This window comes from Catenovulum sp. SX2 (genome assembly GCF_052056295.1).
Taxonomy (GTDB): domain Bacteria; phylum Pseudomonadota; class Gammaproteobacteria; order Enterobacterales; family Alteromonadaceae; genus Catenovulum.
Genome location: NZ_CP182494.1, coordinates 115,343 through 173,013 on the forward strand (window position 1 = coordinate 115,343; position 57,671 = coordinate 173,013).

The following is a 57,671-nucleotide window of genomic DNA, read 5'->3' on the forward strand; positions in this document are numbered from 1 at the left end:
TACTTTAACCTTTCGTTACACACTGGGCATGAGTCAGGGTTTAACTCCCACCACTGTCCCCTAACCAACTTACCATTATAGTTTAGATATTTAAATTGAGCCGTACCGCACTTAGGACAGGTGTTAAATACCATTTGAATGAATATCGCGATCACAACCGAGGTAAAAGCCAACCAAAACAAACAAACTTGCTCAGTTTTAGAAATTAAGTGAAATAACACAACAAATATAAAAACAGCAATGCAAGTTTTCAAAACGGGTAAAAACTTAGCCCTTTTTTGTTGATAAATTTTCGCTGAACTCTCAACTTTCATGTAAACCTAACAGCTATCTACCATGAATTTGCGCTTTCTACATTGTTGTAAATTTGCTAACTCATGAATAAAAAATAATTAATTTCAAAAACTTAGTCGATTTGAAATTAAAGTCAATCATATTTTACATCAATAAACGCCAATGCCTGTGCGAAACAGAGAATATTTGGCTGCACACCCAGCCAAATGTTTTAGCTAAAACTATCTGTCGCCAAGCGTTTTTCAACTTCTTTTAGGTGATGCATAGTTGTTGTTTTTGCTAATTCTTCATCTCGCTGCATTAGCGCATTTAGCATATTGCGGTGTTCTTCTAATACTGCATCAGCATTGTTTTGGCGTAGTTTATGGTGAAATTGTTTGTTTACGACTGATGTTTGTCGTGCCTGCCACAGCCATTCATAGAGTGAAATCAAAGCGTTATTTCGTGTTGCTCGTACTATAGTTAGGTGAAACTTTTGGTCGATTTTTTCCGCTTTGGCAATATCACCTTGTTCCGATGCCACTTGCATGGCTGTGGTTAATTGCATTAACTCATGCAATTCGCTGTTGCTGATGCGAGTTGCAGCTAATTTGGCCGCTTCGGTTTCTAAAATTAACCGAGTTTCTAATATTTCAAACGGGCTAGGGAATTCGTCGGCCAATTCAATTGGGTTAGCGGCTATAGGTTCTAATGCGTAAATGCCTGAGCCAGTTCTAATTTCAACCACTTGGTTAACTTCTAGAGCTATCATTGCTTCGCGTATGGTTGAGCGACTTACATTATATTTAGCTGCAAGATCTCGTTCTGACGGAAATCGCTCGCCAGGTTTTATTTCACCAGCAGATATTTCTGCGGCTAACTTGGTAGCAATTTGGATATATAAGCGTTTTTGGGAATTTTCCATAACTGGCGATTAAACGTAAAAAGCAACTAAGCTTATTATGCCTAAATAATTATTAGTTTAAAACCAACATGGCCTGACCATTTTAAATTTAGCTAAACGCTAGGTTAATTCTTAGTTGACTCGGTAAATTAAATGCTCTTACAATAAATTGGTCAGGCCAATGTGGAGTCGGAATGCTTTTAACTAACAAAAATTCTAAATTAAAGCTGGTGTTCGCTTTTGTTTTTGCAGGAATAACAACTCATTCAATTGCTGCGGATGCGACGGATAACAATAAACAGCAAATGAGCGAGAAAAATCCAGGGGACAGAGAAGGGCACAATATGCAAGAAGTTGTGCCAAGGGAAGCTATTCCCCCTGCGCCCATTCTAAATACCCAAGATGCACTTAACTCATTTGTACTGCATGATGATTTTGCGCTAGAAGTCATAGCAGATAGCCCGCTAGTCTTTGATCCGGTGGTTGTGCAATACGATGCCTCGGGCAATTTGTGGGTAGTGGAAATGACTACATTTATGCCAGATGCAGAAGCAAACGGAGAAATGCAGCATGAAAGCCAAATTGTAGTATTGCGCGACAAAAACAATGATGGTGTTATGGATGAGCGTCAGGTTATTTTAGAAAAATTGCTGTTGCCACGAGCGCTGGCTTTTGTTCAAGGTGGCATTTTATGGGCAGACCAGCAAAAATTGTACTTTACTGAAGTTTCGCATAAATCAGATAAATTTACTGTTGGTCAAACCGAGGTTATCGATGGCGAATATGCTGCAGGTGGCAATGTAGAACACAAACCTAATGGTTTGTTGTATAGCTTAGATAATTGGTACTACAGCGCTAAATCTGAGATTAAATATCGACCTTACCCTTTAACCGCTGATATTCCTGCTGGTGGCGAGGAGATATATCGCAATCATTTATGGAAAATGGTTAGAGCGCGTACTGAATATAGAGGGCAGTGGGGCATTAGCCAAGATGATTATGGCCGTCATTATTTCAATTTTAATTCTAGTTCTATCCTAACAACGTCATTTTTGCCGGATGTTGCCATTCGTAATCCAAAACATAAATTTCCCAAAGCTATTTTAGGTCAAGTGGTTGGTACAACTGATATTTACCCAGTTCGAGTTACCCCAGGTATTAATCGTGGTTATCTAGAAGGTATGCTGGATGAAAAGTATCGTTTACGTCACCACACTGCGGCTTGTGGGCCGTTAGTTTATCGAGGTAACCAATTTCCAGCAGAATATTATGGTATAGGCTTAGTTGCTGAGCCTGCGGCTAATTTAGTTAAGGCGACGCGCATTTTGGAGCAAGATGGTGTGGTTGCTGGTGAAAATTTATTTGAGAAACAAGAAATTCTCGCCTCGACCGATGAACGTTTTCGGCCGGTTAATGCCTACAATGCACCTGATGGTACAGTCACGCTCGTTGATTTTTACCACGGTATTATTCAGCATCGAACCTATTTAACCACTTATTTACGCCAACAAATAACTATGCGCGAATTAGAGCGCAACAAGCATATTGGGCGCATTTATCGCTTAAAACATAAAAAATCAGCCGTTAAAAGAAATAACTATTTAGATAAAGTTGCAGTTGCAGAGCTAGTGTCTTATCTCGGTCACGACAATGGTTGGCACAGAGATATGGCGAAACAAATAATTGTTATGCAGCAATACCAGCAGCTAGTGCCAGAGTTGAAAAAGCTTGCAAGCCGCAGTGATAATCCATTGGCGAAAATAAACGCACTCTGGACGTTAGAAGGTTTAGGTGTGGTTGATTTTGCTGTGTTAAAACAGGCCGCTTTATCGAACCAGCCTAAAGTTTTAGCAACTGTATACCGACTTGCCGAAAAATTACCAACTAACGCTGACATTCAAAAGTGGTTGTATCAACAAGCTTTAGTTGTAAATCCACAAAGTAAAAATGCACTAGAGCTGGCTTGTGGTACTCATAAAGCTTGGGCTGCATTGGCTTACATCATCAATAAATTCGCGTTATCTGACTTTAGCTTGGCCGCTCTGGCGGATGCCGAAGCCGCTTTTTTAGCTGAGCAAGGTCAGCAAATATCAGAACAAAGTGCTAATAAAATCAGAGCAGTTATGAATGTTCAATCGGTTGATAATTCAATGGCGCATTTATCTGAATCTCAAGTAGAGAGTTTTAACCGCGGGAAAGGTTTTTATCAAGGTGCAGCCGCCTGTTTTGGTTGCCATGGTAAAGATGGTGAAGGTAGCTCCATTGTGCCACCACTTAACAAGAGTGAATGGGTTGTGGGATCGAGTGCTAGGTTGGCGGCAATATTGTTGCACGGTTTTACCGGCCCTATGACAGTGAATGGTCAAGCTTATAACTCGCCTATGTCTATGCCTGGGCTTGCCGGTAATAGTGAGTTTAGCGATCAAGATTTGGCAGATATCGCCACTTATATTCGTAATGCTTGGAACAATAGCAGTAGTGCTGTTGAGAGCACTGAAGTAACCAAAGTGCGTCAACAAACAGCGCAACAAAACCAGCCGTTTACCACAGAAACAATACAAGACAATTTTAATTAATGGGCAAGCAAATGGATGCAAACATAGTCAAGTTAGGTGTGATTGGTTTAGGCAATATCGCGCAACAACACATAAACAATATTCTGCAAGGTGAAGTTGAAAATATTCAGTTAACCGCTGTATGTTCGCGTCAGCAACCAGAAAATGAGTTGGCAGGCGTTCAGCACTTTAGCAGCTACCAACAATTAATAGATTCTGGCTTGGTGAACGCTGTATTAATAGCTACACCAACTATGTCGCATTATGAAATTGCCCAATACGCGCTCGAAAAAGACATTCATGTATTGTTAGAAAAACCCATAGGTTTGTCTGCGTATGAAGGTGAAAAGTTAGTTGCCAGTACGCAGCCAGGCACCCAATTTGCCCTGATGTTAAACCAAAGAACCGATGCCAATTACGTTAAAATTAAACAAATAGTTGACTCAGGTGTGCTAGGTGCGATTACCCGTACTCATTGGACTATGACAAATTGGTTTAGACCCGAAATTTATTTTCAAGCAAGCGACTGGCGCGCAACATGGAAAGGTGAGGGCGGCGGCGCTTTAGTAAACCAATGCATTCATAACATTGATATTTTTCAGTGGATTTGTGGTGTACCAGTAGCCATTAACGGCTTTTGTGAATTTGGTAAATATCACGATATTGAAGTAGAAGATGAAGTGACTGCTTACTTTCGTTATGCCAACAAAGCGACAGGTGTTTTTGTAGCATCAACCGGCGAAGCGCCAGGTGTGAATCGTTTTGATGTAATTGGTGATAAAGGCAGTTTACATTTTGACTCTGGCAAATTGATTCAAAAACTCAACAAACAGAGCACACAAACATTTAGCCGCAATACCACAGATATGTTTGGTATGCCGGAAGTTGCAACAACTGACGTTACTGTCAATGATAAAGTAAACCAGCACGCAATTATCTTGAATAACTTTGTTCGCGCTATTTTGTTTGGCGAACCTTTAATGACACCTGCGCACGCGGGTTTAGCATCACTTGATATTGCTAATGGCATTTTAATGTCGAGTTGGACAAATCAACAGGTGTCACTGCCGTTAGATCGCCAAGCCTACCAACAGCAATTAGAGCGAAAAATCGCATCCTCTAAGTTACGAATTAAGAGCAATATTCAAGCAACTGTTGATATGAGCAAATCATACCGCTAAGGATTAATTTATGTCGTTAGATAATTTACAAGCTCTATCACAACAGCCATGGTTTAAGCGTGTGCCTGCTTATGTCAAATTAAGTGGCCCGGGTTGGTTGCAAGGCGCTATGACTTTAGGTGGTGGCAGTGCGGTTACTTCTCTAACCATAGGCGCTACTTTTGGTTACGAATTATTGTGGGTGCAACCTATCGCCATGATAATTGGCTGCATCATGTTATTTGCTTTGTCGCATCAAACATTACACACCCAAGTTAAACCTTTTTCAGCAATGAAAAAACACGTCAGCGTGTATCTCGCTTGGGGCTGGGCGATTGCAGCTTTTGCTTCGTCAATTATTTGGGGCTTTGCCCATTACCCTTTAAGCGCAGGTATGCTTGAAGAAATTATTGCTGTTAGCACAGGTGTTACTGTCGATAATGACTCTGGGTTAGATCACGATATCTATCTACTCATTTTAGCTTTGCTGGTTTGGGCAGGATGTGCCTATACAGCTTGGAGTTATGGCTCGCATGGCCGTGCAGTTAAAGTATTTGAAACTGGGATTAAATTACTCAGCGGTATGATCATTATTGCGTTTGCTTGGGTTGTAATAAGCGCTGCGCTTAACGGTAAAATTAACTGGGTCGCGGTTTTAGCTGGTTTTGTGCCGACATCCCTGCCAACTGATGGTGCTGGCGTTACCGTTGTCATGGCGGCACTAGGCAGTGCAGTTGGTATCAATATGACCTTTATTTACGGCTACACCTTATTGCATAAAAAATGGAATAAACAGCATGCCGAATTGGCGCGCTACGATATTGCACTAGGTTTAGTGCTGCCATATTTTTTAGTCACAAGTTTAATTTCTATCGCAGCGGCTGGGGCGTTTTTCGGCTCTGATATGGATATTCAAGGTAAGTTAAGCCCAATGCAAGCAGGCACTATGTTTATGTCGGCCGGATTAGACGAAGTAACTAGTCGTTTAATATTTGCCTTTGGCATTTTAGGCATGGCTGTTGGCTCGTTAGTAATGCATATGTTGTGTTGTGGCTCTGCTGCAGCGGCTATGTTTAACTGGCCGGAAGATGGCTTCAAATACAAGCTCGCTTTGCTTGCGCCAACACCTGCTGTACTTGGGGTATTTTATTGGTCACAAATGGGCCCTTACCTAGTAGTGCCGACCTCAGCAATTTGTGGGTTTTTATTGCCTATCGCTTATATAGGTTGGGCGCTGTTAAACAATAATAAAGCTTATTTAGGTGATGCAACGCCAGTTGGACGCAACAAACTAGTTTTTAATGCAGCAATGGCTTTATGTATAGCAGCAGTGCTATCAAGTGTTGTTTACGCAATGATTATCAAGTTAGGTTAAATAATTCATGAGTAATAAAGTTAATCATAAAGACGGCGCAACTTATGCGCCTGTTGGTCAGTCGGTTAAAGTTGTTGAGCCTAATCAATTTTATTTTTCAGTGGCGTTTTTAGATCATGGGCATATTTTTGGTCAGACCAATGGATTATTACAAGCGGGTGCAACGCTTAAATATGTGTTCGAACCTGATGCGAAAAAGCTCGCTGCATTTTGTGAAAAATACCCCGGTGTGCAAGTAGCCGACAGCTTTGAACAAATACTACAAGATGAACAAACGCAACTGGTTGCATCCGCCGCTATTCCTAATGTTAGAGCGCAAATAGGTATACAAGTGATGCAAGCGGGTAAAGATTATTTTACCGATAAATCGCCATTTACCACGCTTGAACAGTTGGCCGAAGTTAAACAAGTACAACAACAAACAAAACGCATCTATGCAGTCTATTACGCAGAAAGGTTGCACAATGAAGCGGCTTGGCGTGCCGGTGAATTAATCGCAGAAGGTAAAATTGGTAAGGTTATTCAAGTCATTAACTTAGCGCCACATAGATTAGCCAAAGAAAATCGCCCAGCATGGTTTTTTGAAAAAGCCAGTTATGGTGGCATTTTAACTGATATAGGTTCGCATCAAGTAGAGCAGTTTTTAACCTACTCGGGCGCAAGCGACGCTAGCATTAATTTTGCCCGTGTGCGCAATGCAAATAATGCGGACAAACCAGAATTAGAAGACTTTGGTGAAGCTTCGATGACAGGAGATAATGGTTGTTCGTTTTATACCAGAGTCGATTGGTTTACCCCTCAAGGCCAAGCTACTTGGGGTGATGGTCGCAGTTTTATTGTTGGTACTGAAGGCACCATTGAAATTAGAAAATATATGGATGTTGCGCGCGAAGCACCGGTTTCTAAGATATTTTTAGTGACACAAGAATCTGAAAGCGAAATTGACTGTTACGGCCAATCGCACTTTCCCTATTTTGGGCAATTGATTTTAGATTGTATTAACCGCACAGAATTCGCGATGAAACAAGCACATACTTTTAAAGCAGCAGAGTTAAGTATGCTGGCACAGAAAGTAGCAGATGAAGCTTTAGTTTGAGTAGTTGAACAGAGTCAATTTGCCCGAACCTTCATCGGGCAAAATACTCTTAAAAATAATCCTTTATAACTCAGTAATCACGATATTTTTAAATCTAACCACATTATCGCGAGCGCCAGTTTCAGCAAAAGCTTTGCTGCCATGGTGTTGAATACCGATAAAACCTTGTGCATCTTTAGTATCAATTACGTGTGTGGTTAACACACCATTGAGGTAAATTTTTATCTCTGAGCCGATACACTCAATTTTATACTGATTCCATTCATCCGCTTTGTAAGCGTTCGATTTTGCGACCGTCCAATCTGGTGACAAATTTTGTTTAAAATCTTCGTCTGGGTGAGAGCGGCTTGGATGTATAGGGTTTAACCACTCACGTCGGCCTTGGTCGTATAAACCGCCACTCCATTTTCTGTCGCTTGGGTCAACTTCGGCTTGGTAACCATAAGCTTCTTGGAAGTCACCTTTGTCTCTAACTTGTGCGCGGAAAATAAAACCTGAGTTGTAATATTCGCTAATGCCTGATGGCATTTTAACTTCAGCCTCGAATATAAAGTTTTTATATTGTTTTTTAGTTAGGTAAAACCAATTGCGTTTGGAGATAAGCTCAATTTCACCGTCAACCAGCTTAGCTTCGCCATCATTGTAGACGTTTTGCCATTGGTCTAAAGACTGAAGCAAATTAGTTTTATTGTTCTTTTCGACACTGGTATTTGCACAACTGCTTAATAATAAAACGGCAAGCACTAGGTAACTTTTTAGCATATTTATTCCTTGATTTAATTGGCCTGACCAATTCTAGTGTTTATCAGTTTTGTCTGCAAGGTAAAAGTTACCCGTGTGTGGGGATTGAATTGCCACTCATAAAACCACATTAATAAGTGTTATAGCAGGATAAGGAGAGGAATAATGAAAACAAAATTAGTCGTTTTTTTCCTATTAATCACAAGTAACACAGCTTTCGCTAAAGAGTGTACTGTGTTGCTGCATGGAATGGCACGTACTGAAAATTCAATGAACAGGTTAGCCGAAGAGCTCAAAAACGAAGGCTACGAGGTTTTAAATTATGGATATCCTTCCACTGATTTAAAAATTGAAAAAATAGCACAAATTCATTTACCTAAGGCAATTGAGCAATGTGGTGACGCTGACATTGAAAAGATCAATTTCGTTACGCATTCATTAGGCGGCATTGTTTTAAGGAAATATTTGAGTGAAAACAAACTAGAAAATTTAGGTCGAGTGGTCATGCTGGGGCCACCAAACAAAGGAAGTGAGGTTGTAGACAAACTTAAAAAACTGCCGGGTTTCAAATTAATCAACGGACCAGCAGGTTTACAGCTTGGTACGAGCGAAGATAGTGTTCCAAATACGCTTGGCCCGGTTACCTATCCAGTGGGCGTTATTGCCGGCAGCTCAACTTTTAACCCAATTCTTTCTCAGATGTTGCCAGATCCAGATGATGGAAAAGTATCAGTAGCGCGTACTAAGGTAGAAGGAATGACTGACCATGTGGTTATGCCAGTCACACATACATTTATGATGAAAAACAAAGAGGTTATTGAACAAGTAATCACATTCTTGAAATCAGGCAAGTTCAAAAAATAGTTATTCAGCTTTTATTACTAAACCTCTGCCTAAATCTTTAGCCCGGTACAAAGCTTGATCTGCGCGAGAGAGCGCTTTAGCTATGCTGCTCTCGTTCGTTTGTAGTTGAGAGAGGCCTATGCTGGTTGAAATCGAAATAACCTGTTCTTCCAAATTAAGCTCTAATTGAGTTAAAGACTCTAGCTGATCGTCTAGCTTGTCTAATTGTGATTTCTCAATTAACACGACAAATTCTTCGCCACCTAAGCGATAGCAGTGCACTGACTCTTTGGCAAACCAGCCACTGAGCTCTTGGGCAAATTTAACCAACACTTTATCGCCGAAATCATGGCCGAAGGTGTCGTTAATATTTTTAAAATAATCTATATCAATAAGCAGCAGGTAATATTGAAGATTTGATTCGTTTTGACTAATTAAACGTTTGGCATCTTCGATAAGTGCACGACGGTTTGGCAGTTTAGTTAACGGATCTTTCCTCGCTAAATCGTGTTCTTGGCTATAACTGTAATGCATGTAGATGTATACAGAAAGAAAGTTGGCAAATGTGCTGGCGCTGCGCTGATCAAAATACTGTGAAGTTACTTCATCACTAAAGCCAAAATTGAGTGTACTGTAACATACATTTTGTTTGATCAAGGGCACGTCAAAACAAGCGAAGATGCCATTTCGCGCGAGCGCGTCTGTATCAATGTAATTTTTGCCACTGCTATGTGAATAAAGATCGGCTTGTCGTTGTTGAAAAACCTGACCAACAAAAGAGCCGTCAACCGGCATTTCAGTGCCAAGCTCTATAGCTGTGTTGCCCGCCAATGAAAATACAGTAAGTGCTTTTGAGTCTTCATTGTATAGCGTGATACTCACTCTCGAAACGTCGAAAATGTAGTAACACCAAGAGGCTATACATGCCAAAGTTTGCTCGAGATCACTGGCCAAATTCAGCTCTTCGATAAATTTTATCGGTAATGCAATATATTCGTGTTCAAGTTCTGACATGGAAGAAATTTCAAAAATATAACTTCATTGAGTATAGGACTCATGGTCATTTTTGCAATTCTAGGCGAGTTTATGGCGAGAAACATAAGGCTGTAGGGCGCATAACCGCGCCCAACAATTTGATGGCTAATTAAAATTAACTCTTACCCCCGCGCCTAAACGTCGGCCAGCGTATTCAACACTGTATATTCGGCCGTACGATTGTTCACGAATTGTGCCTTCATCAGTCAGGTTAGTGCCTTCAAAAAAGACCGCCACATCTTCAGATATATCGTAAGACGCGCTCATATCTAACTGGCCATATGCTTGGCCATAACGTGCGTCGCCACCGCCGCCTTCACCTTGTAAGATAAAGCGGTCGCGCTTGTTATAAGCTAGGCGCATACCGAAATCACCTTTCTCATAAAAAGCAATTAAGTTGTATGAATTTTTCGCAAAACCAGTGACACCTTCTTCTGTAGGTAAAGCAAAATTATCTAACCTATCACTCTGGTCTTTTTTATCGTTAGATGAGCTTTTGGCGTAAGTGTAGTTTGCTTGAATTCCCAAACCATCAAATGGTGAGGGTAGATAATCAAAGTTGTGCAACAAGGCTAATTCAAAACCGCTAATTTTTCCGCCATCGGTATTTTGATAACGATTATCCAGCGCAAACAATCGGCCTAAAGTTGGCACATCGTAACCAGTATCGATACGGGTAACACTTTGTTCAATACCTGTGGTGATGTCTTTTGAGAATAAACCTAAACTAACGGCATTGCCGTTGTCAGCATAGTATTCTAAACCTAGATCAAACTGTTTAGCTTGGAAGGGTTCTAATTGTGGGTTCGAGCCATTAATAACAAAATTTTCGAAGATGCCACTGGTACTCATTTGCACAGATGATTGCGACATGCCAGGCGGTGTCATCACTTTGGATGCAGATGCGCGTAAAATTAATTCATCGGATAACTCTAGCTTAAAGTTCAAGCTAGGTAACACAGTATCAAAGTCTTTTTTCGCGGTTAACGGCTCAGCTTCGCCGACAAACGCGATATTAGAGCCGCCTTGGTGAACTATGGTGCTTGAGTTGAACTGAATGTCTTGTGCCACACCTGAGGTTGTACGTTCGATATTGACATAACGTAAACCAAAATTACCCGACCACGGCATAGCAGCAAGCTCGCCGCCTAAATTTAATTTTACGTACAGCGAATTTGATTTTTCATCTGTAGTAAAGGTTTGGCCAGCTTGTTTAGTCATTATTAATGTGTCGGGCGCATTTTCTTCAACAAATGCTAAAAACTCATCGGCATCAAAAGTTGCCCAAGCGCGTGGAAAATTACCAGGCTCTTGCGACATAAAATTATCAAATGGGAAAGGTTTAAACAAATCATTGGGTAGATCAAATTTGTCGGCATTTCTGCCACAGCCTAAACCACACCAGTTTTGATTATTCACATAACCGACCTGTGATTTTTCCCTATCTGACAAAAAGTAACCCGCTTCTAATGTTTCAAGTATGCCGATAGATAAATCTAAATTAGCATCAAACCTTGCTTCTAACACTGAATCTTGACGTTGCTGCTCACGCAAACCAACAAAGTGTGCTTGAAAAAGCGCTGGGTCTTGCATATTTGTGCCCGGCGTTGTGATGTCTGGGATGTTATTGCCAGTGGTTGCATCGAATTCATAGTTAAAACGAGCGCCTGGTGTTAGCTGATCTTCACGATGCACATTTTCAGCTTTTGAATAAGAAATATCCGCAGCAACTGACAAACTTGAGCTTAAAATACCTTGGTAATTAAAACCAATTAAATGGGTTTTGGTATCGTCTTGAAATGGGCGAACTTCAATATCATTCGGATTGTTTGGCGCAGTAAATTTTACAAAAGTGCCATTTTCATCTTGTACATGGTTGGTTCTTACTGTGCCGCCTTCAGGCGAAAATTGGGTGCCATATCGAGTTTGGAAGTTGCCAAAATCTATCAGCATGGCATCTAGGGTAATTGTATGTTCATCACTTGCACGCCATTGAAAAGTAGAGGCGATACTTAAGCGTTCGCGCTCTTCAACTTCAGCGGTAAAATTTGGTTTATTTGGATGACGGCCTTTTACTTTATCGTTTGATACACCATCGTCGCTGGTATCGATAAAAGTCGACGCATAACCAACGTCTTGTAAATCGAATCGGTCGATGCGGCTTTGTTTATCTGAATATGAAACACCAACCAAGAAGCCCATAGAATCGTCATTCCAAGTTGTACTGTATAAACCTGAAATCTGTGGGCTGGTTTTACCAGAAATATTTTGATGTGTACCTTTAGCTGAAATAACTAATTTAGTACCTGGGCTAGCTAATGGTTTAGCGGCCTGCATATTGATAGTTGCACCAATACCACCTTCGGATAAATCAGCAGTAGGGGATTTATGCACTTCAACACCGGTTAAAAGCTCAGGCGCGATAATTTGAAAATCGAAATTTCGTTCAGTGTTGGTGGTGGCAATCGTGCGGTTGTTATAACGCACTGCGTTAAAAGTTGGGCCAAACCCACGCACAGTTACACCTGTGCCTTCACCATTTTGTCGGTCGATAGAAACGCCAGTAATACGTTGTAACGATTCAGCCAAGTTTTGATCAGGAAACTTACCTATATCCTCCGCTGTAATCGCATCTACTACATTAATCGCTTCGCGTTTAACATCATTTGATTTTAATAAACTGCCACGAATACCTTTTACTTGAATGACTTCAGCTGGCTCTGCCGTTGAATTAGTTTGTGCTTGAACTATGTTTGGCATGGTCAGAATACTTGTAACTGTAGCGGCCACAAGTGAACGGTTTAAATTTAATTTTGACATCTTTCCCTCGGTTCTTTGTTATTTATCAATTTTTTGTCTGTAGTTGGTGGTAACCAAATACCTCAAATAATGTAATATATTATTAACAATGTTTTCGAGTGGCCGTTTGTCTCTTTTTAAAATGTCGTTTTAACACGAGAAAAATAAGGGGTTATGGATTCAAAAAATACCCAAATGTCTCAATAACTGGTTGGTAGTCAGCCAATCTTAAGCTTTTATTCAGGACATAGAGCTAAATTTATATTAATTTAGCTCTATAGTCTGATAATAAGCTTTAACTGTTGGTGACTAGGTTTAGATCTATTACAATAACCGATTTAGACTTGATCGCACACGAGAATGAACCAACCTTCGGCTAAAGTTGCAGTTATTGGCGGCGGTGTTGCTGGCGCCACTATAGCTTTACGTTTTTCTGAACTCGGAATTGATACCACTGTAATTGAACAGGGGGATACCTTAGTTAATGGCCCGCCTTTTTGCCATTTACATGCTGGTGGTAATTTTTACCGAGAAATATCCGATGAGCAATGTTTAACCTTGCTGCAGCAAGCTATTGAAACTGCAAAAGTATTCCCGTTAGCTATTAATGCGCGCGCAACACTTGTTGCTTTACCGAAAACAGAAAAAACCGAACCGTTGGATTTATTACCACGTTTAAGCAAACTGCGTGAAAGATATAGCCAATTAGTCAAAGACGATGCAAGCAATAAAGTACTTGGTGAACCAGACGAATATTTTGAATTGTACTCACAAGCGCAATTACAGGCTTTAGCCAAGAGTCCGCTGCCGACAAAAATCACAAAACGCAGCGATTGGTTAATCGCGTTTGCCAAGCATGTTGATATGTCTAAATTAAAATTTCCGCTGGTATTAGTCCAAGAATATGGCTGGTCGGCATTTCGCATTGCGGCAATTGCCGAGTTAGCTCAACAAAATTTAGCCAGCTGCCATATCAAACTAGCCAGCAAAGTTACTGGCATATCTCCTAGAGTAGCACCTGACGGTTGGCAGTTAACCATTGAAAATCAGCATACAAAAGCAACCTCACAATTAGATTTTGATTATGTGATTAACGCCTGTGGCTTTAAAAGTGGCGAAATAGACGACCTGATCAATATAAACAGGCAGCGCATGGTTGAATTTAAAGCTGCCTATGTTGCACATTGGCCGCAGTGTCAGGGGCTTTGGCCTGAGGTGTTATTTTATGGTGAGCGCGGTACACCGCAAGGCATGGCACAACTAACGCCTTACCATAATGGCTATTTTCAACTGCATGGGATGACCAAAGAGATCACCTTATTTGAACAAGGTTTGGTAGCGAGTAATAACAACAGTGCACAACCTAAATTACCACAAATCTTTTTAGATAAAATATATCACCAATGGCCAGCGGCGACTGTGCAGTCGCGCACCTTAGGCGCAATTAAACATATCAGCCAATTTATCCCAGAATTTTTATCCGCTCAGGTATATGGCAAACCTATGTTTGGCGCACAACAAATTCCGGGCGAAGATCCAGACTTACGCGCTATGTCGGCTTCTTTCTGCCATAAGCGATACGCTAGAGCTGAAATTGTAAAAGCATCATCGGCATTAAATGCAGCAGATGCGATTTTACGTGATCTACTAAACGGCGGATTGGTCGATTCAAATCAGCTCGGTGATGGGCTGGATAAACATTATTTCCCAGTTACTCAAGCTTGTAAGGAAAAACAAGTAACAGAGTTAGCCCTAGCTTATGCTAAGGCGCGTGGTTATCCAGCAGAGTTAGCGGTTAATCTTCTATAACTAACTTTTCTGTGGTTAACAATTCTGGTTTACCACCTCTTGCACCCGATCCACAGCAAGTCCATAACGCATCGTTGTAATAAACAACCCCTGTGCCATGTCGGCCTTGGTTTAAATTAGGTAGCTTGTACCAAGTTTTTGTTTGTGGGTTATATACTTCAACTTCGGCATGTGCCGGCGTCGGGCGATCGGTTTCGCCACCTAACACAGCAATATGGCCGTTTAAATTAAAAGTTGCATTGCCTGCTCTGGGTGTTGGTAGCTTTTGTTTTAAGGTCGACCAGCTATGAGTCGTTAAATCAAACACATCAACTTCTGCTATGGTTAGCGAAAACACTTGTTTGGTTATTTGTGAGGTGGTGCGTCCTCCCGCTAGATAAATTTTATTATCCGCCTCAGCCGCTTGAAAGTGGTCGCGGGCGCGTGGCGCATCCGCTAGTTTTTGCCATTTATTGGTTTTAAAATTGTAGCTATCAGCCCAATTAACCCAGCCATTTACATGGCCATTTTGAATACCCGCTAATAAATATAAAGTGTGGTTTTTAATTACAACACCTGCACCACCGCGGCGTCTGTCTGCTGGTATTTCTGGCCCTTGTTGCCATTCATCTAACTTAGGATCGTAAAACATTATATTGGCAACGGCAGTTTCGTTCGGATAACCACCTGTCATAGCGCCTGCAATTACAATTTTATTGTTATAAACAGCCGCTTGAAAATGGTGTATTTGAAAAGGTGGTTTAGCACCTTCTGTCCAACTATTGTTTGCCGGATCGTATATGCTTACTGGCTGGATACGCCTGCCGCCGAGTGCATAAAATTTGCCGTTGAGTTCAATAAAAGTGGCTTCGTGACGCGGATGTGGCGTGCCTATCGTTTGTATGTTTTGCCAACTAGCTTGGCTTGATTGTATGTTTTGCTTAACACAGGCACTCAGCAACAAAAAGGCTGCAAGCATGCAGCCTAATAAAGTGAATTTACTCAAAGCTTACTTCTTCCCCATCTTTAACTGTTAAAGTAAAACGCCCTGTGGTGCTTGCGTTTTGTTGGGTAACTTTTTCACCTGAAATATAAATATCTTTAAAGCGAATATTTTTGATAGACGCTGACTCACTTAAACTTTCTACCGCGTTAAATAATAAGTCTGGTTTTAAATCACCATTTCCACCATATTGTTTTTTAATATCAACAAGTTGCTGATAACTTGGAATGTGTTCGACATGAATGTTTTCAAATGTCCAATTGGCGTACGACTGGTTTGGATAAAACTCATTGCGCAAATAAAAAACTCGCGAAACTGGCCCTTCCATATATATGTTTTTAAAGTGAATATTCTCAATTAAACCCTGACGTTTATGTCCGGCAGGGCGTTCAGTTAAATTAGCTAAACCACGATTTTTATTTAAACCTGTCCATTCGGTATGAATAACATGTATGTCCTCGATTAGTGCTCCATCAACCGTTTTTGGAAACCAACCAAATTGAAAAATACCACCATTGTCCATTTGCCAAACAACGCAGTTTTTAACTTTTACATTGTCGTGATAAACCTTAAATGCATCATCCATAGCTGCAACAAAACAATCATCTAGTTCTACATTCGCTGGCAAATCAAAACCATCATTGTTGTAGCGCCACATGCCCATTAATTTTACGTTGCGTACTTTGCCTTTAACTTGTGAGCGGGCAAAGCTAGATTCAGGGCGAACACTAAAGGCATAAAAAGGAATATTAACTAAGGTGACACCTTCAACTAAAAAGTCGTTCTGGTCGATATCAACCGGTTTTACCCCTTCGCTTGGGCAACCGGCTGAATAACCCTGTTGGTCGACACAAGCTTCTTTGCCATCTGATTTAGTACTGGCTCGCCATGGAAATTTTTCACCGGAAATTACCCCTCGGCCTGACAATATGTAACCAGATTGGCCATTTTTCCCTGAGTGATCGCTGTTAATCGACCCCATTACATATGCGCCGCCTTCAAGATAAACATGTTTAACTTTAGCTGGTACCCACCATAAACCTACATTGTGTGTACCCGCTTGAAAGTATACAGCGCTTGCTAGTGCTGCTTTGTTGCGGTCAAAACCTTGAGCTGCATCTACCAAATAAGTCTCGTGCGATACTTTTGACGGTGGGGCTGCTAAATCCATATATTCAGCTTGGTCGGCAAAAATGAGCAGCGCATCTAGTGGCAAGTCTTTTTCTTTGGCATATCTAGCGTCTACAAATTCAACCGACAATTTGCGGTTTGATTGGAGTATTTGTAGCTCAACTTTACGATTGACTAAATCTTTTTTAATAATTTTATAGGCGATATTTTCAAGTTGTTTAGGGCGAATAATAATGTCAGTAACCGCACCTGAATTTGCATCTTGTTTTGTTATTTGAAGATTAACTGGCCCTTGTTTGAGATCGAACGAGAATTGCCCCCAAGCAAAACTACGCTTTTGTTTGCGGTAACTTTCAGCACCATCTTTTGATTTGGGTTTTATCGATAACGACATTTCAAAAGGTGGTGGGGTGGTTTGTAATAACACCAACGGAGAATTTTCAACAGTGACGGAAAACTTGTCCGACTGAACGCCAGCAGGCAAATTATGATAATTGTAGGTCGCTAGTTTAACCACAGGTGCTGTGTGTTTAAGGCTGTTGCACGCCAACAAAGTTATGCCACAAAACAATGCGATGGCAAAATAATAAATTTTTTTCATATTGAGACTCGAAGTTACAACCAATAATGACTGTGCCAGTTTTTATATTGTACTGTCACTGTGTACGACTTTTCTGCTTTTATTGGCAAATCAAGTTGCTGATTACCACGTTTGCTGTTGCCTTGTAATACTATAGTGCCGTTCGCATCTTTCACCCAATACTGCATGTTTTGGTAAGGTGCGTAGAGCTCATAATGTTGGTGTTTTTTATATACATAACTAAAAGCTGCGGCAACATTTGTTTCATCTTGCGCTGTACCGGCGAGTTTATTGGCGGCTGTAATGAGTTTTGCCATCATTTTTGGCGATTCTTGTAAAAACAGTTTTTGGTAATAACTTTCTTGGTCTTGGGTTAGTTGACCATTGTGCTGAAAGTTATTTAAGCCAATCTCAAAACCTTTAACCAATACCCACATTGTCGCCGCATCACTTTGGTCTGGTTTGCCATAATAAAATTTTGCGCGGTTGAAAATTTGTGCAAGCTGGCTGTTTTCGAGTGTTTCAGGCAATAAGTTTTTGATAGAGCCATTGACCAAACCACTTTGGCCAATAGAGCCTAATTCAGTTAGTTTTAGGTCGTGTCTGCTTGATGCTTGTTGATGCAAATAATGGCAAGCTTTTACATCATCAGTGCAGTTGGCAACTTTATAAGGTGCTTCAGGTGTGCCTTGGGCGATATATGACATAGTCCAATGTGAAATAATATGAATATTTTGCAAAGCGCGGTAATTTTCAGTGCTGATCAGGTGTTTTACCAAAATGGCCGCTTCTGTCATTGGCCCCCAGTTTAAAACATACACTTTATGTGCACTGGCGTAGTCTGCCAATTTTTGGATGCTTGTTAGATGACTGATATTGATATATGTCTGATTTGGCTCAAATGCTATTGGTTTTCCTGTATTGGTTAAGCTCGACCAAAAAACAGGTAAGCTTGATTGGTAGTTATGTTTTCCTTTTAAGTTATTGATATCACTAGTATATGCTTTAACGAACATGTCGTTAAAAAACGGCATTGGGTTGCGTAAAGCTTTTCTGTCAGTAGAGCCGATTGAAATACCCGCGATGTTAAATTGCTCGGCCATTAACAATAAACTCGCCATTGAAACTAAATCGTCTGGGTCGTTTTGTGGATGACCGCCAACGCGTCTGTCTGTGGGATCGGATAAATCAGTCAAAACCCAAATATTGGCTTTGTCAGCAGCTTTTGCTGTGGTTGCTATAGATACAAATACGGTGAAGATAACAAGGGCAAGTGTGTGTTTCATGCTGATACCTAATTAACTAACAAGTTAGCCTGCGGAGTAAGTTAGCCATGCGAATACATGGCTAACTTAGCGCTGTTATTGGTTGTCGTGCGCTTTTTCTTCGGTTGGAATAATCCAAGCGTCTGAAGAACCGGCGACTTTGCTAAAGCGATATAAACCAGCGCCATGTGGTGGTAAGTTTTGTGCAAATTTACCTTTGGCTGTACCTATATCTTTTTTCGCCCATAAATCACGCACTTTGTATGTGCCACGCATATCTTCCATATCAAAGTTAAAGCCAACAGATTTCACTTCATTACCTAAATTGAACAACGCGATAAATACATCACCTGTAGCTGGGTCTTCCGCATACCAAGCGGCATAAAAGTCGTTTTCTTTTGCGCCTTTTTTCGCGGTTTCTTCGTCGTAACGAATAATTTGGCGGTTATTGGTACTGTTTTGGTTTACGTATAAAACTTCGTCGTTGGTAAAGAAGGTTTTAATCTCGTCAATTGGTGTTGTGTTCAGTTCAGCTCCTATCATTAATGGTGAGCGAGCCATGGTAAATAATGTCATCAATGTATATTTTTCATCTGTTGTGAACTTAGACATACGCTCTTTGCCATGTGGTCTATCGTCTAGTGATAAGCGACCAAATGGGATCATATCAGCGTCTGGCCAGGTGCCGTCGCCAATAAAAGGTGACCATTTATCTAACAATTGAAAGCTACGCTTTAGATCATCCCATCTATCCCAAAAATCAGCTGAAACACGCCACATATTTGAAGTTGCTTGTAAATGTTTAGCGTGTGCTATAGGTGCTTCACCACAAGATAAACTTAACACCATAGGGCGGCCTGAGTTGTCTATGGCTTTACGCATCATTTCAATTTCACCTGCGTAATAGCTATGGAAAGGTGCACCACATTGACCCATCATGTCATCGGCTTTTATATAATCTACGCCCCATTCTGCGTATTGTTTGAAAATTGAATCGTAAAATTCTTGCGCACCTTCAGCGCGGTATTCAATGCCAAACATATTATTTAACCAACCTGCGTGGTCGTTATATTTTGCTATGTCGCGTGCAGTTTTGTCAGTACCCATTACAGGTGTGTTTAAATACCAAGCATGGCGATGCATACCACGCATAATGTGAATACCAAATTTTAATCCTTTACTATGCACATAATCGGCTAGTGGTTTAAAACCTTTGCCATTGGCGGCTGACGGGAAACGCTCAACAGCTGGTTGCAAGCGACCATATTTATCCATAGGCGCTTCTGCTGGATTTTTTAACGAACCGTCAGCATTTAATAAAACATTTGGATGACCGGGGCGGCGTCGGTAGTTTTCTTTAGTATTGTGCGCACCTGGGGCAGGGTTCCACCAAATGTAGTCGATTACTGCATATTCCCAACCATGAGGCTGTAAATTCTCAGCCATAAAATCAACCGTTTGACGAAAATCTGCTTCGTTAATGCGGCTACCCCAAGCGTCGAAACTGTTCCAGCCCATTGGGGGCTTTTGCGCTACTTCTAATAATAAACTTTTGTTTGTTTCGCTGTTTGTGGCCGATTTATTTTGGCTGTCTGTTGAAGCACAACCACTGGCTAACAAAGCAGTAACCACAGCTGTTGTAGCAAAAATGCTTGTAAGTTTTTGCATGGATAAACCCTTATTAATCTTTATTGTAATACAAATTTGATGAGTGAATTGTTAATGAAATGGAAACAAAAAGGAGTGACTATCAATCTTTATTGTTTGGTAATTTGTCTTTGATCGGCCAATAAATTGAATAGATTAATAAAAACATGAACTTAAGGGTTTTAGCTAACAACAAGTTTAATACACAAGCTAAGCGTGTTTGGTACAAAATGCATACTGTGACCAGTGGTCAATATCGTAGTGAAATTCAGTTAAACTTTTATTTGCGCAAATAATCAGGCTTAGGTTGGTAGTAAATTGAAATTGTAACAAGTTAGATACAAATGGCCTTGTTCTAGGGATAGTTTACGAGTCTACAATCTCAAGCTGTATGTCAGAATAAGTGCTCAATAATTAAAAAACCGAGAAAATTTGTATATGTTTAGCCAAATACTGAGACTGACTTCTCCACTATTATTTTCGCTGCTAGTGACTAGTTGTAGCACGACAGATATGACTGTTGAGGCCAGTAAACATAGCGTCAGTCCTATCCAACAAAAGCCCAATATTATTGTGGTGTTTACCGACGACCAAGGTTATGCCGATTTGTCTAGTTATGGCTCAGAGACAATTCATACACCAAATTTGGACAAGTTTGCTCAATCAGGAGTGCGTTTAACTGATTTTTATGTGGCATCTTCGGTTTGTAGTGCATCACGTGCGGCGTTATTAACTGGCAAGCTGCCTAAAAATAATGGTGTTACTGGCGTATATTTTCCCGATTCTACCGGTATGAAACCTGAACAAGTTACTTTGGCCGAAATGCTCAAACCAGCTGGTTATCGAACGGCGGCTATAGGTAAATGGCATTTAGGTGATTTAAAAAACACCCTACCAACAGCCCAAGGTTTTGATTATTACTATGGCGTCCCGTATAGCAATGATATGTATATTGGCCATAAACAAGAGTTTGCTGCACAGGTACAATTTAACGATGGCTACGATTTAACCAAAGCTAAAGCTGACCAACAAATTGTTAAACAAGCGGGCAATAAAAGGCAGATTATTAAAAATAAAGGGATTAAAGAATTAGTGCCTTTATTCGAAGGCGATAAAATTATTGAATACCCAGCCGAGCAAAGTTCACTAACCAAGCGATATTTTGACAAAACAATAGAGTTTATTGATAGCGCCAAGCAGCCGTTTTTTGTTTATTTAACCCCAGCCATGCCGCATGTACCTTTATTTGCCAGTAAAGAATTTAACGGTAAAAGCAAAGGTGGTTTATATGGGGATACAGTTGAAGAAATTGATTATTATTTTGGCAAATTAATTAACCACCTAAAAACGACCAACCAATTAGCCAATACCCTAATTGTATTTAGCTCAGACAACGGCCCTTGGTTGGGATACGGTGCACATGCTGGGTCGGCCAAGCCTTTTAGCCATGGCAAATTCACTAATTACGAAGGTGGGGTACGTGTGCCTGGCATTATTAGTTTACCTAGCCAGATTAAAGCAAATCAGGTTAGTGATTATGTCAGTTCAACAATTGATATAGTGCCAACGGTTTTACAATTAGCTGGTATTGAGCAATCACAATTTGAGTTAGATGGGACAAGTTTGTTACCTGTGTTTAGCTTGGATAACAATCCTAGCGCGCTAGTTGCAGACCCCGCGGTATTTTTCAGCTACAAAAATGAAATAGCAGGCGTGCGTTATAAAAATTGGAAATATATTCGTAAAGGCATGAACAATCTTGGTCGGTCTGGTCGGGTGGCTGACAATAGCCAAGATTTGTTGTTTGATTTAACTCAAGACCCAGCAGAACAACACAATATCGCCGAGCAATTCCCACAAGTTGTGAAAAAACTCGCAGAGCTTATCCATGCCAAACAAACTCAAATTTAAAACGTTTAAGGTAAACTTATAAGCAAACATGAGCTATTATTGAGGCATCACTAAGCCTGTAGCCAATGGAGTGTATGCCTTGAGCTTTTTGCGAACTTTTCACAATATAGTGACTGATCAAACACTTAAATTTGAAGACAAAGTACAATCCTTATTAACTTTTGGCTTGAAGGTGTTTGAACTTGATATTGCTATTATCAGTAAAATTCAACAACAGAATTACAGTGTAAAATATGTTGCTTGTTTGAATAATGAATTAGCTGCCGGTGCTGATTTTCCATTAGGCAATACATATTGTGTGCATACACTTAAGGCGGATAAAGCCTTATCTTTTCACCATGCGGGTAACAGTGAAATTGCCACGCACCCTTGTTATCAAGGTTTTCAATTAGAGTCTTATATTGGTGCGCCGATAAAAGTAGATGGCCAAATTTTTGGTACAGTAAATTTTTCAGCGGCAAAAATTTCTCAACCTTTTACCCAACAACATATAGATTATATTGAGTTATTTGCGCAGTGGCTGGGGGCTGAGTTTGCGCGCAGACAATCTACTTATCAGCTTGAACAAAATAATCAAACTTTAACTAAATTAGAGCAGGCCGCGCATATTGGTACTTGGCAGCTCGACTTTACCAATAACCAGCTTGAATGGAGCGCTCAAACCAAAATAATCCAGGAAGTAGAGCCTGATTATCAGCCCCAATTAGACAGCGCCTTGGCGTTTTATACAGAAGGCAGCAGCCGAGATACCATTCAGCAAGCGGTTGAAAAAGCCATGAGTACCGGCGAAGACTGGGATTTAGAGTTAGAAATAACCACGGCAAAAAATAAGCATATTTGGATTGCAACCCAAGGCTCAGCCGAGTTTGAAAATGGAAACTGCGTTAGATTATTCGGCACTATTCAGGATATTACTGATGCGGTTGAGCTGAAAAATATGTTAGCACAACAAAAAGAAGCAGCCGAATTGATGCTGAGTGAGCGGAGCAAGTTGTTTGCAAAAATCAGCCATGAGTTGAGAAATCCACTTAATGGTATAGTTGGTATGTTAAACGCAGCTATGACAGAACAAGAGCCACAAGCATTAAAACAGCAATTAACCATTGCGCTGCGTAGCTCAGATATTTTGCTGTCGATAATCAACGAAGTTTTAGACTATTCAAAAATCAGCCATGGTGAACTAAAACTTGAACCAAGCCATTTTATTTTAAAAGATGTATTTAACGATTTAACCAATCTATTTACTTCAGTATGTGCAAATAAATCCATTCAATTAAACAGCAATTTAAACATAGCCGAAGATAGCGCCGTTTATTTTGATTCAACACGTTTGAGCCAAATCGTATCTAACTTATTAAGTAATGCGATTAAGTTTACTGAACAAGGTGCGGTTACCTTGGCGGTTAACGCTACTAAAGCACAAAATAGCAGTGAATATGTCGATTTAACAATTGAAGTTTCTGACACTGGCATAGGCATGCAGCCAGATACGTTAAAGGCTTTATTTAAACCATTTAACCAAGGTGCGAGCAATATTACCCAAAAATATGGCGGTACAGGTTTGGGTTTATCTATTGTGAAAGAACTTGTTGAAATGATGAACGGGCAAGTGTCAGTTAGTAGTGAATATGGCCACGGCTCTAGTTTTAAGGTGGTGTTGCAGCTACCTGTTGGCAAGATACAAATTGATGCTGCTGTGACTGAATTGGAAGATGCAAATGCCGAAATGGATGTTTCTAACTTAAATGTATTGGTAGTCGATGACAACGAAATAAACCGCATTGTTATGACCTCATGTTTAAGCCAATTCAACATTGATGCTGATATTGCGATTGATGGTCAAGATGCAGTCGAAAAATGTCGGATTGAAAATTATGATCTGATATTTATGGACTGCATGATGCCAATTATGGATGGCTGGCAAGCCACCCAAGTTTTACGCAGCGAAAAATTGGTTGCGGACGCCACAGTAATTGCAGCCTTAACCGCCAACACATCGGAAGCCGACCAACTAAAATGCGAACAAGCGGGTATGAACTTGTTTATCACTAAACCAGTGCAAAATGCGGCAATAAAAAATGCACTAGCAAATGCGATTAAGGCCAACACAGCTTAGGCTAGTTAACCTGAGCTAATACTTGTTGCTTGATTTACGACTATTACTTGCTGTGAAGGCCTGCATGTGGGTGTGCACCAAAAGTCGGTTGTGTCATTCTATAATGATCAACCATTACAAGCGGATCCATCTGACCAGCAAAGTCTTTATCTTTAAAACTAACTGCGTTAAAACCGCTACCAATACTAAGTGTTTTGCCTGACGTTGCCGCCGAAATACGCGGTAATTGGGTTAACTCTGTTAAAGCTTGTCCTAAATTTTGTGTTGCTGCATTCATTGTTTGCTGTCCTATTTCTATTTCGCGTTACCAGTAGTGTTATAGTAACAATAGAACGATAATCACTTGTAGATACAAAAAGTGAAACTTTTGTTCTATATTTGGAACGATAAACTGGTTTTAAATAGGGTTAGTCACAATATGATTGATTTGAATGACTATTATTATTTTGTTCACGTAGTTGAGAAGCAGGGCTTTTCTCCAGCGGCTAATGCGTTAAATATGCCTAAATCAAGATTGAGTCGGCATGTGTCTAAACTTGAAGAACGGCTTGATACCAAGTTGATACAGCGAACCTCGCGTCAGTTTCATGTGACTGAATCTGGGCAAATTTTCTACCAGCACGCGCGTGCATTAATAGATGAAATGGAGGCTGCCGAAGCTGCAATACAAAGTAGAAAGACCTCACTAAGTGGACAAGTAACTGTTAGTTGCTCTGTTGGTGTTGCGCAGTTTGCAATTAAAGATCTTGTTAGCCAGTTTCTAGTAGCCCACCCTAAAGTTGAGCTTATTCAACAAGTGACTAATCAGAATGTGGACTTAGTTGCTTCAGGTATGGATATGGCAATTCGTGGACATCTTGACGCACTGCCTGATTCAAGCGTTATTCAAAGAAGTCTAGCTAAGGTTTCTTGGCATTTGTTTGCAAGCCCCGAGTATCTTGATAAAACAGGCACACCCAAATCACCATACGATTTGTTTAAACGACAGAGTTTAAAAGTGGGCTGGCAACCCGCTGTTGGGCATTGGACATTACAAAATCAACAAGGTCTAAAAACCACAGTACCTTTTAGCCCACAACTATGCAGTGATGATATGAGTACGCTAAAAGCAGCCGCTATTGCGGGTTTGGGTATTGTAAGCCTGCCAGCTTACACCTGCCGCGAGGAAATCAGCCATGGTTCCTTGCTTAGGGTTTTACCTGATTGGATTTCTGGTAAAGCACAACTCAGCCTACTGATGCCGTCGAGAAAGGGTCAGTCGCCGTCTGCTAAGGCATTTGGTGAGTTTTTAATTAACAATCTCAATCAGCTAATTGGCGAACCTGACCATTTGTAGCCAATCAGTGACGCTGTGTCTCTTTTTATGTAATACATTTAATTAACAGATGATTAACTTTTAAACTTGTGGAATGCTTGCCGCCAGTCACAGATAGCCAGTTTAAAAATGGCTAGTCGCTTTTGTTTAAAGAATTGATTGGAACTAGATTGAAATGAGTTTTAAGTACACCTGGGTTGGTTGTTTTATGTTAGCGAATTTATCGTTAGCTGCTTGTTCTACCGATATTAAAACAGATGATAATGTTGAAACACCAACACCAACACCAACACCAACACCAACACCAACACCAACACCAACACCAATACCAACATCAACTCCGACGCCAGCATGTATAGATACTTACGATTGGCCAACTGAGGCAGGTGAGGCCATTTTGTCGGACAAATACTCGGTTACTTTCAGTCAAAACGGCAAAATAATCCCGGCTGAAGTAATTCAATCAATTTCCAAAGAAGATGAAATTGCAGTGCAGTCGATGGATTGGGCATCAGAATTTAGAGCAAATCCTAGTGATGATCCTCGCACTTTTAACTGGGTGTCGTTGTCGTCTGAATTTTGTCAGCCGATCACAGTGACAGTGACTAAATTATTTGGTCAAGGCACACAAGATGTTGAAATTGTGCCGTCTCCTTATGCTGTTACACCGAACGTTTCACAAGATGGTAAAAGTGTTTCGTTTGAAATAGATAAACCACAATACCTAGCAGTGAATTTTAAAAGCACAGACAACCAACAAACCAGTGATGGTGTGGTTAAACACATGTTTACCTTATTTGCCGATCCCGCTGAAAAAACTGTACCGGACACAACGGATGAAGATGTTCATGTGTATTCAGAAAACTCAACTAAGCAACAAATGGCTGATGCTAAAACCATTTATTTTCCACCCGGGTTTCACGATTTAGGCCGTTTATTTAATAAAACTGACATCGATACATCGGGCACGTCGCAAGATTGGTATCGAGGAACTGTTGGTAATATGGCGCCTGTTGTGCAAGACGGAAAACAGATTTACCTGGCTGGTGGGGCATATGTACATGGCCGTTTATACATGGCAAAAATTGATCAAAGTGAAGGCGCAGATGGCCATAACATTAAAATATTTGGCCGTGGTGTTTGGTCAGGTCGAGACTATAAATGGTCAAAACAATTAGCGAGTACAGCTGGTGTGCTTGGTGTTAACTCTTATCCGAGTAACCATTCTATTATTGGCATGAAAGGGCAAAATAATACAATTGAGGGCGTTATTGTTGCAGATCCTGCGGGCCATGGGGTTAACTTAGGTAACGGCAATAGTCTGTATAAAAACTTCAAAATTTGGGGCTGGCATCCAAACAATGATGGCGCTCGACCTTGGGGTAACAAACCAAATGTAATTGAAGACAGCTTTTTCCGCGTGGTCGATGATGCGTTTTACAATAAGTCGCTAATGGTTACCAATACCGTTTTTTGGCATTCGTATAACGGCGCTATTGTTACTTTGGGGTGGAACGGTAACTACGACACTGAAAATTCAACCTTTATCAATAACTATATTATTTACCCAGAATGGCATTCGCTTGGCAATAACCACGGTATAGTCATGTCGCAAATTGACTATGATATGTCGGGCAGCAATGTGCTTATTCGTAACTTACATATCGACGGCAACATCCCAGGTTTAGTGAATTTACACAACAGCACCGAAAGGCAAAAAGCTGGTGAAAAGTTTATTGATAATAAACACAGTAACCGCACAAGTGTTGGCAAAGTTTCAGGGATTCATTTTGAAAATGTTACAGTGACAGGTCAGCAACTCGACTTTTCTGGCAATGCTTATCAACAAACCTCTAGTCCATCAAAAGGGCTAATAGAAGGCACTGTGTTAGACAATGGTGACATCTATAAAATGTCGGATATCAGTTTTAACCAAGTGAAAATTAATGGTGTTTGTTTAACTGAAAGCAACAAAAGTACCTACAACCAAATTGATGCTGCTACGACCGAGAATATTGTATTTAACGGTTGTGATAGCCATAAATACACAGTGTCAGTTTCAAGTAACACAAATGGCAGTGTAAAACCGTTAGAAGGCGATATCACCTTATTGGCCGGTAAATCACAAACTTTTACTTTTGCAGCAGAAGACGGTTACAAATTATCTGATGTATTGGTAAATGGTATTTCGCAAGGTGCGCTAAGCAGTTATACAGTGAACAATGCAAGCAGCAATGTGAAAGTTGAAGCTGTGTTTGTTTCACAATAGCTTGGCTAGAATAAGTGCTTACTCAGCGTAACATACCGCGCACAAGCTATGTTTGTGCGCGGCTAATCCCTCCAAACCTGTCTCTGTGTTAAATCTGTACAAAGCTATATTTATCCCTTCTCTCTGTAGTTAGCAAAATAGAGCAAGAATCTGACATTTTTAAATATCAAGCTGCATATTTTTCTAATTTTACTTTCCTATAATGGTTACAGTTATTTAACAAATTCGGCGCTCAGATTATCGCGCTGATTAGTTGGGGTGAGTTTGATGAAAAGAAGTGAATTTGCAGATCCGTTTGAACAAGCGCGTAATGAGCAAGGCATTGGCAAAATGCAGGATCAAGATGATCCTGTCACTATGGTACTGGGTTTAAAAGATGTGCGTAAATGTGCACACAATTGGCAAACCTTTCAGTCTGGTGCTAAGCCTGGTCGTATTGTGGTGCCGTCGGAAGTCAATATTCGTGATACTAGACAAATTCCTTTTGAAGTCGATCCACCAGAGCATGGCGACTACCGCGCAATTGTAGAGCCTTGGTTTAAACGTCCGTTGGAAGATGAATACCGTGCCAAATTGCGTGCACAAATTGAATCTTTAGTTGATCAAGTATTAACACAAGATGACGTTGAAGTGGTTGGTGAGTTTTCACTTAAATTACAATCGCGCGCGTTAACCTTATTATTAAATACGCCATACCAAGAATCAGACGTGTGGATAGGCTGGGGCACACATGTATTTAGAAGCGAAGGTGAAGCTTTAGACGGCGACAAAGCTTCTATTCTGTACGATTACATAGACGCTCAAATTGAGCGTGCAGCAGAAAATCCAACCGATGATTTATATTCAGTGTTGCTCAATTCTGAAATTAACGGTCGCAAACTAAGCAAAGAAGAAGTTAAAGGCGTGATGATTTTAACTTTTGCTGGTGGGCGTGACACAGTGATTAATGCGGTAACCAATTCGATTGCTTATTTTGCTGAGCATCCTCAGTCGTTGGCGCGCCTGCGTGATCAACCTGAAATTACCAACCGAGCGGTGGAAGAGTTAATTCGTTACTTCTCACCATTAACTCATATGGGACGCGTAGTCACTGAAGATACAAAAGTGTGCCCGCATGGGCATGATGTAAAAGCCGATAGCCGAATTTCTTTATGTTGGGCTTCTGCCAATCGTGACGCTAAAACCTTTGAAAATCCGAATGAAGTGGTATTAGACCGCAAGGTTAATCCACATGTGGCTTTTGGTTTTAGCCATCATAATTGTTTGGGCGCGACCCATGCACGACAAATTATGCATATTTTATTAGAAACTTTGGCGGCTAAAGTCGGTTCAATCGATATTTTAAATGCGAAAGAAAACATTGAAGACTTAGACCAATTTAAACGCAAAGTTGGTTTTGACAGCATTAACGTAAAATTTAACCCAAGATAAGAGGTAGCTAAGCCATGGCGAAGATTATTTTTATTACCAGTGACAGTGAACAAATTGAATTAGAAGCAACTTCAGGCAGTGTCATGGAGCTTGCTGTGCAAAATGGAGTGCAAGGTATAGACGGCGATTGTGGTGGCGTATGTTCGTGTGCAACTTGCCATGTACATGTAGCGCCAGAACATTTTGCTAAAACCGGGCCAGCGAGCGAGATTGAGCAAGACATGTTGGAGTTAGATGACGACGCTAATGAATACAGCCGTTTATGCTGCCAAATTGAGGTCTCTGAGCAGTTAGACGGTGTGGTTTTATACCTAGCTAAGTAGTGGTTTAATCTTTGTGAAAAGGGGGCAAGTTATGTCAGAAAATCAAACATGTGTGGTAGTGGGTGCAAGTCATGCTGGGGTTAATTTTGCGTTTGCATTAAGAAAAGCAGGCTGGCAGGGCAGCATCAAATTGTTTGATGCCGACCCAAGTTTACCGTATCACAGACCCCCTTTATCTAAGGCGTATTTAACCAGTGCGGATGCAATTGATAAAAATTTGCTCAAAGCAGCAGAAACGTATCAAAAAGACGATATTGAGCTGAACTTAGGTGTGAAAGTGGGCAGCATTGAGCTCACAGCTCAAGTGCTTCAACTTGAAAATGGCGAGCAAGTTGCTTTTGATAAATTGGTTATTGCCACAGGTGCACGACCTTTTATACCACCTATTGAGGGGTTAGACTCAGCTTCGAATTTGTATCCGTTACGTACAGCACAGGATGTAGAAAATATTCGCCAAGCATTTGCACATTCAGCACAAAAGCGTGTGGTGATTATTGGTGGGGGTTATATAGGTTTAGAAACCGCAGCATCCCTTAAAAAGCTCGGTGGCGAAGTTACAGTGCTTGAGCGAGAGCAACGCATTTTAGCTCGTGTTACCGCACCTTGTATGTCAGACTATTTTCAACGCTTGCATGCCGATAATGGTGTGACAGTCGCTACCAGTAAAAATGTAGTGCGTATTGAAACCACAGATGGCGAAAACTCAGTGCAGTGTGATGACGGTACTGTTTACCCAGCTGATATTATTATTGTAGGTGTGGGTATTCGCGTAAATACTGAGCTGGCTGCGAAGGCGGGTATTGAGATAGACAATGGCATTAAAGTAAATGCTCAAGCGCGAACAAGTGATGAGAACATTTATGCTATTGGTGATTGTACTTATCACTACAATCCGCATTACCAGAGATTTATTCGTTTGGAGTCGGTACAAAATGCTGTAGACCAAGCAAAAGTGGCGGCCGCATCTATCTGTGGACAAGAAGTTGAATACGATACTTTGCCTTGGTTTTGGTCAGATCAGTACGATGTAAAATTACAGATGGTTGGTTTATCTCAAGGTTATACAGATATTTTGGTACGTGACGAAAGCGAGCCGAACAAATTCTCAGTTTGGTATTTTAAAGGTGATGAATTGTTGGCGGTAGATGCAGTAAACAATGCAAAAGCTTATGTAGTTGCCACTAAGTTTATTAAATCGGGTGAGCGAATTGATAAAGCTAAATTAGTTGATGCCAGCGTCGAATTTAAACCCGCCAATTTGTTATCCAGAATTCAGGTTTGTTAGTTTTATGTGTTTACAAGAGGTGCCAGATAGCACCTCTTGATCTATTAGTGGATTTTTAATCAAAGTCAGTGCGGATATAAATCAACTCTAGATTTAAGATCTTGTCTAATTTTTTCAGTTGGAAATAGCATTAACTCAATTTCCCCTTGCTGTTGTAGCTGAGCTAGTCCTTTTTGCAGTGCGTTAAATACTAGCTGACCGTACGGATGTTGTTTTGACACAGCAAAATGGCGTGAGATTGGAAAAACAAACTTAACCCCTTCAATTGGCGCCAAATTTACGCTTTCACAAGGCACACTGGTTTGCTCTGGCCCAACCATGACTAACTCGCCAATAAAGAGTTGTGCTCTTCCTGCAGTAAGCATTAAACACAAGGTATTGTCTTGCGAGGCATTAACCGCCGGTAATTCAAGCTTTTCTAACATGGCCCAATCGTGCCACCATTGGCGTGATGACAATACGTGATAGTTACGCAGCGCATGTAAAATAACACGCTCGCTGTGTGCATGGGGCAAACCCGCCAGCTTTAGTTCAATTTGTTGTTTATACTCTGGGGTGGTAAATAACCCTTTAATAAATTGTCCTCGTTGAAAAACCGCAGTGGTCACGTAAAAGCTTGTTGTGTCTATGTCGTCTTGCCAAACTGTTGTTGCCGACATCACCACATTTCCTCGCTCTGCTTCTTTTAGCGCTCTAGCGTAATTTGGAATATCAAAAAATTTAAATTTAAAATCGAGCTGGCTGTAGGTTAACGCTTTACAAATAATCAGCAGTTCTAGCGATAGCCTATATGCGGCGGGATGTAAGTAATGGTTTACTGCTTGGCAGTTTTGCTGTTGAACTAACTGCAAATACTTTTGCTGTTGGTCTGAATTAACTGCAATGTCTATCGTAAGCGAATTGCTAAAGCTAATTGATGGCACTAAGGCCATGCAAACTAGCCACAACTGTTTCAGCGCTGACACATAGTTCTCCAACAATAAATGAATATTCCAACTAGAGTATAGTTCAAATTTGTTGCGCAGCTATTTTTGTCAGCTCAGTTGTTAGTCTGTTCAATATTGGCGAAAAATTTGAAGGTCGTTTGCACATGCTGGTGCCAATATTCCCAGCTATGTTCCCCACTAAAACTTTCTAATTCAGCATCAATATTGAGTGTTTTTAGTTTTTGCGCAAAGTCTAAGTTACTCTGGTAGAGCACGTCATCTACGCCACAATCAAAACGTATCGGCGGCAACTGGTTTTTATGTTGTTGTAGCCAATAAAAAATATCAGATTCTTGTGCAGTTTCGCATTGGTATTCAGTTAACTCTGTTGTGACAAAGTGCTGCATATCGTCAATTTTAGTAATAGACGAGTGTGCAGAAATTCCACTAAATAAGTTTGGATATTTAGCACCTAAACGTAGCGCACCATAGCCTCCCATAGACAAACCCGAAAGGTAAAAACGGCTCTTGTCGGATACAGAGTTCTGCACTTGTTTTACGGCAGCAATTACATCTTCAGTTATCCATTTATCATAGTTAGCGTGTTTTGCTAGCGGCAGATAGGCACTGCCGTCGTACAAACCGCCGTCAGATGGCATGGCTAGTACAAAGTCTATGCCACCTAATTGAGCTTTTACTTTTTCATAGGCTAGGTGAATACCACCTAAGTACATCCAAACCCAAGCATTGCCATAAACACCATGCAACAGAATAATCACAGGTAAATTTTCACCTTGCGCATCACTATTGTATAAAACTATGTCGTGGCGTCGCTGCAAATTCGACGAATGCACAGTGACAAATTTAGTATTGGCCGGCGTATACGCCGGATTAGAAATTTCTAAACGATTTATCGACATTTTAACTTACCTTAATAACACCCTTAGCGATTCGTCCATTGAGCATGTCGTCAAACCCTTCTGCAACTGTTTCTAGTGTGTAAGTTTTAGTGACCAGTTCGTCTAATAATAATTTACCACTTTGATATAAAGACAAAATACGTGGGAAATCACGCTCTGGGTTACATTGACCGTACAATGGATTGATGTAAATTTTATCCCATTCAAACAGCTCGCAGTCAAAGTCAATGCGTTGTTCTATACCACTTACTTGTACCGCTGTACCTGCACTACGAATTAATTTGAGTGGGGCAGAGCCTAAAGCAGGAATGGCGGTACATTCAAAGGCGTAGTCGGCTCCTCTGCCACCATTTAACGCTTTCACATCCGCTGCAACTTGGTTGAAATCAATATCTTCGCGGCTAGCGATTACGCCATGGGTTGCACCAAATTTCTTCGCTTGTTCAATGCGCTCTGCATTTATGTCGATGGCGATTATTTTCGCTGCACCGGATAATTTTGCACCTTGAATAACATTTAAACCAACACCACCACAACCTATAATACAAGCGGTTGAACCAGCTTTTAAGTTAGCAGCATTTACTACAGAACCCCAACCCGTCATAACACCACAACCGACAATGGACGCAGATTCAAAAGATATATCCACCTCGGTTTTTACTACAGCCGATTCTTTTATAACTGTGTATTCGCACATAGTGCCTAAATGGAAAGAACGTTCAACTGGCTGCTCATTTTTAGTACATGCCTGCGCATGTGCATGGCCTGCTAAGTCACAACCGCACACAGGGGAGTTAGTTTCACAAATATGTGGGTTACCTTCTAAACATTGAAAGCAGCTACCACAAGGAATTGCCCAATTTAGAATCACTTTATCACCAACTTTGACCTTAGTGACTCCTTCACCTATGGCAGTGACAATGCCCGCGCCCTCGTGACCAACAATAAATTCTTTGTTCCAATTTTGAATTGAATCCCAGTCGGTATGGCAAATACCAGATGCTTTAATGTTAACCTGCACTTCTAATGCACCTGGCTGACCTACTTCAACCTCAGTTAGCTTAAAATTGCCTTTGCCGTCCGAAATAATCGCGCGTGACTTGATCATAAAAACCTCTATCCAAATACGAATATGTAATTGAATAAATTTAAACATGATTTTTACAACAAATCTGTTATATCAGAATTCATAAATGTCAAAATATTGCTGTTTTTTGGCAATTGCATGTAAACTAAATTATCTAAGAAAAACTTTGCACATGAGTCAGCTGTGGCAAAACAAAAAGTATATTGCGAACCATTTTGCATTCAAAAAGGTTATGATTTTGAAGTACACCATGTCAGTTACGAAAGTAATTTAGGCTATTCGTGTTTTATGCATTTTCACGAAGTGCACGAATTAATTGTATTTGAACAAATAGATGGGGTGTACTTTTATAGCCAAGGCCAATCTGAACTACAAGATCACGATATTGTGTTTACCCCTAGTATGGAAACACATGATTTTGAGTTGGTCGATAAAGCCAAATCTTGGTTTATTATTCAGTTTTTACCGGCATTTTTAACCAAAGAAAAACTGCATAATGCCGCGGCATTTTTTCAGCAAGGCATGCATTTACGCATGCCGGTAGAACATTTTGCAGCAGTAATGACTCAAGTAAAATGGTTGCATCAGGCCTACGAGCAAGATCCACAGAGTGATAAAAGCAATACATTATTAAAACTATTGTTATTGTGGATCAGCGAACATGCTAGCTCGGTTACATCTACACAAGCGCAGGGGCTCAACCAAACCAAAGGTTATGAAAGATTATTACCAATTGTTGAGTTGTTTAAGCAACAAACAGCAGTTGAATTACAGCTAGAGCAAGCCGCTGACTTGTGCCATCTATCACCTTCGTATTTTTCAAGATTGTTTAAAAGTGTTTTTAGATGCAATTACTCTGAGTACGCCAACCGCCATAAACTGTATAACGCAGCACGTATGTTGTCACAAAGTAAACTATCTATCACAGATATTGCGTTTGAGCTGAACTTTTCAACACCATCTCATTTTATTGCCTTGTTTAAAAAACAATTTGGGGTCACGCCCAAAAAATACAAAATGCAGTTAGAGACAAGACTGGAGCGGTGAGCGTCACCTGAACTCTGGTGAATAGCTTATCCAGAATTCAGGTGAAGAGCGTTTATTTGCAGCCGGTATGGCCTGCGGGCAATGCGACTAAATAAGCATTAGCAATGTCGAGTTCCATTTTACCTTGGGTTGAAATGGCAAAAATATCTGTGAGGTTTTTAAAATCGAATTTACCGTCTTGGTTAAAACAATTGAGTGGCAGGGTTAATTCTGTCCATTCATTTTTAGGCATTTGTTTCAAAACAGGATTTAAAGCAAGCTCGCTATCACATTTGTTTGACCAGTTACAGCGCATCGATATTTTAGCAACTGAGGTGGGTTGTTCTACAATTCTAATTTGTAGTTGCAAGGCGCTGGTATCTTCTACCGATGATAAATCTATTTTGTGGCCATTTAAGGTAATATTCGAATACCAAGCCGCTTTTTTATTGCGTCCTCGCCACTTTACTTTAATGGCATCGTTTGTGGTTGTTTTACTAATTGGCTCTACTGTAACGTTACCACGTTTAGTTTTACCAACTTGATTTTCAACAGCTATGCCCCATCCTAAAGCGTTACCAACACTAAACTTCCACGGTGAGTTTGGCTGTCCTTGAGCAATAAAAACACTGGTTGGGTCGGCCGCAAAAGCAACTGAACTCAACACAAATGACAAAAGTAAGCTAATTTTTGTAGACAGGGTTAACACAGGTGTTTTCATAATATACCTAACCATTAGACAACAAATTAACATGTATATTGTATACAAATTACAATTTTGTCAATATTCTTGATATTTGCTTTACATTTTTCTATGGTTATTGTTAACTATCTACAATGTTTGTTTAGTAGTTTATACTACCGAGGTAATAAGTAATGAAATATCTAGATTACGGTTATAGCCGCATGAGTCACAATTTTAAATTGTCGGCACTAGCTATAGCGACTTTAAGTGTTGTTGGCTGCCAGTTAACTGAAACTCAAAATAAAGCGCCTATCGCTGAAAAAATCTTATTCGATTTTGAAGCCGACGCGCTGCCGCTTGAAGTGCAACTAATTAACGCTGACGGCAACTTGGTTTCGCACGGAGCGACTGAAGGCAATACAGCGCTAAATGTTAAATTTCATTCTAAAAAACATGAGTACTCGGCAATTAATTTTACTCCGACTCAAGCTTGGGATTGGAGCGATTTAGATAGTTTCAGCATTGCGTTTGATATCTCTAATCAAGGGCAATATTCCACTCAGTTGTTTTTGAATGTATATGATCACAACGGTCAAGTTTATACCCGCAGTGTCAATGTGCCAGTGGGTAGTGCTAAAACCTACTATTCAAAAATGGCCGGTCACGATTTAGTTAGTCCAGACAACAAACATGGTGAAAACGTTGAATTGAATTTAAGTTCAGGTTTGCGTTCTAACCCTGCTACTTGGGAATCAAACCAAGTACAATTTATCTGGATGTGGGGTACAAAAAATCTCGATACTAAAGGCATAAAACAAATTTCGTTAAGTGTTCAATACAACTTACATGACAAAGAAGTAACAATTGATAATGTAAGAGTGATGCCGAACCCTAAAATGAATCAAGACTACCTAGAAGGTATAGTTGATAAATTTGGTCAACCAACTCGTTTGGAATATGAAGAAAAAATTCATTCTGAAAAAGAACTGCTTGAAGTAAAAGAAAAGGAACTGGCACGTTTAAATAACGGCGAAAAGTTATCTGACCGTTCTAAATACAGTGGTTGGAAAGAGGGTCCTAAATTAGCCGCAACTGGCTATTTTAGAACTGAAAAAGTTGGTGATAAGTGGTCGTTAGTTGACCCAGAAGGTTATTTATATTTCACCACGGGTATTGATAACGTTAGGATGTCGAACGCGACCACACTAACAGGTTATGATTTTGATCAAAACGCTATCAACCAACGTAGCGCTGACGAGCTGACTCCAGAAGATTCTCAAGGGTTAAATCCACCACCAAAACAAGCTATCCCAACACGTAAGTTAGTTTCTGAAACACGAGCTAATATGTTCGAGTGGTTGCCTGATTACAAAGATCCATTGGCTAGCAGTTATGGTTATCGCCGTGGTGCCCACTCTGGCCCACTTGAGCGCGGTGAAGTGTTTAGTTTTTATATGGCCAACTTAGAGCGTAAATATGGTGAAACCACACCATATTCTTATTTGAAAGATTGGTCAAAGGTGACAGTAGATCGTATGTTGAGCTGGGGTTTTACTTCGTTCGGCAATTGGATCGATCCTATGTATTACGACAATGCTCGTATACCATACTTCGCAAACGGTTGGATAATTGGTGATTTTAAAACTGTCTCTAGTGGTAATGATTTCTGGGGCGGATTACCGGATGTATTCGATCCTAAGTTTGAAGAGCGTGCTGACGCAACAATTAAACAAGTTGCTAAAGAAGTAAACAACAGCCCTTGGTGTGTCGGTGTTTTCATTGACAATGAAAAAAGTTGGGGTCGTCCAGAATCGAAAACAACTGAGTTGGGTATTGTCATCCATACGCTCACGCAAAATGGTGCTGAATCACCGACTAAAAACATGTTTACTGAACAAATGCGTGCTAAGTATGCAAATATTGCTAAGTTAAACCAAGCTTGGAATACCAATATTGCTTCTTGGGATGCGTTCCAACAAGGTAGCTTCAACAGTAAATTAGACGAAGCCAATGCGCAGCAAGTTGCCGATTACGAAAAACTCTTGTTTGAATACGCAAGTGAATATTTCCGTATCGTCGACGCTAAGCTCGAAAAATATATGCCAAACCATATGTACATGGGCGTTCGATTTGCCGATTGGGGTATGCCTATGCCAGTTGTTCAAGCATCGAAAAAATACGTCGATGTAGTCAGCTTTAATTTATATAAAGAAGGTTTAACCAAGAAAAAATGGGCGTTTTTAGAAGAGCTAGATATGCCAACTGTGATTGGTGAATTCCATATGGGTACAACAGCTTCAGGCTTCTTCCACCCTGGTTTGGTTCATGCTGCTAACCAAGAAGATAGAGCAAGAATGTACAAGGATTATATGCACTCTATTATAGATAACGACTATTTTATTGGCGCACATTGGTTCCAATATTTAGATTCTCCTATCACAGGTCGCGCCTATGATGGTGAAAACTATAATGTTGGTTTTGTATCTGTAACAGATATTCCATACAACGCTATGGTTGATGCCGCCCGTGAACTACATTCAGAGCTATACGAGCGTAGATTTGGTGAGTTAAAACAAGTGCAGGCTGACAGCAAATAAGCTGAGGTCTATCGGTTGAAAAACGTAACAAGCCCGAACATGAAAGTGTTCGGGCTTTTTTGTTTTATTTAATGTTTTTCCTTAATGCCGCAGTCGCTTCTTTTAAATCTTTATTGCGAACACCGTTAACAATATCCTTATGCTCGTCAACCAAAGCTTGTGAGGTTTTGATACGCTGGTAGTTCATGCGCATACGCATAACAATTGGATACCAAATATTTACTAGATCTTCGCCGCCCGCTAGGTTAACTAGATATTGATGAAACTCGATATCGGCTTTAGTGAGTTCAGTAAACTCTTCTTTATTAAAATGCTCTTGCATTCTGTCGATAATATCGTCGAGGTCTTCGAATTGTTTTTCTGTAACATTGCCAATTAAATTTTTCAGCGCAAATTCTTCGATTTTACGTCTAATATCTATGCTTAATTTTTGCATGTCAGCAGATAATGGGCTGCTAACAGATGAACCTACGTTATTTTTACTAACTAACAAACCTTCTTTAGTTAACTTTAATAAAACGTCTCGAATTGGTCCTCTAGAAACACCGAATCTTTCTGCTAATTGTTGCTCATTTAATTTGGTATTGGCTTGAAGTTCACCTGAAATAATATCAGATCTAAGTGCGTCAGCAATTTGCTCGCGAACGGGAATTATTTTGATTTTCTTATTCATAATTTGGTCCCACATTAGGTGTATACATTAAAAAATTGTAAACTTTATACATTAAATAAATAAAAATAGTATATCTGGATTCTAATACGTTTAATTCAGATTGGCTAGCGCATTGTTGATGGATGTGGTAGTGCAAAAGACTAAATCTATAAAATTCATTAAATAACAATTGTTTAGCTATGTTTGGTTGTAGAGTTTCTGTCTTTTTTTACTGCTATTACGCTTGAGCAACCAGCGTTTTTAACCATAGTTTTATCTGTTCTTTTAATAATTTTTTCAAAAAATATATTTTAAATATCAAAGGCTTAATGGTTTTTTGCGAAATTTACCAACGCAAGCAGTTATTATTAATTGAATATTATTGTTAACAATGTACAATTAAATGAAGATTGTGTTTGTTTGAAGGTTTTTATGGTCAATTTAGCCAAGCAAGCAGATGTACCATGCTTACATTCTGCTAATTCTCGAATTCGCTCAGTGAAAACTGAGTATTATCAAATTCCACTAGCGGAAGTTCTAAGTGATGCTAAGCATGGTGACCACACGCATTTTGAATTAGTCGTATGTCGTGTCTTCACTCACGACGGTTATGAAGGTGTTGGTTATACCTACACAGGTGGTACTGGCGGTCGCGCTATTTATTCGCTTATTGAAGATGATTTAAAAGCATCACTAGTCGGTCAGGACACTTCTCAAATCGGCAAAATTTGGGAAGATATGTTGTACAAGCTGCATTATATCGGCCGTGGTGGTTTAGTTAGTTTTGCTATGTCTGCGGTTGATATCGCTTTGTGGGATATTCGCTGTAAGCGTTTAAATCAACCTTTATGGCAAGTAGCGGGTGGGGCAAACAATTCAACCCGTTGTTACGCAGGTGGTATCGACCTTAATTTTTCCGAAGAAAAGCTGCTTAACAATATTCAAGGTTATTTAGATCGTGGCTTTAAAGGCGTCAAGATAAAAGTAGGCAAAGCCGACTATCGCGAAGATGTCGCTCGTGTTGCCGCTGTACGCAAATTGATTGGCGACGATATCATTTTTATGGTCGATGCTAACTACTCGTTAACTGTTGAAACTGCCATTCGTTTTGCCAAAGCAATTGAACAATACGACATTACTTGGTTTGAAGAGCCAACAATTCCAGATGACTACCAAGGTTATGCTCGTATAGCTGAAAACACCACAATTCCGTTAGCTATGGGCGAAAACCTCCATACTGTTTACGAATTCAACTATGCGGTACAACAAGCTAAGTTAGGGTTTTTACAGCCAGACGCTTCTAATATTGGTGGCATTACAGGTTGGTTAAAAGTGGCAGATCTCGCTTACATCAACAATTTACCTATTTGTACCCATGGCATGCACGAATTGCACGTGTCGTTAATGGCTTCACAGCCAAATGCCGGACATATGGAAGTGCATTCTTTTCCAATTGATCAATATACAACCGAGCCATTTATTGTTGATGAAAATGGTCGAGCGGTTGCACCAAATGTTGCTGGTACGGGCGTTGAGTTCGACCAAGCGTTAGTCGGTCCACATTTAATTAAACAATCTTAGAGGTGTAACAATTATGATTGCTGCTCAATATATGGGTGATAAAAGTTTTTCAATTGTTGAAGGTGTTAACAATTTACCAAAAGCGGATGAGGTTAAATTGGCTGTTGGTTATGTTGGTATCTGTGGTACCGACATGCACATCTATCATGGTGTTATGGACGCGCGTGTTAATCCACCTCAAACAATTGGCCATGAAATGTCGGGTACAATTGTGGAAGTTGGCAGTGAGGTAACTGGTTTTGCGGTTGGTGAGCGTGTTGTTGTGCGCCCATTAGATTGGTGTGGAGAGTGTCCAACTTGTAAAGCCGGTCACACGCACATTTGTCAAAATCTAAAATTTATGGGCATTGATTCACCAGGTGCTTTCCAATCAAATTGGACTGTTAAAGCGCGCACTTTGCACAAATTACCGGCTGGCGTTAACTTAAAACAAGGTGCGTTAATCGAACCATTATCAGTTGCTTGCCACGACATTCGTCGTTCACGTTTACAAGCTGGTGAAAAAGCCGTTGTGTTAGGTGGTGGTCCAATCGGTCAATTAGTTGCAGCTGTGGCTAAAAGTGTTGGTGCGGATGTTTTAGTTTCTGAGCCAAATGAATCACGCCGTGCGTTTGCTGAAAAGTTAGGTGTTGAATCTGTTAATCCATTAGAAACTGACTTAGCGAAATTTGTTGATGAATGGACTGGCACTAAAGGCGCTGATGTAGTATTTGAAGTTTCAGGTGTTAAACCTGCAATTGATGCTATGACGCAAATTGCTGGCCGTCGTGGTCGTATTGTTATGGTTGCTATTCACTCGCAAAAACCTGAAATCGATTTATTCCAATTCTTCTGGAAAGAACTAGAGTTATTAGGTGCGCGTGTATACGAAGCAGAGGATTTTGACTGGGCAATCGACTTAATCGCTTCTGGCAAAGTAGATGTAGCGCCATTTATCAGCTCGGTTAACCCACTTGCAAATATTGGTGATGCGTTTGCGAGCATGGACAACAACCCACAAGGTATGAAAGCTTTAGTTGAATGTAATGCTGAGTAAGCCTAATAGCACAAAAAAGTAAGAGATTTTATTATGTTAGAAAAATTTAGTTTAGAAGGTAAAGTTGCCTTAGTTACTGGTTGTAAACGTGGTATAGGTAAAGGTATCGCTTTAGGTTTAGCTCAAGCGGGCGCAGATATTATCGGTGTTTCTGCCAACTTAGAGCTTGAAGGCTCAGAAGTTGAAAAAGAAGTAAAAGCGCTAGGCCGTAACTTTAAAGCTTATCAATGTGACTTTGCTGATCGCCAAGCTTTGTATGCTTTTATTGAGCAAGTTAAAGCTGATTTTCCAAAAATTGACATCTTAATAAATAATGCGGGCACAATTTTACGTGCGCCTGCGGCAGAGCATGCTGACGATTTATGGGATAAAGTAATTGACGTTAACTTAAACTCTCAGTTCGTATTAAGCCGTGAAATTGGTAAAGACATGGTGGCACGTGGCTCGGGTAAAATTATCTTCACTGCGTCATTGTTAACTTTCCAAGGTGGTATTACAGTGCCTGGTTATGCAGCAAGTAAAGGTGCAATTGGCCAGTTGGTTATGGCATTGTCAAACGAGTGGGCTGGCAAAGGCGTAAACGTAAACGCTATCGCCCCAGGTTATATCGACACTGACAATACTGAAGCATTACGTAATGATCCTGAGCGCAGCGCGGCAATTTTAGGTCGAATTCCACAAGGTCGCTGGGGTACACCAGAAGACTTTAAAGGCCCTGCTGTATTCTTAGCTTCTGAAGCTGCAAACTATGTAAATGGCGCTATTCTGTTGGTAGATGGCGGCTGGATGGGGAGATAAACCTATGGCTTTCCAAAATAACGTAAATTTTATTAATGGCGAATACGTTAAGTCGTATGCAGATGGTGTAATTGATGTATTAAGCCCGTCTACCGGTGAAAAAATTGGCGAAATTCCAAAAGGCTGCGCTGAAGATGCACAGTTTGCGTTGGAAAGCGCTAATAAAGCGCAAAAAGCTTGGGCTAAATTAACGTCACGCACACGTCAAAAAATCTTACGTAACTTCGCGCAAAAAATTCGTGAAGCTAAAGCTGTGTTAGCGCCAATGTTAGTTGCCGAGCAGGGTAAATTGATTGCTGTTGCCGAGATGGAAGTTGAAGTTACTGCAACTTTTATTGAATACGCTTGTGATAATGCATTGACGATTGAAGGGGATATTTTACCTTCAGACAATCAAGACGAAAAAATCTACATTCACAAAGTACCACGTGGTGTTGTGGTTGGTATTACAGCATGGAACTTCCCGCTAGCTTTGGCTGGGCGTAAAATTGGTCCGGCATTAATTACTGGCAACACTATGGTATTAAAACCTACGCAAGAAACGCCATTAGCAACAACTGAGTTGGGTCGTTTAGCGGTAGAAGCGGGCATTCCTGCGGGCGTATTAAACATCATTAATGGCTCTGGTTCTGTTGTGGGTCAAGCTTTATGTGAAAGCCCGATCACTAAAATGATCACTATGACAGGCTCTACTTACGCAGGTAAACAAATTTACAAAACCAGTGCTGAATACATGACTCCGGTTATGTTAGAGCTAGGTGGTAAAGCACCTATGGTAGTAATGGATGATGCTGATTTAGACCAAGCGGTAGAAGGTGCTTTGTGGGGACGTTTTGCTAACTGTGGCCAAGTTTGTACTTGTGTTGAACGTTTATATGTTCACGAAAAAGTATATGACGAGTTTATGGCTAAGTTCTTACCACAAGTTAAAGGGTTGAAAGTTGGCGATCCTATGGATCGTGAGAGCCAAATGGGTCCTAAATGTAATCAACGTGAAATTGATAATATTGATCACATTGTTAAAGAATCAGTTAAACAAGGTGCAACAATAGCTACGGGTGGCCAAGTTGCTAAAGTTGCTGGTTTTGCGGGTGGTTGTTGGTACGAGCCAACAGTGCTTGTGGATGTTGAACAATCAAACATTGCGGTACACGAAGAAACTTTTGGCCCTGTTTTACCTGTTGTAAAATTTAAAGATGCAGAGCAAGCCATCGAATTCTGTAACGACAGTATTTATGGTTTAAGTGCCTATGTTTACACAAAAAACTTCTTCGATATCAATAAGTTTATTAACGACTTAGATGTAGGTGAAGTATACGTAAACCGTGGCATGGGTGAACAACATCAAGGTTTCCACAATGGTTGGAAACAAAGTGGTTTTGGTGGTGAAGACGGTAAATTTGGTTTAGAGCAGTATTTAGAAAAGAAAACTATTTATTTAAAAGAAACTAAATAATAAAACCATTTAAAACGAAATAAGATAACTAGCCTCCCCATAATCCCTGCTGCCAATGAATGGTAGTGGGGATTATTTTTATTACCCGCTGTTTACTTTTTTTAAACAAAATGGAACTTTTAGGTTTACTGTGTATTGTTAACAATGTACAATGTTTGAAATTGTTGTGAGAGGTAAACCAAAGATGAAAAAGTTAATCGCATTGTTAGTATTAACACTTTGTTGTCAATCACAAGGGATTGCTAAAACTGTTGTGACTTTTGCAACAGGCATACAGGGCGATGCAAAACAGCAGTATGAATATAATTTAGTTAAACTGGCGTTAGATAACACGGTAGAAGATTATGGTGTTTATCAATTAAACGTAAGGCCAGGTGAAACACCAAGTTATACGCGTATGCGTGTTGAAGCCGAAGAAAAGCAGTTTCAAAATTACCTCTACAAAGATTCGGTATCGAATGATTTATTAGACAAACTAGCAGCAGTGCATTTTCCTGTGGAGCTAGGCGTAGCTGGTTATCGTGTTGGTTTGATCTCACCCGAAGCTCAAAACAAACTACGTACAGTTCAGACTAAAGAGCAGGCATCTGCGCTAAAAATAATTCAAGGCCGCGGATGGTTAGACGGAGATATTTTACGTTCGCAAGGATTTAGGGTTGTTGAAGGTAGTCATATTGAAGGTCTTTTTTATATGGCTGCAAATAACCGCGGCGACATGTTTCCGCTAGGTGCACATGAACTAAAACGCGAATGGGATAAGTTCAAACATATTGATGGCTTACGTTACGACACGGAAATTTGCATTTATTACCCCTTGCCCAAGTTCTTTTTTACTCATCCTGACAACAAACTTTTGGCTGAACGTATCCAAGTTGGTTTAGAACGAGCGCATAAAACGGGTGAGTTAAATGCATTGTGGAAAGAATATTTTTACGAAAGATTTCAATTTAGCAATTTAAAACAAAGACGCATTTTTAAATTTACTAACCCTATGATCAGCCGAGTTGATCCGCATTACGAACAATACATTTTAGACCCGAACACCTTATAAGAATTTTGTGTGTGTGTACCATGTGTGCCTCTTGCCCCAAGCTTGCTTGGGGCTTTTTTAGCGCATGGTTCAAAGCCAACTAAATCACAGTTAAACTCTGCATGGCACCTAAGGAACAGGCTGTTAGCCAGAGTTCAGCTTCACTAGACTGAGGTGCATAATGAAAGCTTTGATTATTTTTTTTCTGGTTATTTGCCCTAGCCTATTTGCGAGCGTTCAAGCCTGCGAACTAACACTCACTCACCCGTTACGCGACAATGATAAAGAAATACTAATTGTAGAATTGCTCAAGTTATCTTTGACTAAAGTGAGCACCTCTGTTTGTTTTAAAGAACTTGATGAGACGTTAACTGACGCGCGTGAAGTTATGTATGTGGCGAAAAATCGCCTGAGTTTAAAATGGGGTAGTGCAGGCTCATATAAAGTTGAGGGCCTACTCGCGGTTGAAGTGCCTATTTTTAGAGGTTTAGGCGGCTATCGAGTTTTAGTGATTCGACAAGGCGAACAGGCCAGATTTAGCAAGGTTAAAACCGTTAACGACTTACAAGCATTTACTGTTGGCCAAGGTGCATTTTGGGGCGATACCCGCATACTCGAACATGCAGGTTTTACCGTCGAGAAATCAACCCAAGCGCGAAATTTATGGAAGATGCTGCACGCAAAGCGTTTTGATTTTATTTCACTCGGTGTTCATGAGCCTTGGGATGAGGTTGCGCAAAGACCAGAGTTAGCTATGGCGGTTGAGCCAAATATATTATTCATTTACCCATCGGCTTTTTATTTTTATGTCAATCAAGCCAATTTCGCACTTCACCAACTCATTGCTCAAGGTATGCAATTAGCATTGAGTGACGGTAGTTATTATCAAACACTCATTCACTCAAAGCTAATTCAAGACATGTTACGCCAGGCGAATTTGTCGCAACGGTATGTAATTGAAATAGATAACCCGTTTATTGACGTTAATCAAATGGCAAAAACCGAGTTGTTATACCAATTGATCAGTTTAAATCGTTCAAAAATGAACACGAATAATACAATGCAAATAAACCAATAGAATTTAAGCCGTGAGGGTAAAAGATGGAATTAAAAATCAATAAACAAACATATCAGGTAGATGCCCCAGACGAAATGCCACTGCTTTGGGTTGTTAGAGATTTGCTTGGAAAAAAAGGCACTAAGTTTGGTTGTGGCCAAGGTTTATGTGGGGCCTGTACTGTACATGTAAACGGCCAGCCAATGCGCTCATGTATCACCCCTGTTATGGTTGCAAAAGGCGCTGAAATTACCACCATTGAGGGGGTTGATGCACAAGGCAATCATCCTATTCAAGTTGCATGGCGTGAAAATAACGTTCCTCAATGCGGCTACTGCCAGTCTGGGCAAATAATGTCAGCATTGAATTTACTCGAGAATAATACGTCACCAAGCGATCAAGATATAGACAATGCCATGTCGGGTAATATCTGCCGTTGTGGTACTTATCCCCGCATCAAACAAGCGATTAAAGATGCTGCTTCTGCCATGCAACAAAATAAAGGAGTTAAATAATGAACACCTTTAAATTGGATAGGCGCGAATTTTTAACCTTAACAGGTGTTGCTGGTGGTGGTTTGTTATTGGGTTGTTCAACATCGGGCAATGCACCGCAGGCAATGTTTATTAAAAGTGACCAGCCACAAAAGCTCAATGTGTTTGTATCAATTCGCCCTGATAACAGAGTCGATATTATTAATCACAGATCAGAAATGGGCCAAGGCGCTAAAACCGGGGTTATTCAAATAATTGCCGATGAATTGGATGTCGATTGGGAGAAAATCAACGTTATTCAAGGACTAGGAGACAGAGCATATGGCGATCAAAACACCGATGGCTCAACCAGTATTCGTAAATTTTACACTAAGCTGCGAGAAGTCGGCGCATCTGCACGCGCCATGTTAGAACAAGCTGCGGCTGACTATTGGCAAGTTGATAAATCACAAGTGCAAGCTAAACAACACAAGGTGTTTAATTTAGCCAATGGCAATAGTTTAAATTATGGTGATTTAGCCGAGCTTGCCGCCAACCAGCCTGTGCCGAATGTTGCTAGTTTAACCTTTAAAAGCAAAGATCAATTTAACTATATTCAAAAACCTGTGCCGATTGTCGATTTACACAATATGACCACAGGCAATACCACTTATGGGATTGATGTTGAGTTAGAAGGTTTGTTAATTGCCAGTATAGAACGCTGCCCTGTGTTGTATGGCAAAGTTAAATCTTTTGATGCCAGTGCAGCAAAAGCGATTCCAGGAGTAATAGACGTAATTAACATGCCAGATACAGTTAAACCTGTGGTGTATACCTCGGGTAGTGGTGTGGCGGTTATTGCGACTAATACTTGGGCGGCCAATCAAGGTCGCAAAGCACTTAAAATTGACTGGGATTATGGCGAACTTGGCAGTTTTGATAGCGATAGCGCGTTTGCTGATATGGCGAATAAAGCGCAAAATCCAGCAAAACGTAGCGCAGAAAAAGGTGATATCACTGCAGGTTTTGCCAAAGCTGAACAAATAGTTGAGGCGACTTACCAAGTACCTTTTTTAGCCCATGCACCTATGGAACCGCCAGCTGCCGCAGCGTTAGTTACAGACACAAGTTGTGAAATATGGGCGGCAACACAAAATCCACAAGCTGTTATGGATAATGTTGCTGGAATAGTGGGTTTAAAGCCCGAACAAATAAAAGTAAATGTCACTTTATTGGGTGGCGGTTTTGGGCGTAAATCTAAAGCAGACTTTGTTGCTGAAGCTGTGTATTTATCTAAACAAATGGGTAAGCCGATTCAAGTAGTATGGACGCGTGAAGATGACATTCAAATGGGCTATTTTCATGCGGGTGCTGTTGCACATATTAAAGCTGGGGTGGATAAATACGCTAATATCACAGCATGGCGGCAGCGCTCGGTGATGCCAAGTATTAAAACGACGTTCGACCCGTCAACCGAAGATATGTTAGATGTTGAATTGTCGTTAGGTTTTAATGATATTCCTTATCAAGTTGAGAGTTTACAAAGTGAGTCTTCAGGTTATCAAAACCCTGTGCGTATTGGCTGGCTGCGCTCTGTAAGTAATATTCCGCATGCCTTTGCTCTGCATAGTTTTGTCGATGAGTTAGCGCAGAGTAGTGGTATCGCCACACATAAATACCTTCGTCAGTTATACGGACAAGACCGCACGATAAACCCAGCCGAAGACTATGGCTTTAAAGGCTACACCGACTATGATGAAAGTTTGCAGCGTCACCCAATTAGCATTAAACGCTACAAAGCTGTGTTAGATAAGCTTGAGCAGTTGGTCGATTTTGATGAAAAGTTGCCAGCAGGCCAAGCTTGGGGTTTGGCTATTCACCGCAGTTTTGTTAGTTATGTTGGAGTGGCCAGTAAAGTTGAGGTGAAAAATGGCCAACTGAAAGTATTGCAGATGCAAGCTGTGATCGACTGTGGTATTGCGGTTAACCCAGACAGAGTTGAGTCGCAAATTGAAGGTGCTATGATCTTTGGTTTGTCATTGGCGTTGATGGGGCGAATAGATATTAAACAAGGTGCAGTTTCACAGTCTAACTTCCATGACTATCCATTGCTGAGAATGCAGCAGTGCCCGCAGCTAGCGGTTGAAATTATCCAAAGTGATGAATATCCAGGTGGGGTTGGTGAGCCTGGCGTGCCTCCAGTTGCACCTAGCCTGACCAATGCAATTTTTGCAGCAAGTGGTAAACGATACCGAGTTTTACCAATCAACCAATATTTATCGGTTTAATTAACCTAACTTCAGTTTAATTATTTTCACAACCTTGTGAGTTGGGTATTAACCCAACTCTTATTATTGTTCAGCCTAACCTTCAAACTCTTTTGTTAATGTTAACAATTTACCATGATCTGTTTGTTTTTTGCTCGATGTTTCTTTTTTATTTCTTTTTAAAACAATAACTTGTGATTGTTTTTATTTTGTTAACTTTTAATTGTTGTCATTTGTGATTGGTTGTTCTACTCTAGCTGGGCAAAGTGTCAGGTTAATATTCACACAAATCAATTGACTTGCCTACGGGGTCGATATTTAGCTTTATAAAATATTCCCCGTATTTTTTTGCTTTTTTGATGATTGTTATCAATTAACAAAATTCTTTGCTGTGCGGTTGTTGGATAGCAAAAATGCTCAAACAAGGGTTAATCGCACAAGTAAGAACCACTTACTTAACACAACAAAAAATTGGAGAATCAAATGTTTAAAGCAAAACATTCTCTGCTGAGTTCAAGTATTGCATTCTCATTTGCTTTACTTGGCGCTCACGCGCAAGCAGAGACACTCGTAATACAAGCAGAATCCTTTGCCAATTCAGGCGGAACTTATAACGATGGCCAACCGAACCCTGTCACCATATACAATGTAAATGGACAAGGCGCGATTAACTTTGTTAACGCGGGAGATTTTGTTGACTACAATGTAAACGCCGAAGGCGGTGAATACAACATAGAGTATTTTGTCGGCACTAGTGTTCAATCAGGCCCTAGTATCGAAGTACTAGTCAACCTTAATGGCACTTGGCAGAGTCAAGGTTCGGTAGCTGTGCCGTATGGTAGTTGGGATGATTTTCAATCACTGACGCCAGCTCACACTGTTTCATTACCAGCAGGCGCTTCAACCCTACGTTTATTAGCGGTTGGCTCTACATGGCAATGGAATTTAGAATCTTTTGTATTAATGCAAAATTCACCTGTTGATCCTGTTACTGACTCAGACAACGACGGTGTCAACGACAGCCAAGACCAATGCCCAAGCACACCAGCAGGTACGCCAGTTGATGCAAATGGCTGCCCGACGACTAGTGGCGGCACACCGCCTAGTGGTGAGTCTTTTGTTATTCAAATGGAAGCCTTTGATGCAACAGGTAGTGATGATGCACGCGCACAAGGTGTTTTAGTTGGCGAACGTGGTTATCCAAATGATAAACACACAGTGGTTGATAGTGTGCAAACCACAGATTGGGTTGACTACACAATTAACTTCCCATCTTCAGGCAATTACAGCGTATCTATGTTAGCTTCCGGGCAAACCTCACATGCTACCGCTGTGTTATTTGTTGACGGTACTGAAATTAATGAAGTGCCAGTGCATACGGGTAATCAAGCTGATTTTGCAGAATTTCAATTAACTGGCTCTGTATACATCACTGCAGGCACTCACACAGTACGTGTTCAAGCACAAAGTTCTACTGGTGAATTTAGCTGGTTATGGTTTGGTGATGCTTTAACTTTCACTAATTTAGATGGCGACAATGGTGGCGGTGAACCTGAGCAAGACGCTGATAATGATGGTGTGTTAGATGGTTCTGATTCTTGTCCCAATACACCAGCAGGCGAACCTGCTGATCTAACTGGGTGCAGCCCATCACAATTAGATAGCGACAACGATGGTGTAAACAATAATATTGATCAATGTCCAAACACTGCAGCTGGTGCGACGGTCGATGCAAACGGCTGTGAAGTTATCGTAAATAACGATACAGACAACGACGGTGTAAACAACAGCCTTGATATGTGTCCAAACACGCCAGCGGGTGAAGCTGTTAATGGCTCGGGTTGTGGTGCATCACAATTAGATGACGACAACGACGGCGTAAACAATAATGTCGACCAATGTCCAAATACACCAGCAGGTACGCCAGTAGATGCTGCAGGTTGTGAAACCGACAATGGTGGTGGCGAGCCAGGTGAAGGTGAGTATTATCATGATGGTCAAGGTTTATTGTTTGGCCGTGTAGATGGTGCGATGAACTTTGCTGGTGAAGCTGGTTATGTTGCAAATCCACCTAATTACGACGTTACAACTGATTTGTTAGAGACAGACGATGCAATTCGAGCTAATTCTACCGAAGTATTCCGTGGTGAAATTTATGATGCTGATGGTCATATCTCTTTCTATGAGCATATAGACGACAGCGTACGTTTATACATTGATGGCCAACTAGTCCTTTCCAACGACAGCTGGGAAAATTCATCACAAACAACTGACTTAAACTTAACCCCAGGCTGGCATGACTTTGAGCTAAGACTTGGTAACGCAGATGGCGGCAGTGGCGCTGTAAGTGGCATAGGTTTTGGTATTGATATAAACGGTGGCAGCAATTTTGTTCACCCAAGTACCTTAAGCCCAAGCATGTTTAGAGCTAGCGGCCAAGTTGTGGTTGACCCAATTTTACCACCGCCAGGTGGCATTCAAATTGAATTAGAAGATTTTGATGAAACCGGCACAGTTGGCCGAGTTGCCAGCGATCCAAACGACGGTTTTGTTGCTGGTGATACAAACGTTGGTTGGGTAACTAATGGTGACTGGGGTAAATACAACAATGTGTTCCTTGAAGCCGGTACTTATCGTGCATTTATCACTGTGTCTACACCTGCGGGTGGTAGTTATGGTGCGCGTATTGATATAGACGGCGAACCATTTGCGTGGGGATATTTTGACAGCACAGGAGGTTGGGATATAGCAGCAGAATACGAACTTTATGGTGGTGATTTAGTTGTTGAAAGCACAGGTAATCACACAGTGCACATTGAAGCAATTGGTGGTTCTGATTGGCAGTGGAGTGGTGACTTTGTGCGTTTTGCAAAAGTGAGCGACAGCACAGCTAAACAACCGCGTGTATATAACCCGAACGATCATGTCGTAGCTGAAATTGATGGCCCAGCGACAGGTTTACAATACTTGAAAACACCAGTGCAAATTCCACTAGCAAATAAAGTATTAAAATCAGACGTTTGGTATACCTATCCACAAAATCGTAATTTAGAAGTAGATGGTGATACACCATATGCAGATTTTGGTGCAACAGGTGCATTCTGGGGTCATCCACCAGAGCATGACTTCTACGACGAAACTGTCATTATGGATTGGGCAGTTAACGTAGTTGGCGACTTCCAAAGTGAAGGTTTTGAATATACGGCACGTGGTGAGTTTGACTGGGGTTATGGTTGGTTTACTGAGTTTACAACTAATCCTCAGCCGCATTATGTACAAACATTAGACGGCCGTAATGTCCGTATGACATTTATGGGTTATTTAAGCCATGACGGTTATAACAACAATTGGTTGAGTAATCACAGCCCTGCATTTGTACCATTTATGAAGTCACAAGTTGACCAATTATTAAAAGCAAACCCTGACAAGCTGATGTTTGATACTCAAACTAATTCAACTCGTTCAACTGACATGCGTGACTTTGGTGGTGACTTCTCTCCATATGCCATGGCAAACTTCCGAGTTTGGTTGTCGAAAAAGTATAGCAGTGCACAGTTAGCTTCTATGGGGGTTAGCGATGTGAATACCTTCGATTATGGTGCATATTTACGCGCGCAAGGGGTAACTCATACTGATTGGTCTAATGCAGGTGATACCATTTCTGGCAATATCCCAATGTTAGAAGATTTCATCTACTTTAACCGTGATGTTTGGAACCAAATTCGCCGAAGTATTAGAATACATTCGTGTGCAACGACCTAATATTGAAATTGGTGCAAGTACCCACTTGTTTGAGTCGCGTGGTTATATCTTCAATGAAAACATCACTTTCTTATCTGGTGAATTGAACTTAGGTGCAAGAACCAGTATTGCTGAGTTACCAACTAACATACTTGTACACTTAAAAGGTGCTCAAGCAGTTGATAAAACTTTAGCTTACTTCCCTTATCCGTGGGAGTTTGACGAGTTACGTATTCAAAACGCACCGCGTTTTGGTCGTGGTTGGGTTGCGCAAGCTTATGCTTACGGCGGCTTATTCTCTATTCCTGCTAACGTATGGGTAGGTGGCGAGGTTTGGACTTGGTCACCAGGTGCGGATAACTATCGTGATATCTATCAATTTGTTCGAGCGCAAGCTAACTTGTTAGATGGTTACACTTCGTATGCGAAAGCAGGTTATGTACACGCTATGTACTCATCAATGAAAGCCGGTTTTATTGACGGTGGGAACCAAGTGCAATCAAGCGTGAAAATTTTAACTGAAGATAACATAAACTTTGATATGTTGGTATTTGGTGATGCTGGTTACCCAGTTGTACCGCGCCAAGCTGACTTTGATAAGTTTGACCACATTTTCTACGACGGCGACTTAAACTACTTAACGCCAGAACAGCGAGCTGTATTAGATGCGCAAGGCAGCAAAGTTAGACACATTGGTCAGCGTGGCACCATTGCAGGTTTACAAATTAACGTAAGCATTAACGGCAGTGTTGCAAACGAAACTGTATCTGCGGTATCTCGTATCCACGAAACAGATGCGTCTGCGCCATATGTTATGCACTTAATTAATCGTCCATTTGCGGGTGGCGTAACACCTATCTTAAACAATGTTGAAGTGGCAATTCCTGCAAGTTATTTCCCACAAGGAGTAACTGCAGCGAAATTACACTTACCAGACGGTTCAAGCTCAACAGTTGCGGTTTCGACCAATGCAAATGGTGATGCAGTAGTGTCTGTTAGTAACCTTGAAGTTTGGGGTATTTTAGAATTAGCTCACTAATTTCTTAAAATTTATTAAAGGTTGTTAAGGGCTTCATTTGAAGCCCTTTTGTGTTTAACTTAACCTTAGCTGCGCGTAAGCAGAGTTGAAGTAAATTTATGCGCAGCTGAGGTTAACTTAATTGGAGCTTTGCATGACTAACCAATTAACAGAGTTATTAAATAATTGGTATCAAAAAAAAGACCAATACCAATGGGTGTTGGGCACTATTATTGAAACTCAAGGCTCGTCATATCGCAAAGCAGGCGCCATGTTATTTATTAATAACCTTGGCCAATATTTTGGCCTGCTTAGTGGTGGTTGTTTAGAAGCCGACATAATGCGCCAAGCGCAAATAGTAATGGATAAACAACAGGCCATGGTGATCCAATACGATATGCGTGAAGAAGATGATATCAGTTGGAAGCTTGGCATAGGCTGTGGCGGTATGGTGCGAATATTATTGCAACCTGTTAATTCACAAAACCACTATCATGATTTACCAATGTTATTGGAGTTGTTGCAAGGCAGACAAAGCGTTAGCTATCAAATAAATCTCGCAGCGCCAGATAAATCCAATTTGGCAGTGGTTAACAACCCTACCGATAGCCACAAAACATCTACCCAAAGTGATGTACTAAATATCCAATTAAAACCCGTCCCGCATATAGCGATATTTGGTGCTGGCATAGATGCGAGGCCACTCGTGGCTATGGCTGGAAACTTAGGTTGGCAGATAACTTTAATTGATCACAGAAGCAACAACGCGCGTGCGCAATATTTTACCGCGGCAAGCCAAATTATTCGTCAAGCACCAGAACAGTTGGCAGAACATCAACTGCTGCACAATATAGACGCAGCTGTGGTGATGGGACATAACCTGGAATTTGATGCCGCAGCTTTGGCTGTTTTGCAACAATCAAGCGCTAAATATATAGGTTTATTAGGGCCAAGCCACCGCAAAGACAAAGTACTCAAACATGCACAGTTACAAGAAACATCTATGCCAATTTATGGCCCTATCGGCTTAAACATAGGTGGTGAATTGCCTGAATCCATCGCATTAGCAATATTGGCAGAAATACATGCTGTATTGGAACAGCAAAACGCACACCCTTTGTCGGTAGAGCTCGACTTTAAAGCCATTCAAACACTGTAAATAGAACTGACCAGAGGTTAATAAATTTAACGTACTTAAATTTATTGTTAACAATAAACATTTTTATGGTAGCATCAATGATAATTTTTTAAATTGATATGTGATGACTCTATTATGAAAAAGGTATTTTTCGTTTTATTGACTGTATTGTGCATGCCAGTTGTAAACGCCTCTGAGCGCTTATTGTGGGGACATGTATACGAAACTAGTGAACCCTTGCACAAATGGGCTGTGTGGGCGGCAGAGCAAATAAAAATTAAAAGTGAAGGACGGATTGAAATTGATATTTTCCCTATTTCAATTTTGGGCAAAGAAGCTGAACTTAACGAAAGTTTAAGTTTAGGTGTGGTTGATATTATTTATACAGGCACTAGTTTTGCGGCACAGCTTTCACCTTCACTGGCAATTGCGGATTTACCATATGTATTTGACGGTTATTCGCATTGGCAAGCTTTTAACCAGAGTGATTTGTTAGTTAATTTAGCTAACAATTACGCGAGTGCAACAAACGGAAATCAAATACTTGGTAACAGCTATTACGGCCAGCGACACGTTACTTCTAACAAGCCGATTGTCGATTTAGCTGGCATGCAAAATTTAAAAATACGCGTACCTAACGCCAGTATTTTTAAAGAGTTTCCATTAGCCGTCGGCGCAAACCCAACACCTATTGCCTTCTCTGAAGTGTATATGGCACTACAACAAGGTGTTGTTGATGCACAAGAAAATCCATTGCCGACGATAAAAGCGAAAAAGCTTTTTGAAGTACAAAAGCATATCAATCTAACTGGCCATTTAATGGGCTCTATTCTTACTATTGTCAGTAGTTATCGATGGAATAAATTACCGGAGCAAGATAAAAAAATTGTCCAGGCTGTGTTGCAACAAGCCGCTGAAAAAGTGAGTGAAGAAACCCGTAATAACGAACTCGCGTTGATTAATTGGTTTCAACAAAACGGCATCAGTGTTAATCAAGTTGACACACAAAGTTTACGCCAAGCAACATTAAAACGACACGCGCCTTATATAACAAAAGTCGGCCGTGAAAACTATCAGCAACTTATTGCGCTTAATCCAGAAAATAACGCGGGAGTTAAATAAAGATGGACACTGCAGAACTCGAACAAAAAGTAATATCGTTAAAACAACTGCATATGGAAGACTGGATAAGCTTAATCATTTTCTGGGGACTCGCTATTATTTTATTTAGCCAGTTTTTCAGTCGCTATGTATTTAACTTTCCGTTAGGTTGGTCTGAAGAAGTGAGCCGTTATCTGCTTATTTTATTGGCGTTTGCGGGCGCTTGCATCGCCAGTCGCAACCAAGCGCATATCGCCATGACGTTATTCCATCGTTGGTTGCCGAAAAAATCGCTCGGTAAACTGCATATGGTTATTGAATGTTTTAACTGTGTGGTTATTTGTCTGCTGGCATATTTTTGTTGGCAAATTATTCCATTGATTTCACCGCATTCATTGGCTTCGTTGCCATTATCACTTACCTGGGTATATGCGCTTTTATTGGTATTTTTGTTCGCTATGCTGGCTCGTACACTGCGTATTGTGCTTGTTACCCCATACAAACACCAAACACAGGGGCTATAAAAACATGGTCATCGCAGTTTTATTTATTTCGTTACTTGTGCTGATTATGCTTGGCACCCCAGTCGCTTTTGCATTAATTGCTTCTGCTTTATTGGCTATTTTAGTTGATGGTCAACTACCAGAGTTGGTGGTGATGCACCGTATGGTTGCTGGTATCAATAGTTTTCCATTGTTGTCGATTCCATTTTTTGTATTTGCTGGCGCGTTAATGAACGCATCTGGCATTACTCAGCGTATTTTCGATTTTGCCAACTCTTTGGTCGGTTGGTTAAGAGGTGGTTTGGGTCATGTAAATGTAGGTGCTTCGGTATTGTTTGCTGGTATGTCTGGTGCTGCTGTTGCCGACGCAGGTGGGTTAGGCGCAATTGAAGTAAAAGCTATGCGTGATAAAGGTTACGACGCAGGTTTTGCTGTAGGTATTACCGCTGCTTCATCGACCATAGGGCCAATTATTCCACCAAGTTTACCTATTATTATTTATGGTGTAATGGCATCAGCTTCTATCGGCCAATTATTTGCCGCAGGTTTAATTCCGGGTTTGTTAATGGCACTCGGTTTAATGATTATGATTGCTTGGTACGCAAGAAAGCGCAATTACCCAAAAGATGCCGGATTTTCTATTAATAAAACCATAGTGACTTTTAAATCGGCATTTTTATCGCTGATGACGCCTGTGATCATAATAGGTGGAATATTATTTGGTGTGTTTACTGCAACCGAAGCTGCGGTTGCTGCTAGCGCTTATGCTTTAGTTTTAAGTTCAGTTGTCTATAAAACGCTGACGTTTAAACAGCTGGTTAATATAAGCTTAGAAACCATAGAGACAACCAGTATCATTTTGTTAATTATCGCCGGGGCATCAATTTTCTCTTGGGTATTAACCACTCAACAAATCACTGAATTATTTACTCAATGGATGTTAGGTTTTACCCAAAACAAAACCCTGTTGCTGCTATTGATGGTGCTCATTCTATTTATCGTTGGTTGTTTTATGGAAACCATAGCCGCCATCACAATTTTAACGCCGATATTATTGCCAATAGCCGTCAGCTTAGGCATAGATCCTGTGCACTTTGGCATTATTATGGTGCTTAATTTAATGATGGGTTTGTTAACCCCGCCTGTCGGTATGGTGTTGTACGTATTGTCACGCGTGACTAAAGTACCATTCGAAACCTGCACAAAAGCCACACTGCCTTTTTTAATACCACTGCTATTGGTTTTAATCTTAGTGACATTTATTCCTGAATTGTCCTTGTGGTTGCCGTCCGTTTTGTACAAATAGAAGCGACCAGTTTACTTTTTAACAAGACCAATATGCCGTTCAAGGTATATTGGTCAGTGTTTGTTTCTCAGTCTATCATTATAGTTTTTAACATATTGTGCGAGAAAAGTTTAAAGCTGCACATTAAATGTATTTTTTTTGTAAATAATACTTGCATACAGTAGATTGTTGACAATATACTGTGTCTATGTTGTTTGTGTTCTGTCTTTTGGGTGTGTCAGAACATGACTGTCAGCATAAATTGGTAAGATCCTTAGCGGAGATAAAAGATGTCAACAATGAACAAACGATTTAAATTAAGTGCGCTGTCACTAGCCTTGCTGTCTTATAATATGCAAGCTTATGCAGCTGAAGAAGAATCAAAAGAAAAAGAACAAGAAGAAGATGTTGAAGTTATTGAAATTAAAGGCTTTAGAGGAAGTTTGGCT

At 40.5% G+C, this 57,671-nt stretch carries 45 protein-coding genes (1 of these 45 cut by a window edge); 31 read left to right on the forward strand and 14 right to left on the reverse strand.

Features of this window, described 5'->3' with window-relative positions:
* Positions 1 to 505 precede the first annotated feature (505 nt).
* Positions 506 to 1,198, reverse strand: a complete 693-nt coding sequence (locus ACMZOO_RS17940) for a FadR/GntR family transcriptional regulator (protein WP_440906607.1) — start codon at positions 1,196 to 1,198, stop codon at positions 506 to 508.
* Positions 1,199 to 1,371: 173 nt separating this feature from the next.
* Between ACMZOO_RS17940 and ACMZOO_RS17945 the strand changes: the two genes are divergently transcribed.
* From ACMZOO_RS17945 to ACMZOO_RS17960, 4 genes are read left to right on the forward strand one after another with little or no spacing between them, the layout of a single operon-like run.
* Positions 1,372 to 3,753 carry a PVC-type heme-binding CxxCH protein gene (locus ACMZOO_RS17945; protein ID WP_440906609.1) on the forward strand — a complete coding sequence of 794 codons (2,382 nt, stop codon included), beginning with the start codon at positions 1,372 to 1,374 and terminating at the stop codon, positions 3,751 to 3,753.
* An 11-nt stretch (positions 3,754 to 3,764) separates the two neighbouring features.
* A complete protein-coding gene (locus ACMZOO_RS17950; protein WP_440906610.1) occupies positions 3,765 to 4,913 on the forward strand; it encodes a Gfo/Idh/MocA family protein in 1,149 nt (382 codons plus the stop codon).
* 10 nt (positions 4,914 to 4,923) lie between these two features.
* Positions 4,924 to 6,267, forward strand: a complete 1,344-nt coding sequence (locus tag ACMZOO_RS17955) for a divalent metal cation transporter (protein ID WP_440906611.1) — start codon at positions 4,924 to 4,926, stop codon at positions 6,265 to 6,267.
* A 7-nt stretch (positions 6,268 to 6,274) separates the two neighbouring features.
* On the forward strand, positions 6,275 to 7,363 hold the full coding sequence (locus ACMZOO_RS17960; RefSeq protein ID WP_440906612.1) for a Gfo/Idh/MocA family protein: 1,089 nt from the start codon (positions 6,275 to 6,277) through the stop codon (positions 7,361 to 7,363).
* Between the two features lie 63 nt (positions 7,364 to 7,426).
* Here the strand turns inward: ACMZOO_RS17960 and ACMZOO_RS17965 are convergent, their stop codons facing one another.
* Positions 7,427 to 8,125 carry a 3-keto-disaccharide hydrolase gene (locus ACMZOO_RS17965; RefSeq protein ID WP_440906613.1) on the reverse strand — a complete coding sequence of 233 codons (699 nt, stop codon included), beginning with the start codon at positions 8,123 to 8,125 and terminating at the stop codon, positions 7,427 to 7,429.
* 144 nt (positions 8,126 to 8,269) lie between these two features.
* Between ACMZOO_RS17965 and ACMZOO_RS17970 the strand changes: the two genes are divergently transcribed.
* On the forward strand, positions 8,270 to 8,968 hold the full coding sequence (locus tag ACMZOO_RS17970; RefSeq protein WP_440906614.1) for an esterase/lipase family protein: 699 nt from the start codon (positions 8,270 to 8,272) through the stop codon (positions 8,966 to 8,968).
* On the opposite strand, the gene ACMZOO_RS17975 is transcribed toward ACMZOO_RS17970, so the two are convergent.
* Together ACMZOO_RS17975 and ACMZOO_RS17980 are read right to left on the reverse strand one after the other, a co-directional pair.
* The gene (locus ACMZOO_RS17975) at positions 8,969 to 9,961 is read right to left on the reverse strand and encodes a sensor domain-containing diguanylate cyclase (protein ID WP_440906615.1); all 993 of its coding nucleotides are present in this window, start codon (positions 9,959 to 9,961) and stop codon (positions 8,969 to 8,971) included.
* 126 nt (positions 9,962 to 10,087) lie between these two features.
* Entirely contained in the window at positions 10,088 to 12,802 is a 2,715-nt protein-coding gene (locus ACMZOO_RS17980; RefSeq protein ID WP_440906617.1) for a TonB-dependent receptor, read from the reverse strand.
* 339 nt (positions 12,803 to 13,141) lie between these two features.
* Between ACMZOO_RS17980 and ACMZOO_RS17985 the strand changes: the two genes are divergently transcribed.
* Positions 13,142 to 14,590: an FAD-dependent oxidoreductase gene (locus tag ACMZOO_RS17985; RefSeq protein ID WP_440906618.1), complete on the forward strand. Its 1,449-nt coding sequence runs from the start codon at positions 13,142 to 13,144 to the stop codon at positions 14,588 to 14,590.
* On the opposite strand, the gene ACMZOO_RS17990 is transcribed toward ACMZOO_RS17985, so the two are convergent.
* The 4 genes from ACMZOO_RS17990 to ACMZOO_RS18005 form a co-directional block, all read right to left on the reverse strand.
* Positions 14,577 to 15,575, reverse strand: coding sequence for a Kelch repeat-containing protein (locus ACMZOO_RS17990; RefSeq protein ID WP_440906619.1), 999 nt, complete (start codon positions 15,573 to 15,575; stop codon positions 14,577 to 14,579). The genes ACMZOO_RS17985 and ACMZOO_RS17990 overlap by 14 nt on opposite strands.
* Positions 15,568 to 17,304 (reverse strand): hypothetical protein, encoded by a 1,737-nt coding sequence (locus tag ACMZOO_RS17995; RefSeq protein ID WP_440906620.1) that lies wholly within the window; start codon positions 17,302 to 17,304, stop codon positions 15,568 to 15,570. Before ACMZOO_RS17995 ends, ACMZOO_RS17990 begins: the two co-directional genes overlap by 8 nt.
* A 14-nt stretch (positions 17,305 to 17,318) precedes the next feature.
* The gene (locus ACMZOO_RS18000; protein WP_440906621.1) at positions 17,319 to 18,569 is read right to left on the reverse strand and encodes a nucleoside hydrolase-like domain-containing protein; all 1,251 of its coding nucleotides are present in this window, start codon (positions 18,567 to 18,569) and stop codon (positions 17,319 to 17,321) included.
* Positions 18,570 to 18,644: 75 nt separating this feature from the next.
* Positions 18,645 to 20,216 carry an alpha-galactosidase gene (locus tag ACMZOO_RS18005; RefSeq protein WP_440906623.1) on the reverse strand — a complete coding sequence of 524 codons (1,572 nt, stop codon included), beginning with the start codon at positions 20,214 to 20,216 and terminating at the stop codon, positions 18,645 to 18,647.
* Between the two features lie 146 nt (positions 20,217 to 20,362).
* Between ACMZOO_RS18005 and ACMZOO_RS18010 the strand changes: the two genes are divergently transcribed.
* The 3 genes from ACMZOO_RS18010 (at position 20,363) to ACMZOO_RS18020 (ending at position 24,222) form a co-directional block, all read left to right on the forward strand.
* Complete coding sequence (locus tag ACMZOO_RS18010) at positions 20,363 to 20,491, forward strand: hypothetical protein (RefSeq protein WP_440906625.1); 129 nt, start codon at positions 20,363 to 20,365, stop codon at positions 20,489 to 20,491.
* A 217-nt stretch (positions 20,492 to 20,708) separates the two neighbouring features.
* Positions 20,709 to 22,106: a sulfatase family protein gene (locus ACMZOO_RS18015; protein WP_440906627.1), complete on the forward strand. Its 1,398-nt coding sequence runs from the start codon at positions 20,709 to 20,711 to the stop codon at positions 22,104 to 22,106.
* Between the two features lie 79 nt (positions 22,107 to 22,185).
* Complete coding sequence (locus ACMZOO_RS18020; protein WP_440906628.1) at positions 22,186 to 24,222, forward strand: hybrid sensor histidine kinase/response regulator; 2,037 nt, start codon at positions 22,186 to 22,188, stop codon at positions 24,220 to 24,222.
* Between the two features lie 43 nt (positions 24,223 to 24,265).
* On the opposite strand, the gene ACMZOO_RS18025 is transcribed toward ACMZOO_RS18020, so the two are convergent.
* A complete protein-coding gene (locus ACMZOO_RS18025) occupies positions 24,266 to 24,499 on the reverse strand; it encodes a hypothetical protein (RefSeq protein WP_440906629.1) in 234 nt (77 codons plus the stop codon).
* Between the two features lie 141 nt (positions 24,500 to 24,640).
* On the opposite strand from ACMZOO_RS18025, the gene ACMZOO_RS18030 reads away from it, so the two are divergent.
* The 5 genes from ACMZOO_RS18030 to ACMZOO_RS18050 all read left to right on the forward strand — a co-directional run bounded on the left by ACMZOO_RS18030 (position 24,641) and on the right by ACMZOO_RS18050 (position 30,845).
* The gene (locus tag ACMZOO_RS18030; RefSeq protein WP_440906630.1) at positions 24,641 to 25,558 is read left to right on the forward strand and encodes a LysR substrate-binding domain-containing protein; all 918 of its coding nucleotides are present in this window, start codon (positions 24,641 to 24,643) and stop codon (positions 25,556 to 25,558) included.
* A gap of 187 nt (positions 25,559 to 25,745) precedes the next feature.
* Complete coding sequence (locus ACMZOO_RS18035) at positions 25,746 to 27,806, forward strand: hypothetical protein (RefSeq protein ID WP_440906631.1); 2,061 nt, start codon at positions 25,746 to 25,748, stop codon at positions 27,804 to 27,806.
* Positions 27,807 to 28,073: 267 nt separating this feature from the next.
* The gene (locus tag ACMZOO_RS18040) at positions 28,074 to 29,237 is read left to right on the forward strand and encodes a cytochrome P450 (protein ID WP_440906632.1); all 1,164 of its coding nucleotides are present in this window, start codon (positions 28,074 to 28,076) and stop codon (positions 29,235 to 29,237) included.
* Positions 29,238 to 29,251: 14 nt separating this feature from the next.
* Entirely contained in the window at positions 29,252 to 29,560 is a 309-nt protein-coding gene (locus ACMZOO_RS18045) for a 2Fe-2S iron-sulfur cluster-binding protein (RefSeq protein WP_440906633.1), read from the forward strand.
* 31 nt (positions 29,561 to 29,591) lie between these two features.
* Positions 29,592 to 30,845 carry an NAD(P)/FAD-dependent oxidoreductase gene (locus ACMZOO_RS18050; RefSeq protein WP_440906634.1) on the forward strand — a complete coding sequence of 418 codons (1,254 nt, stop codon included), beginning with the start codon at positions 29,592 to 29,594 and terminating at the stop codon, positions 30,843 to 30,845.
* Between the two features lie 65 nt (positions 30,846 to 30,910).
* Here the strand turns inward: ACMZOO_RS18050 and ACMZOO_RS18055 are convergent, their stop codons facing one another.
* From ACMZOO_RS18055 to ACMZOO_RS18065, 3 genes are all read right to left on the reverse strand, one after another.
* Positions 30,911 to 31,810: a hypothetical protein gene (locus ACMZOO_RS18055; protein ID WP_440906635.1), complete on the reverse strand. Its 900-nt coding sequence runs from the start codon at positions 31,808 to 31,810 to the stop codon at positions 30,911 to 30,913.
* A 74-nt stretch (positions 31,811 to 31,884) separates the two neighbouring features.
* Complete coding sequence (locus tag ACMZOO_RS18060) at positions 31,885 to 32,691, reverse strand: alpha/beta hydrolase (RefSeq protein ID WP_440906636.1); 807 nt, start codon at positions 32,689 to 32,691, stop codon at positions 31,885 to 31,887.
* 1 nt (position 32,692) lies between these two features.
* Positions 32,693 to 33,799, reverse strand: a complete 1,107-nt coding sequence (locus tag ACMZOO_RS18065) for a Zn-dependent alcohol dehydrogenase (protein ID WP_440906689.1) — start codon at positions 33,797 to 33,799, stop codon at positions 32,693 to 32,695.
* A 162-nt stretch (positions 33,800 to 33,961) separates the two neighbouring features.
* Here ACMZOO_RS18065 and ACMZOO_RS18070 point away from each other — a divergent pair, with 162 nt between their 5' ends.
* Positions 33,962 to 34,825 carry a helix-turn-helix transcriptional regulator gene (locus tag ACMZOO_RS18070; RefSeq protein WP_440906637.1) on the forward strand — a complete coding sequence of 288 codons (864 nt, stop codon included), beginning with the start codon at positions 33,962 to 33,964 and terminating at the stop codon, positions 34,823 to 34,825.
* A gap of 52 nt (positions 34,826 to 34,877) precedes the next feature.
* On the opposite strand, the gene ACMZOO_RS18075 is transcribed toward ACMZOO_RS18070, so the two are convergent.
* On the reverse strand, positions 34,878 to 35,525 hold the full coding sequence (locus ACMZOO_RS18075; protein ID WP_440906639.1) for a putative glycoside hydrolase: 648 nt from the start codon (positions 35,523 to 35,525) through the stop codon (positions 34,878 to 34,880).
* Between the two features lie 155 nt (positions 35,526 to 35,680).
* Between ACMZOO_RS18075 and ACMZOO_RS18080 the strand changes: the two genes are divergently transcribed.
* A complete protein-coding gene (locus tag ACMZOO_RS18080) occupies positions 35,681 to 38,086 on the forward strand; it encodes a beta-galactosidase (RefSeq protein WP_440906640.1) in 2,406 nt (801 codons plus the stop codon).
* Between the two features lie 64 nt (positions 38,087 to 38,150).
* On the opposite strand, the gene ACMZOO_RS18085 is transcribed toward ACMZOO_RS18080, so the two are convergent.
* Positions 38,151 to 38,759: a GntR family transcriptional regulator gene (locus tag ACMZOO_RS18085; RefSeq protein ID WP_440906641.1), complete on the reverse strand. Its 609-nt coding sequence runs from the start codon at positions 38,757 to 38,759 to the stop codon at positions 38,151 to 38,153.
* A gap of 411 nt (positions 38,760 to 39,170) precedes the next feature.
* Between ACMZOO_RS18085 and ACMZOO_RS18090 the strand changes: the two genes are divergently transcribed.
* The 15 genes from ACMZOO_RS18090 to ACMZOO_RS18160 form a co-directional block, all read left to right on the forward strand.
* Positions 39,171 to 40,319, forward strand: a complete 1,149-nt coding sequence (locus ACMZOO_RS18090; RefSeq protein WP_026016978.1) for a mandelate racemase/muconate lactonizing enzyme family protein — start codon at positions 39,171 to 39,173, stop codon at positions 40,317 to 40,319.
* 13 nt (positions 40,320 to 40,332) lie between these two features.
* Positions 40,333 to 41,355, forward strand: a complete 1,023-nt coding sequence (locus tag ACMZOO_RS18095) for a zinc-dependent alcohol dehydrogenase (protein WP_016957840.1) — start codon at positions 40,333 to 40,335, stop codon at positions 41,353 to 41,355.
* 33 nt (positions 41,356 to 41,388) lie between these two features.
* Complete coding sequence (locus tag ACMZOO_RS18100) at positions 41,389 to 42,153, forward strand: 2,5-didehydro-3-deoxy-L-galactonate 5-reductase (RefSeq protein ID WP_440906642.1); 765 nt, start codon at positions 41,389 to 41,391, stop codon at positions 42,151 to 42,153.
* A 4-nt stretch (positions 42,154 to 42,157) separates the two neighbouring features.
* A complete protein-coding gene (gene aldA, locus ACMZOO_RS18105) occupies positions 42,158 to 43,609 on the forward strand; it encodes an aldehyde dehydrogenase (RefSeq protein WP_440906643.1) in 1,452 nt (483 codons plus the stop codon).
* 184 nt (positions 43,610 to 43,793) lie between these two features.
* On the forward strand, positions 43,794 to 44,660 hold the full coding sequence (locus ACMZOO_RS18110; protein WP_440906644.1) for a hypothetical protein: 867 nt from the start codon (positions 43,794 to 43,796) through the stop codon (positions 44,658 to 44,660).
* A gap of 160 nt (positions 44,661 to 44,820) precedes the next feature.
* The gene (locus ACMZOO_RS18115; RefSeq protein WP_440906645.1) at positions 44,821 to 45,717 is read left to right on the forward strand and encodes a hypothetical protein; all 897 of its coding nucleotides are present in this window, start codon (positions 44,821 to 44,823) and stop codon (positions 45,715 to 45,717) included.
* A gap of 23 nt (positions 45,718 to 45,740) precedes the next feature.
* A complete protein-coding gene (locus ACMZOO_RS18120) occupies positions 45,741 to 46,211 on the forward strand; it encodes a (2Fe-2S)-binding protein (RefSeq protein ID WP_440906646.1) in 471 nt (156 codons plus the stop codon).
* A complete protein-coding gene (locus tag ACMZOO_RS18125) occupies positions 46,211 to 48,457 on the forward strand; it encodes a molybdopterin cofactor-binding domain-containing protein (protein WP_440906647.1) in 2,247 nt (748 codons plus the stop codon). Before ACMZOO_RS18120 ends, ACMZOO_RS18125 begins: the two co-directional genes overlap by 1 nt.
* A 462-nt stretch (positions 48,458 to 48,919) precedes the next feature.
* Positions 48,920 to 52,198, forward strand: a complete 3,279-nt coding sequence (locus ACMZOO_RS18130) for a carbohydrate-binding protein (protein ID WP_440906648.1) — start codon at positions 48,920 to 48,922, stop codon at positions 52,196 to 52,198.
* Entirely contained in the window at positions 52,185 to 53,216 is a 1,032-nt protein-coding gene (locus ACMZOO_RS18135; RefSeq protein WP_440906649.1) for a hypothetical protein, read from the forward strand. The genes ACMZOO_RS18130 and ACMZOO_RS18135 overlap by 14 nt, the downstream gene beginning before the upstream one ends.
* A 133-nt stretch (positions 53,217 to 53,349) precedes the next feature.
* The gene (locus ACMZOO_RS18140) at positions 53,350 to 54,354 is read left to right on the forward strand and encodes an XdhC family protein (RefSeq protein WP_440906650.1); all 1,005 of its coding nucleotides are present in this window, start codon (positions 53,350 to 53,352) and stop codon (positions 54,352 to 54,354) included.
* 114 nt (positions 54,355 to 54,468) lie between these two features.
* A complete protein-coding gene (locus tag ACMZOO_RS18145; protein WP_440906651.1) occupies positions 54,469 to 55,455 on the forward strand; it encodes a DctP family TRAP transporter solute-binding subunit in 987 nt (328 codons plus the stop codon).
* Positions 55,456 to 55,457: 2 nt separating this feature from the next.
* Entirely contained in the window at positions 55,458 to 55,958 is a 501-nt protein-coding gene (locus ACMZOO_RS18150; protein WP_440906652.1) for a TRAP transporter small permease, read from the forward strand.
* Between the two features lie 4 nt (positions 55,959 to 55,962).
* On the forward strand, positions 55,963 to 57,243 hold the full coding sequence (locus tag ACMZOO_RS18155; protein WP_440906654.1) for a TRAP transporter large permease: 1,281 nt from the start codon (positions 55,963 to 55,965) through the stop codon (positions 57,241 to 57,243).
* A 278-nt stretch (positions 57,244 to 57,521) separates the two neighbouring features.
* A protein-coding gene (locus tag ACMZOO_RS18160) for a TonB-dependent receptor (protein ID WP_440906655.1) crosses the window boundary here: on the forward strand, positions 57,522 to 57,671 show its 5' portion. It continues 3,558 nt past the right edge of the window; only the first 150 of its 3,708 coding nucleotides appear in the window; the start codon lies at positions 57,522 to 57,524; the stop codon falls past the right edge of the window.

Coding starts and splice junctions, on each gene's coding strand:
- ACMZOO_RS17940 (WP_440906607.1), bottom strand. CDS start 1,198: ATGGAAAATTCCCAAAAACGCTTATATATCCAAATTGCTACCAAGTTA.
- ACMZOO_RS17945 (WP_440906609.1), top strand. CDS start 1,372: ATGCTTTTAACTAACAAAAATTCTAAATTAAAGCTGGTGTTCGCTTTT.
- ACMZOO_RS17950 (WP_440906610.1), top strand. CDS start 3,765: ATGGATGCAAACATAGTCAAGTTAGGTGTGATTGGTTTAGGCAATATC.
- ACMZOO_RS17955 (WP_440906611.1), top strand. CDS start 4,924: ATGTCGTTAGATAATTTACAAGCTCTATCACAACAGCCATGGTTTAAG.
- ACMZOO_RS17960 (WP_440906612.1), top strand. CDS start 6,275: ATGAGTAATAAAGTTAATCATAAAGACGGCGCAACTTATGCGCCTGTT.
- ACMZOO_RS17965 (WP_440906613.1), bottom strand. CDS start 8,125: ATGCTAAAAAGTTACCTAGTGCTTGCCGTTTTATTATTAAGCAGTTGT.
- ACMZOO_RS17970 (WP_440906614.1), top strand. CDS start 8,270: ATGAAAACAAAATTAGTCGTTTTTTTCCTATTAATCACAAGTAACACA.
- ACMZOO_RS17975 (WP_440906615.1), bottom strand. CDS start 9,961: ATGTCAGAACTTGAACACGAATATATTGCATTACCGATAAAATTTATC.
- ACMZOO_RS17980 (WP_440906617.1), bottom strand. CDS start 12,802: ATGTCAAAATTAAATTTAAACCGTTCACTTGTGGCCGCTACAGTTACA.
- ACMZOO_RS17985 (WP_440906618.1), top strand. CDS start 13,142: ATGAACCAACCTTCGGCTAAAGTTGCAGTTATTGGCGGCGGTGTTGCT.
- ACMZOO_RS17995 (WP_440906620.1), bottom strand. CDS start 17,304: ATGAAAAAAATTTATTATTTTGCCATCGCATTGTTTTGTGGCATAACT.
- ACMZOO_RS18000 (WP_440906621.1), bottom strand. CDS start 18,569: ATGAAACACACACTTGCCCTTGTTATCTTCACCGTATTTGTATCTATA.
- ACMZOO_RS18005 (WP_440906623.1), bottom strand. CDS start 20,216: ATGCAAAAACTTACAAGCATTTTTGCTACAACAGCTGTGGTTACTGCT.
- ACMZOO_RS18010 (WP_440906625.1), top strand. CDS start 20,363: ATGAACTTAAGGGTTTTAGCTAACAACAAGTTTAATACACAAGCTAAG.
- ACMZOO_RS18015 (WP_440906627.1), top strand. CDS start 20,709: ATGACTGTTGAGGCCAGTAAACATAGCGTCAGTCCTATCCAACAAAAG.
- ACMZOO_RS18025 (WP_440906629.1), bottom strand. CDS start 24,499: ATGAATGCAGCAACACAAAATTTAGGACAAGCTTTAACAGAGTTAACC.
- ACMZOO_RS18030 (WP_440906630.1), top strand. CDS start 24,641: ATGATTGATTTGAATGACTATTATTATTTTGTTCACGTAGTTGAGAAG.
- ACMZOO_RS18035 (WP_440906631.1), top strand. CDS start 25,746: ATGTTAGCGAATTTATCGTTAGCTGCTTGTTCTACCGATATTAAAACA.
- ACMZOO_RS18040 (WP_440906632.1), top strand. CDS start 28,074: ATGAAAAGAAGTGAATTTGCAGATCCGTTTGAACAAGCGCGTAATGAG.
- ACMZOO_RS18045 (WP_440906633.1), top strand. CDS start 29,252: ATGGCGAAGATTATTTTTATTACCAGTGACAGTGAACAAATTGAATTA.
- ACMZOO_RS18050 (WP_440906634.1), top strand. CDS start 29,592: ATGTCAGAAAATCAAACATGTGTGGTAGTGGGTGCAAGTCATGCTGGG.
- ACMZOO_RS18060 (WP_440906636.1), bottom strand. CDS start 32,691: ATGTCGATAAATCGTTTAGAAATTTCTAATCCGGCGTATACGCCGGCC.
- ACMZOO_RS18065 (WP_440906689.1), bottom strand. CDS start 33,799: ATGATCAAGTCACGCGCGATTATTTCGGACGGCAAAGGCAATTTTAAG.
- ACMZOO_RS18075 (WP_440906639.1), bottom strand. CDS start 35,525: ATGAAAACACCTGTGTTAACCCTGTCTACAAAAATTAGCTTACTTTTG.
- ACMZOO_RS18080 (WP_440906640.1), top strand. CDS start 35,681: ATGAAATATCTAGATTACGGTTATAGCCGCATGAGTCACAATTTTAAA.
- ACMZOO_RS18085 (WP_440906641.1), bottom strand. CDS start 38,759: ATGAATAAGAAAATCAAAATAATTCCCGTTCGCGAGCAAATTGCTGAC.
- ACMZOO_RS18090 (WP_026016978.1), top strand. CDS start 39,171: ATGGTCAATTTAGCCAAGCAAGCAGATGTACCATGCTTACATTCTGCT.
- ACMZOO_RS18095 (WP_016957840.1), top strand. CDS start 40,333: ATGATTGCTGCTCAATATATGGGTGATAAAAGTTTTTCAATTGTTGAA.
- ACMZOO_RS18100 (WP_440906642.1), top strand. CDS start 41,389: ATGTTAGAAAAATTTAGTTTAGAAGGTAAAGTTGCCTTAGTTACTGGT.
- aldA (WP_440906643.1), top strand. CDS start 42,158: ATGGCTTTCCAAAATAACGTAAATTTTATTAATGGCGAATACGTTAAG.
- ACMZOO_RS18110 (WP_440906644.1), top strand. CDS start 43,794: ATGAAAAAGTTAATCGCATTGTTAGTATTAACACTTTGTTGTCAATCA.
- ACMZOO_RS18115 (WP_440906645.1), top strand. CDS start 44,821: ATGAAAGCTTTGATTATTTTTTTTCTGGTTATTTGCCCTAGCCTATTT.
- ACMZOO_RS18120 (WP_440906646.1), top strand. CDS start 45,741: ATGGAATTAAAAATCAATAAACAAACATATCAGGTAGATGCCCCAGAC.
- ACMZOO_RS18125 (WP_440906647.1), top strand. CDS start 46,211: ATGAACACCTTTAAATTGGATAGGCGCGAATTTTTAACCTTAACAGGT.
- ACMZOO_RS18130 (WP_440906648.1), top strand. CDS start 48,920: ATGTTTAAAGCAAAACATTCTCTGCTGAGTTCAAGTATTGCATTCTCA.
- ACMZOO_RS18140 (WP_440906650.1), top strand. CDS start 53,350: ATGACTAACCAATTAACAGAGTTATTAAATAATTGGTATCAAAAAAAA.
- ACMZOO_RS18145 (WP_440906651.1), top strand. CDS start 54,469: ATGAAAAAGGTATTTTTCGTTTTATTGACTGTATTGTGCATGCCAGTT.
- ACMZOO_RS18150 (WP_440906652.1), top strand. CDS start 55,458: ATGGACACTGCAGAACTCGAACAAAAAGTAATATCGTTAAAACAACTG.
- ACMZOO_RS18155 (WP_440906654.1), top strand. CDS start 55,963: ATGGTCATCGCAGTTTTATTTATTTCGTTACTTGTGCTGATTATGCTT.